This window comes from Thalassospira xianhensis MCCC 1A02616 (assembly GCF_003326475.1).
GTDB lineage: Bacteria > Pseudomonadota > Alphaproteobacteria > Rhodospirillales > Thalassospiraceae > Thalassospira > Thalassospira xianhensis.
Genome location: NZ_JPWA01000008.1, coordinates 114,774 through 157,887, shown reverse-complemented (window position 1 = coordinate 157,887; position 43,114 = coordinate 114,774). Strand labels below are relative to the sequence as shown.

Sequence of the window (43,114 nt, the reverse complement as noted above, 5' to 3'; positions counted from 1 at the left end):
TTGCCGTCTTCAAGGCAAATGATGTAATCGTCGCCAATCGACTTCTTAATCGAAACGGCGGGTTTCAGTGGCTCTTCCGCGGGGTCTTGATCTGCGGTGTGCAAGTCAGACAGAGAACTGAAGGTTGCCTGAATGAGTTCGTTGATCTGAGTAGGGGCGATTGCATTGTTGCTCACATAAGCTGTGACAATATCAACTGTCATCTGAAGCAACTCTTCTCTTTCCACCTTGCCGACTTCTTCTGCACTCATCAATCGGTTTCCTTTTGGTATATTCCGGTTTGAAACCTAGTGCATCATTATACAGTACAAGTCAAATAAAAATCGTATTAGATTCAGTCGGCTACTTAACTAACAACGACATTACTGCTCTAGATATTTCGATATCGGCTATTGTGGTTCTCATTGAAGTGCAAAGGCTCAACCTTTTCAGAGGTGAATTTTCTCTGCATGTTTCTCTGCACGGGAAACCTACCACTGAACATATCGTTATGGAGAGACGCATGGGTCTGAAGTCAGTTCAACTCAGCGAGTTTCGCCTTAAATCCTGCTCCATGCCCAGTGATTACCAGTCTTTCACTGAAAAAGCGGAACCAACTTTCACAACGCTACCAAACTCCGGGTCGATGCGAAGCGCCATCCAATCGTGAATTTTGCAGATGGTTAGAGGACGAGATTCTCGGATTTCTTCGGCCGACTGTGACAGATTAAAGTAAACAGTGGGCTCGACTAATGAGAACCAATTTTCCTTGTTGCTATGGTATTTTCCTTATATTTCCGGTGTGATGGCGATCTTGTAAAGGAAAATGGCAACAGTTTTCTTGATTGGGCGCTATTTATACCTTAAGGTCACCTGACGTTTCTCATGAGGTATATCGTGTCTTTTCTCTTTTCGGACGTCCGCGTGGTCGGAACCATATGTGAATTCAAGTCTTCAGGAAGCGATGCTTCACTGTGTGTGGTGTCGGTTTTAAGCCGGAGAGGACAGAGTGTTGCTGTCAACGTGCGGCTGTCTGGGTCTTTGGCAAAGCGTGTCAGCTCCTTTCCGGTCAAGTCAGAAGTAATGGTCCTGGGAGAATTGAGCAAAGATGGGATTGTTGAGGTTAGTGACGATTTTGGCGAATTTCGTGTCTCGGGAGTAGCGCTTTCGAAAACCGAAACTTCTCCTGCTGTAGCTGATCGGCCCGCGGCCCCTGCGGGGTTCGCCACATCTCAGAAACCGGTGGCAACCACTACTGCGGTGCACGGCAAACCTATCGGGCAGACCGTAGGCACGAAGCCAAGTGTTCCCACGAAGTCCAACAATATCGGGCCTCGACCGGGAGGCTTGTTTGGCAGGAGTCCTTTTGGGTTGCCCGGCGCTGGAGCCGCGAAACCTTCAACCCCGGAGACTACACCTGCAACCGTGGAGGCAAAGAACAGTACCGGTGGTGGTATGTTTGCAACAAGCCATGCAACATCCTCATCTATGTTGACCCAACCTCAGGACCCCAATCCGCAAGATGATGGAGACGCGGGCGATGGTTCCAGCAGCGTCAGTCAAGCATCGTCAGTTAAACTGCCCACCACAAAGCCCTCAAGTCATGCTCAGAGCGGCAAACAGCTCCCGGACAAGGACGAAATTGATGACGAAATCCCATGGTAGGCTCGCAGGAACGCTAATGTTCTCCTGGGATTTCTTTCTTGCATGACAAAAGTGGACAATAGGGCAAATCAATAAGCGAGAAGCCCAATGCATAATGCGAACTCCTTTGGAAAAGTCCCCGGTTCATCCAGCAAAAAGCCCGTAAAGGTCGCTAACATTGTCATGCCTGCAAGGCAGGTCAGTTTGAATGGGATCGGGTTCTTAACCCTCGTGTTTCTGTGCACGACAGCCAGTTTGATTATTGGTGTTCAGCTTCAGTCGTTGGCCAAAAACATGTTTGGTGAGGACAGAGTACGGAGGCAAAGCGTTCAGATAGCGGCACCTCCGCCGTTAACGAAGAACTGGGACTTTAATAGTTAGCCGCACTCGGTCCCATTGACGGGTTTTGTCTATTTTCCTTGTTATATTTCCTTTGCCAGGCGAGCCTTTAAAGGAAATGTGTCTTATTTCAGGAAAACTCGACCGTGTCGTCTATGAATGCATATTCGGAATTCTTCCTTCATCGGGCGGCTGCCAGGTATACCTCGGCCGAAGCCGCAAAAGCGCTGGGGGTCACAGTCACAACATTGCGAAGCTGGGAAAATGGGCGTAAAGAGCCGCCCATTGGGGCGCTTTGTGCGATGAAATCCGTCGCAATGTCACGCGGTGTCTTTCGGCCTGCCAATGACAATCCGGAATTTACGTTCGTGGACCTGTTTGCCGGAATAGGAGGTCTTCGTCAGGCGTTTCAGGAGGCAGGGGGTGAATGTGTCTTCACATCTGAATGGAACCGCTTTTCGGTCGAGACTTACGTTTCAAACTTTGGCTTTGGACACCCGATAAAGGGTGACATTACCATCGTCGATGAAAATGAAATCCCGGAACACGACATATTGGTCGCCGGTTTCCCATGCCAGCCGTTTTCGCTTGCCGGTGTCTCGAAGAAGAACTCGCTGGGAAGGCCCCACGGTTTTGCAGACGAAACTCAAGGTACGTTGTTCTTCGACGTTGCGCGCATTATCAACGCAAAGCAGCCGAAAGCTTTCGTTCTGGAGAACGTGCGTGACCTGAAGCACCACGACCGAGGCCGTACCATGGCTATTATTCTGAGAACTCTTCGTGCTGCGGGCTATAAGAACACCCGATACCAAGTTATGAATGGAGCGTCGTGGGTTCCTCAGAACAGGGAGCGACTGGTGATTGTCGGCACCCGTGATGGTGAGGGCTTCGACTTCAACCGTGTGTGCATTCCAGAAAAAGGCCCAGTCCTTCGCACGATACTTCACACACCGGAAGTACCCCAGTCATGGGATAGCGTTTATGCGCCCGGCGGAGACGTCAGCAAGTTCACACTTTCAGACAAACTGTGGGAGTTTCATCGACGGCACGCTGCCAAGCACAAGGCTAGTGGTAATTCGTTTGGCTATGGCCTTGTCACGGGCAACTGTGTGGCTACAAGAACCCTATCAGCCAGATACTACAAGGACGGCTCAGAAATTCTCGTGTCTCAAAGCGGTAAGAATCCACGGCGCCTCACACCACGAGAATGCGCGAGATTGATGGGGTTTGACAGAGACGGTATCGCGCCATTTCACATCCCCGTCAGCAACTCGCAAGCCTGGCGTCAGTTCGGCAACTCGGTTGTCGTGCCAATGTTTGCCGCAGTGGCAAAATCTCTGGTGGATCATCTTCGTGGACAGCAAGTGGCCGCAATTGCGGCTTAACCTGCACCTCTCCCGAAGAATGGCATCTGCGCCTCGGCAGACCTCAGCAGGCTTTCTGCGGTGGCGGGGCTGTGCAGAACTCCGTCTTCCGTTCTGAAGGAAATACCTGCTATCTGATCCGGTCCAATGCCTGCTTTATTGTCTGAGGAGAGGGTTATCGTTCGGTCGGCCATGTAGTCCTGGTTGGCGAGATGAGAAAGGTCAATGACCCACTCTTCAACCTGCTTGTTTTGTGTCCAGGCTTCATTGGCGTCTGCAAGCTGACTTTCGAGTGTCGCGCTGTTGCACCGGTTGACCAGCATTCTGAGATTCTTGATATAGGTTGCTGCCTTCGACCGGTCGACACCGGCTTCCGTAGCTTTCCATAGCGCGAACCCCTCATGAAACATCATGTGGCAGTCCTTGCAGACGACCAGCAACCTCTTCAGTCGCTGAACTCCCTTACGAGCATCATCAGCACTCGGCTCCCACTCCCAAACTTCATGGCAGTCGACCACGCCGCCTCTTTTGAGCTCCTCGGCTGTCGAGATTCTGGAGTATAGACTTCCTCCCTGCTTTCCGCAGATTTGGCACCGATGTCCCGCCCGATCGTACGCTGTCGTCCTGATATGGTTCCAAGTGTCTTTGTCAAAAACAGACCAAAGATTCTGGCCTACAGCATTGTGTCTGATTGGGGGAAACTCAAACTGTGTTGCTTCTCGCCTGAATGCCAGGGGGAGCAGATGCTCTACCTTGTGACGCTGTGACACAGGCACCCAAAGCTGACTTCCACGCCGGGGTGCGCTTGCATCCAGATTTGCTCCGAGTTGCCGAACTTCATGTGTCCTGCTTACAGAGACAGGGAGCCAGATACGCTCTTCCTCTTCAACCTGACCAGTCCCGTCAAAGTCCAAAGCCAGTTGTGCCGATTTGCTCTTCGACTTTACGACAGGCCTATTGAACCTAACAGGTTCGGCATTGTCCACATGTGTGTAGTCAATATTCAATGGCTCAGCCTCGGAAGTCGACTGACTGATTTGAATGGCAATCTGGGACAGACCGAGTAGCTTTGCAATCAGGGCTTCCGGGCTTTGCATCTCCTTTCCGAGAGTATCCTGAAGGAACTGAGCACGCTTATCGAGTTCGGCAACCTCTTTGGCCGCAGTAAGGCCAAATGGTTTTCCTCTGCTAGACTGGTAGGCTTTCAGCAGGTTCTTTCTGATTGTGCGCGACTGCTCGATTGTGAACTGCTCATTCTGCGCTCGCAGAGCCAGCAGTTTCAACTCCGCCTGGAGTTCCTGATATCGCCGCACCTTGGTCGCATAGTCACGCTTAAGTCGGGCACCATAGAATGGCACCATACGATATCTTTTGACCTTGATACTGGCCGCCACACATACAGCCTTCGCCTCTTTCATTCGAGACTGGATGGACTTGGCTTTCCGAATGAGCGACGACAGCTCAAGCCGTCCTGGCTTTGCAGCCTGATCGGCAAGCATACCGAGGCTCTTTAACGTTCCAGAGATGAACGCTGTAGATGTGCTGTTATTGACCATCAGTGCACCTGACCAAAGTCCAATTGTGAGCTATCCCGACCAAAAAGCGGCTGAACTAAAAGTGTTTATGTAGTGTGGCATCCCGAAAGCGTATGATATTCCCCGTCGCCTCGAGCCTTTTACGTTGCCTTATTTCTTCCGCATCGAGGAGATGGGCCGCTGCCTGAATCATAGCATGGCAATTATCAATTGCTTCCAGTGGATCTGCATCCGTTGACGTGAGTTCTTCAGATCTGTGCGAGACCAATGTTTCAAGGCTACCCAATGCGTAATTTCTCTCCGACTTAAATGTCAATTGGGCTGCTCTGAAGATGAAATCTTCAAGGATGAGGTCGGCCTCAAACATTTTGTTGATGGACGTGACCACCTGGCGAGATTTTTCAAGGCAACCTCGCTCGCGTGCCTTAAGCGACAGAAGTCTTTCACGGAGAGATGGCAGCGATTTTGCAACATTCTTAAAAATGAAGTTCAACGTATGAGGGCCACGCTCCTCAAGAACACTGATGTTTTCCTTAAGGGTCTCAATATCTTTTCGAGTTCTGGTCAAGGTCGCTAGATTCTGTTGATCCAAGGAGTGCAGTTGCTGTCTGGCAAGCTGCAAATAGCTTAACAGCAGCAAGCCGAGCTTATGATGGAAGTTTTGTGAAGGCATCTGGCCTTTGTCCTGAAGCAATTAGGTTTGTTTGTCTCAGGAATTGTCACGGATAACTATGCAAGAACAAAAAGGGCAGCTGCTTGAGCAAAGCAGCTGCCTCAATATGGCGGAACCGGCCGCAAAAGAAGTCAAGCATTCTTCTCACGTTCACGAGCAAGCGCCGGGATGTCACTGCGGGACAAGCCGATATCCTGCAATTGACGGTCTGACAACCGCATCAGTGCCCGCTCTGTGGAGCGCACCCGAAAGTTCGAAGCAAAAGTCGACGTTTTGATAAAAGTTCCGAAGCGATTCAGAAGCCCGGTCGCAATTTTCCGGGTTCTGGTACGCGGCTTTTCAATAACCATACCAGTCATAATAGCCCCCTTGAAATCCATAGATGCAAGTTTTCCTTGCAAGACTATGGTAACTTCGGCTTTTGCTTGTCAGGGGTGCTGGTTTTGCAATGTTGCTATGCACAAAAACAGGTGAACTCACATGATGTAAGTTCACCTCTATACGTTCCTTTTTGGCACGAAAGAAAAGATCGCATCACTCTCTAGCTTGCGACTTGTTGAAATCGCTTTGATGCAAACTCAACTACATTCTCAAAAGTTTCAACATTAAACGCCCTGTTTGCTTCTTTTTCGATGCTGTAGTCAAAAAGTGCCAAGAAAGAGTCAGCGAATGTGTTTGGGTCAACCTTTACATCGTCCGAACTGCGTGCCAGATAATAGGCGATGTTAAAAACGATCTTCCGAGTTGTCTCGTCAGCTACTTTCGACACTTCGCCAGATCCGGTGAGCAACCACTGCACCGAAACGCCGGTCGCCGCGGCAATTTGCACACAAGCCGACGCCTTCGGATCATTTCGACCATGACTATAATTTTCAAGCGTCCTGGCAGAAATTCCAGTTTTGGCAGCTAAAGCCAATCTGGAACCGGCAATTCTCTCGCAAAGATTGATGCGCCTGCCGATGCCTCCCACTTCTTCTGAACTCAAGCCCCACCTTCCTATACTAACCAACTGTCCACATTTGCCACAAAGTAGCTCATTTTGAACGAGTGTGTGAACAGGAATCTTTCACAATTGAACGAAGGGAAAGTTTAGACGGAGCTTTTGGGTTCACCTAAACGAAATCTTTGCCGGGCATTAATCGAAACGCACCTTGTATTTCAAACTGATAGACGGAGATAGCGGGTTCTCACCATACTCTGAAATAAATTTCCGAAGTTCATCGGTCAGTGCAAAAGCTCTTGTTTGTCCCGTTGGTGCAAATGTGTTCTTTCCAGATTTCATGTAGAAGGAGTTTCCGCCGGAGGCCAACAGACCTGTCTTGTCGACGCCAAAGCGACCATTCTTGGTATTGACCCACTCAACGTTTGCGAGAGTGTATCCAAGCATGCCGCCCTGTGTTGTTCTGATGACAACCTGGTCTCCCGGCAAGAGAGCACGGAGATGTTCTTCTCGGTACGCAGGGGTTTGTAAACTACAGGGAGCTGGTGTCTGTTCCAGTTGGGGCGGATTTGCACGTTTGCCGCCACCGGGCAATGGGGGTAGCTTGAATTTAGGCACTTCGTAACCTCCAGAATATATACAGGCAGTTGCTCGGTGATATTTAGTCCGTCCTAGTGGTGGTTTGCAAGAAAATATAGGCCCCCGATCACTTGCGCACTTTAAGGATAATAATGTGTTGACAAAGGAAAATTGATAAAGCAAATTGGCTAAAACCTAACGTCAAGTTATCTTCACTATGCAAGTGAGCTGGGCCATCTTATGACCATTCCTCCTATCGACATGTTAGCAACCTTCTCAGCACATGCGCGCAATGCCATCGCTGAGGTTCTCACGACCATGGGCAAGGTCGGTCCGTGTGAAGAGAACGGAATTGAGCTGAGATTTGTCACCGACTATCCAGGGGTTGTCATCCCTCCCCGTCTGAAAGCTCTCTACCCGAATGCGATGGTCATTATCATTCAGCACTTGTTCAGCGGAATGGAAGTCCGCGACAATGATTTTGACGTGTACCTTCAGTTTGACGGTGTTCAAACGATGATTACCATTCCATTTGGCGCCATTTTCGAATTGCGGGATGTCAATTCGAAATTCCAGATGCATCTGCCAGTAGTGAGTATTGCGGAGGCGGACAAGCCTGAGGTGGCAGCGCAGGAGGATGCGAGCGGAAATGTTGTGCCGTTGCCACGAAAGGGAAGACCGCTCGGTGATAATGTGGTAGAGATTCCATTCGGAAAAAAATAATCTCCGGTTAATGACCGGTTTGATGTAGTGACGCCTCACAACGTCATTCAATTCCTTATTCAGACGCCCTTCACATGATGGGCGTCTGTTTTGTTTTGCGAGCGGTCAAGTTTTGCTTGTAAGTTCTCCTTTCAGGCAATAGAAATAAAGGATAATTTTGCTTTCAAGGCCGGGTAGTGGACGACATGAACAAGGCACAGAAAATCACGGACTTGCTCCTTTCGGATCAAATGGATGAGCAGGTTGTACGCGAGCAGATTATGCAGATGCTCAAAGACAAAGACATTACTGCCATGAATGAAGTGGTGTCGGTCTCAGAGGGAGCCTGCAATGAAAGCGGGAAATCGGTACTTGATATGATTGAGGGGCTCTCACAAAGGGTTGAGCTGGCAGATGGGAGGGAGGCCTTACTGTTCGTTTTACCGGTGATGTTAAACTTGCTCGAAGCGACGGACCTCCCAGTGCCGGAAGTTCGAGACTTGATTCAAAGATATGCCTCTGAGGATGAACAGGTCTATGTCGCGAATGGTTGGGTTCATCCAAAAGATGTCAGGAACATGGACCCCATCACGTGTTCTGTCCTGGCGCTCAGCTTGGCTATGTCCACCACGAGTGGCGGCGAAAATCTGACCTTGCCCTCGGAAACCTTTCCGAGTTTTGGGCAGTCTCTCAGCGAGGCAGACGACCAGCTTGGAGTGTTTTTGCGTCCGCGGGATATTGGTCGTAACTTCACACCGGTGTGCTTCCGTCATGTAATGGGGCTTGTTGTCCGCTCAGGGGGTGGCGCAGCTCAGAATCACCACTTAATCGCCAACATGTCAGATACGTTTGTTTCTGACCACATGGGAAGCTTCTGCGACGACCTGCGGTCGGTGATTAAAGGTTCTGAAGCCTTCTATAATCCTGGTAATCCGTGGGGATGCGGAATCTTCGTAATGCAGAAGTTGTCGTCCCTTGAGTTAGAGACGCGATTGCAGACTGTTGGGGAAACTAGCGGATATCAGCCGGTCGGTCATTTCAGTGTGGACAGTGAATACCGGCTGCAAATTGTTATTACCGCAGGCATCAATGGGGTTCTGGACGCTGTTACCCTCGAGGCGGGTGAGTATGATGTCGACGAAGTATCGCGCATCTTAAGGGAAAACTGTAGGGCCGTTTGCGAACACGAATGTCCTGACACCCTGCCCCGACATCTGGCGACAACGATGCACTAAGAAAAGTGCCCCTCCGGCCTGACCAGAGGGGCACTTTCTTGTTTGGCACAACCGGTATCACTTCGTGTAGTAATCGCTTTCCAGATAAGATCCATAGGCGGATTTCAATAGCACCCGAAGGATTGCTGCGGTGGGGACAGCAAGCAGCACGCCTGTAAAACCGAGAACGGCTCCCCCCGCCATTAATGCAAACATGACCCACACTTCATGGAGGCCAACGCTTTGCCCAATCAAGCGGGGCGTTAAGACATAGCTTTCAAGCATCTGGCCGATGGCAAAGATGAAGCCAACGCAAGCCCAACCGGTCCATGTGTCAAAGCTGAAGGCCGCCGCAACCAAGGCCGCCGTTAGGCCAATCGCAAACCCGACAAAAGGAATGAACGCGCAAAGGCCGGTAAGCAGCCCGATTAAAAGGCTGAACTTTAGCCCTGAAAGGGTTAAGGCGACCATATAGAAGCAGGCAAGCACCAGGCACAGAACCATTTGACCACGAAGCCAGGCGGCCAATGTTTGGTCAATTGCGCGCGCAAGGGCCAGGATTTTCTTTTCGTATGCGCGCGGCAAGGAATCGGTGATGAAAGAGGATAGCTCGGGCCAATCCTTTAACAGGTAGAAGCCAACAATCGGTGAGAGAACGAAAATCACCGAAACATCCATGACAGCCAATCCACCGGTAACGGCTCCTTTAACAATCTTGTTCGCTCCGGAGACGATGGTTCCGGTTGAAATGTTTGCGATTTCCTGCACTCGTTCAATGACCATCGGGCTGATGTGCGGCTTCCCGGCGTCCAAAGCAGGCTGGAGGTAGGACATTAGCGCTGTTCGGATTTCTGGCAGGTGTTTTACAAGATCCACAAGCTGACCCCAAACAAATGGGATTAGGAAATATGACACTGCGGTTAGTGTACTGAAGAAGCCAAATAGGACCGCACCGGCAGCAGCCCAGCGCGGAACACCTATTCTATCAAGTCGTTCACACAGAGGGTCCAGCATGTATGCTATGGCCACCCCGATAAGAAACGGTGCCAGCACCGACGATGTCACATAGAGTGTTACGCCAAATGCCACGGCAAGCGACACCCAAAAGGTCCGCGATGAAATACTGTTCATGATTTTTCCTACTTAATTCTCCATTGGATACTAAGCTGGCGTAGAAAAAATTCAAGGAATAAGCGAAATCAATAAAGAAAAACCCCGAGCTATCCTTGCTGGCGCTCGGGGCATTCAGGCTTGGGAATCCGATGTCGCTGAAAAAGTTACTCGGTGGCTCCAACCATGTTCCACCATTCATCTTCGGACAGGATTTTCACGCCGAGTGATGTTGCTTTGGCAAGCTTTGAACCTGCCCCAGGACCGGCAACAAGAATGTCAGTCGCCTTTGATACGCTGCCAGATGTTTTTGCGCCCCGATCCCGAGCGTCTGCTTCAGCATCCGGGCGCTTCATCTTTGTCATGGTCCCGGTGAAGACGATCGTTTTACCAATGATCGGTGAGTTTTCTGCCTTTGCACTGGTTGCGACCTCCGCAGGAGAAACTTCCTGACACAGCGCATCAAGCATCTCCAGCTTCGAAGAGTCGGCGAAGAAAGCAGCGACTTCGCGGCAGATAATGGGGCCAACAGTGTCGATGCTCAGAAGCTCCTGGGTTGCGGCTTCATCTCCGGCAGCAACCTTTTCCATGTTGCTTCGCCAGTTCGCGAGAGTCTTATAATGATTGGCGAACAAGCGCCCCATTGTCCGGCCGACCTCACGAATTCCAAGGCTTGTGATAAACCGGCTGAGTTCCACGTTGCGGCGCTGGTCGATATTGACCATCAGCGTAGCCACCGACTTCTTACCCCATCCGTTGAACGTTTCCAGTTGGCCTGCAAAGGTGTGGAGCTTAAAGATGTCTGCGGGGTGTGAAAGCATCCCGGCACCGACCAATTCTTCAATTCGGCTACCCCCCATCCCCTCAATATCGAAAACATCACGGCTCACAAAATGCTTCAGCCGTTCAGTGAGCTGACTGGAACAAAGGATTCCGCCAGAGCAAATCGCCGCTGCGGCGTCGTCTCGTACAACTAAGCTGGCGCATACAGGACAGTTGTGAGGCAGTACATAGGCCTCAGACACTTCAGGACGGTGTTGGAGATGCACCTCAGTAATTTGCGGCACAACGTCGCCTGCCCTCTGAATGGTAACGGTGTCACCGATGCGAATATCAAGCTTTTTGATATGGTCGATATTGTGCAAGGTAGCGCGGGAAACGACGACACCGCCAACGGTAACGGGCTGAAGTTCAGCTACGGGAGTGAGGACACCGGTACGCCCAACCTGCACAACGATATCTCTAACGACGGTTTGGCGCTGCTCGGCAGGAAACTTGAAGGCTGTTGCCCAACGCGGGGCGCGACTGACAAATCCAAGTTCTTCCTGATAGGGGAAGCGGTTAACCTTGACCACAAGACCGTCAATGTCGAATGGGAGGCTTTCCCTGTGCTCAAGAATGAACTCAGTTTGTTTGATGATTTCATTGACAGTCCGGCAAACGGCTGTCCCTGGAGTGGTTTTGAATCCCCATGCGGCAAAACGGTCGAGCAGAGCTTTCTGACTTTCTGCAATGGGCTCAGAGGTCTCACCGAGAGCATAGGCAAAGAATCCAAGTGAGCGGGAGGCTGTGACCGATGGGTCCAACTGCCTCAAGCTTCCGGCGGCCGCATTGCGCGGATTGGCAAAGAGCTTCTCCCCTTCGATCTCACGGGCCTGATTGAGGGCAAGGAAAGACGCCTTGCTCATATAGACCTCACCCCGGATCTCCAGTACGTCCGGGAATGGAGCCGAGAGCACCTGCGGGATGTCATTAATGGTAGCGACATTCGCTGTGACGTCCTCACCGATAGTGCCATCACCTCGCGTACCAGCGCGAACCAGCCGCCCTTGTTCGTAACGCAGAGAGTTCGACAGGCCGTCGACTTTGGTTTCGGTGATGAACTCGAGCACCTCTCCTTCTGGTAGCCCAAGTTCCTTTTTTGCCCGGGATACGAAATCAGAAAGGTCTTCTCCTGAGAAGGCATTATCAAGCGAAAGCATCGGTACGGAATGCTTGACCTGCTGGAAAGCCGCCGAAGGGGTTGTGCCAACTTCATCTTTCCAGTCCGTCGTCCCAACAAGGTGCGGATGGTTTCTCTCCATCTGGAGAACCTCCCGTCTCATGGCATCATAGGCTTCGTCAGTCATGATGAACCCGGACGGGTTTGCTTCCGGCGCATGGTAGATACCAGATGCCGAAATAAGCTTCGCGGTTAATTCTGCGTAACGAGCCGAAAGGTCGGAATGTGCCATGAGAGCCTCTTTGCCAAATTGTCTTTGTCAACATTATACAGGTTGGCCTGAACTGGCAATAGGGTAATTTGGAAAACTGGCCATCAGGAAGGACGCACAAGCGGCCAGGAATAAAAGTTCCCCTATCCCTCGCAAAGGGCAGAAATTCCGCACTTTTCTGGGGGATAGGGGAACAATGTTAACCAACCTGCCAAGCTGAAGGAAGCTTATTCGCATGGGACTACAAGCGAGTTGTGAGGCTCATTCTCGACAATCCATGAAGGAACTTCGTCAATGGCGTGTGCTTCTTTTTCCCTATTTTCCATTAGCAGTCAAGGAAAAGATCAAAAGTTAATAAATTTTTCTTTCAAAATGTTGATTTTATCTAGGAAAACCGCACCCTTGAAGCTGGCTCCTCTAGATTACCTGCTTGGCTTCGACCTTGGCCTACTACCAAGTCAAAGGCCAAGAACCGCACGGGCATGTTTACGCGGCATAACTGAGCAACCGGTCAGGATTCTCGGCGATTTCTTTCGTGGAGAACCAGATTTTCAAGTAGAATTTTTACGAGGCCGATATTCATCAAATGATGTTCGGGCATCTGCTAATGAACATATGAAATGCTCAATGGGTGAGTCGCCTTGGGATGCCTCACAGATATCGATCGCGAATTTAGCCGATTGCTAGCAGCAAGTCCTCTTCCCCACCCAAAACTCAAAAGACTCGTTACCGAACACAGATAAGCAAAAAAGAGGATGCCGCGACAAAAGTACAAACCTAGCCCATATGTAGGACTTTAATCCTAAAATTCCGTATCGTGGAGCATAACCGCACGTTTTGTCGGGGTTTTATGAACTTACAGCGGGTGCAGGAAGACGATATAATGAAGGCAGCCTACGTGAATTTTGCCGTTTTGGGGAGAAAGTAAGCAAAGTTTCTGGGGCATGCTGGCTCTTGACCTCAAAGATAGGCTTTCCCTTCGCTCCGGCCAAAGATTTTGCATCAAAGTAATCCTTACGGCGACGGATTATCAACCATAGGGGTGGAGCAGGTGTGCTGCCGTTTCGTCCGAAATTTGGCCTACCCTTACGAGTGGGAGGGGCTATTTCCACGATGAGAGAACCAGAAAAAACAGAAAGCCTTAAGATGGTATATCGGTCCCTCAACCGCTCGAATTAAGGGAAAATACCACGTCTAGGTTGCAGATTCACCAGAACTAAAAGGATAACGGGCAGGATAGTTAACCTATCTTTTTTAGTGAATGTAAAGCTGAGTGCTTTAGTTAAAAATGTTAACTGTGGTCTTGGTACTCCAGAGATTAACTAAAGGTTAATGTAAGCAAAGTAGACATCACTTCTTTCTTTCTTAGGTATTAGTGTGCTTTACATTGCCCTTCCAAAATTCCGCTTGAAATAGTCTATGGTGAGCAGAAATCTGTTTGTTATCCTTTCTTACCTTTATGTACGCGGCATGTAATTACAAATGTTCTCGTTATGTTCTCCTTTCTCAAACAAGAAAAGCGATGGCCGCTCTCTATATAGTGAAGCAAAATAGAAGGATCGGCTGGTTCGTTTTCCCTAGTTTTCCGCCAAAAATGAGGGCTGTTGTTAAATTTTTTGCTTTTTTTGGCATCCTTTGCTTGCAAACTATCTTTTAGTCTAGTAAACAGCTTCTTGTGAGGCGTCATTTACCGTAATTCATCGGAGATAAGACATGAGCGAAATAACAACTCCTGATACAACAACCATTGTTGCTGGTATCGTGAACAACCTGATCGAGCACGGCGCAGTGAAAGATGCGAGCACTCTGCCGGACCTGATTACGCAGATCAGTGCTTCTCTTGCAAATGCCCAGGCTGCTTCTGTAAAAGTAGGGCCTGCTACGCCAACGACACCGACTTCTTCCCCCGCCGCTCCAGCAGCGTCTGCGCCAGCGGCACAGGCAACTGTCGATGCAATCGCGGAGAACAAGCGCCCAGTAAGCGAGACTGGACAGCAGCCAGCCGTTCCGATCCGTGAGTCGCTTACCGACGACTGGATCATTTGCCTGGAAGACGGCAAAAAGCTGAAGATGCTTAAACGTCACCTGAATGGTGCATTCGGACTTACCCCGGAAGAGTATCGCGCGAAGTGGGGCCTCCCGGCGGATTACCCGATGGTTGCCCCGAACTATGCCAAACAGAAAAGCAACTACGCAATTCAAGTTGGCCTTGGACGTGGCAATAGCAAAAAATCCCGCGCGAAAAAGGCGGAAGCAGCTAACTAAAATACGAGCAAACTTGCTGCGAAGATCCTCACAGGGGAGAGCATTGCTCTCCCCTTTTTTCTTTGGAAAATGGTCGGTTCCGACAGGGAAAAATGCCAAGAATGAGAGTGTCTGGTATAGTGACTCTAAGGTGTAGTTAGCTTCCGAATTGACATGCTGAATCGCTGTATTTGGCGATTTAGATGCCACGCCAAAGTCGTGGACGAACATCGAGAAAACAAGTATGTTGACGAACATGTTAGGAGGTGGGCATGTTCGGGTTCCAAGGGCTGACAGAGACCGCAGAGATATCTCTGGGCGTCGTTAAACGACTGAACGATGCCACACAAGCAATTACCAAGTTGAACGAAAGTCTGCGTCTGGCTCCTGAACGGGTGCGTGAAGGATGGATTGAACGAGCTGTACTGGCCGAAGCTGTGTCGTCAGCGCGCCTTAGTGGTGATTATGTCATCCCGGAAGACTTGCGTTTGGTGGCCTTTGACGCCTACGACGGCCCAATCTCGAACGAAATGAGCAGAACGGCAGATCTATTGCCTTTTCTGCGTGTCGCAAGTCGACGCAGTCCGAGGCAGATGTTCACCCCTCTTCGACTGGTCGCAATGACCCGACTGCGCTTGAAAGCAAAATCCGGGACGGGGTTCCAAACAAGTTGGATTTCTGCCGGTCAAAGAGAGCAGCGTGATTTTGATGATATCCGATATGGACTGGAAGAGGTCTTTTCCGCTGAGAATGTCTCTCGATGGAAAGGCATCCCTCCCCTGATGGCTGCGGCCGAGATTTTGTATCTTTGGAACACATCAGGCTGTGACGAGATGATTAGCCCCGAGGCTGGTCGTGTATTGGCATCCGCCTGGCTTGCGCGGTCCGGACTGACCGAAAAAGCATGGGTGATGATTTCTACCGGGTTTCATGAGGATGTCTTTTCGTTCAGTCCGGGGCCGGACTCACGCTGGCATCGAAAATTTGCCCGTGGAGTGGAGTTGGGGTGTCTCGGCACCTACGGCCTATTAAATCGCTTAGAGGCCGCTCACAGGGCATTTGAGGAGGTCGATTTTTCGATGAGATCGTCGTCAAATTTGCCAAGAGTGGTCGATTTGCTATTTAAGAGAATTGCCGTGACCACCACCACAGCATCAACTGAGCTCGGCATATCATCCCGCGCCTGTGCAAATATCCTTGAACGCCTGCTTCATGATGGTCCGAAAATTAAAGAGCGACCGGTAGTGCAAGAACTGACCGGTCGCTCTTCGTTTCGTGTGTACGGTATCGTGTAGGTTACGAGACTGACTTTAAGCCGAGTTTGCGATCTATGCTCTCCAGCTCTTTTTCAAGTTTGGCAATCTGGCTAACAATGGTGGCTCGGCGGCCCAACAGCTCAGTCCGCACTTTAGTTTGTTCCACATCGTTGCCATTGTCATCGACTTCCACGGCATCGATGACGCGGAGTTTCCTCTTGAAAGACTTCACCTCAGCCATCGTGACTTCGGGGTGGATGACCCCCTCTTGCCGAGCTTGCTGGATTTCTTTGGATGCAAGTGTCGACAGATGATAGACGGTTGAATAGTTTGGCGGAATTTCGGATTCAATAAGTAGGCCATTCTCAATGGCCTCAGCTGCCCTGCGTAGCTGATAGGCGACACCTTTGCCGAAGGGAAGGTCATTGAGTATCATGGCTTCGAATTCGCCGTGAGGAAGGCGCTCTTTCGCTGCCATAAGATACTTGCCAACAAGGATGAAGCGAGCCTGAGCCTCTCGCCAGAGGACCTTAATCTCAGCAACAAATTCGCTTTTGTTATTGAGATTGAATGAGACACCTTGCATCTCATGCACGCGTTCATCAGTCGACATCCCTTGTTTTCTCAGGACATTTCTAGAGAACTGTGTAGCCCGTGTTGCCGGTTGAAGCTTTTTACCTGACATCGAAGTGCCCTCCTTAAATTGCCAGTCTGCCGCGAACAAAGTGCCAGATGCCCTCGGCGTCTTCGGCTCCCTTCGCATTTTTAATTTCTGCAATCCCTAACCCGACGTTGGCAGCCTGAGAAATATCTTCATAGTGGGGAAGGTCAATCGGGCACAGCTCCCCTTTCTGAATAAGCTTCCGCTTTGCGTCTTCAAGGGAGATTGTTCGCCGCTTCGTTCCTCCAAGAACAAATGCGGCCGGAATGTCAGTTTGGCGAAGATACTGCATCCATGGGATGACGGAGTCCAGGTCGTCCCCACCCTGGAAAGTCGCCACCAGAACAAGGTCAGACATGTCTATGAGCATGCGCATTGCCTCTGCATGGTCTTCAACGCTTGGAGGGGTGTCGACGAGAATAATGTCGGCATCGTCAATTTCAGCGACGGCAGCGACTTCTTCAAGGTCGGTAAGAGTAACCTCGTAATGAATAATCGGCGCGCATTCAGGGGGACGTTTCCCCCACCACTTGGTCAACGTGCGCTGCCGGTCGAAGTCAACGGTTGCCACAGTGAGGCCTTCCAAGGCTGCAAGGACGGCCAAATTTCTTGTCGCGGTGGTCTTGCCAGACCCGCCCTTCGGGCTGGCAATGGTGACGATTTTCCTCTTGCGGCTGGCAGAAGTTTTTCCCACTTCCGCCTGGGGAATCTCAGGACTTGGAACAACTGCTTTCTGAAGCGCCATTAGGACCTCCTTTATAGGACATAGGTCAAAGTGCGATCAAAGTGGTTATCGAAACGTAAACATTTTTGGTAGCGGGCGCGATTCTGACACATATTCGAGGTTTCACCACGAAAAAAGAGGGCCAGAAAACTTTTCTGGCCCTCTTCGCGCAGTTAAAAGTTTAAATGTTTAAACTTTTGGATTTGTTTTCATCTTGGATTCGTCCGGGATATCCCGCGATGGAAGCACTTGCCTCAAGCACTCCCCGTTTTGGTACCATGCCGAGAACTCAACAGAGTCCAGGGAAGGTATTCTTCGGATGATGGCAGGCAGGGTTGGGTGATGGATCTGGCTATCACGGTTACGATAAACCGTTACCTCCAAATCAAGCGACGATACCACTTCAACGGTCCCTGTACTGCCGTCAGGAAACTGGTAAGGCGTGACAGAGCTGACCTTTGGGGTCGGTGTCAGCCCGCGCACCTTAAGGTCGGGGCGACCTCTCCACATAGCGTGCCCAGGAAGTTCGACCGCTTCAGGAATGTTGTGGCAGGCAAATGCACCGTGAGCTTTGAAGAAGGCGTTGGCGACGATGATTGACCGTTCATCCGGGGCCTCGAGATTGTTATGTGCTACCACCACATGATGGACGGTGCCATCCTCAGCCGTTAGTTGATCGTTCACCAGAACAAATAGCAGATGCAGTCCGTCGCTTGTGAAAACGTGCTCGCCGACGACACAAATCTTGGCAATACCCGCAGTTGGCGTTGGTGAGAGAACATGATTTGAGGACAGCCGCATGTCGCGACCAACGTCAGCAAATGTTGGGCTAAAGCGCGCAATGACACACTGGCGAGCTTCGGTCGGGAGTTCCCAGAATCCAATTTTGGAATGATAGGCGTCTTTGTGGGCTGACCGCAACTTCTGGACATGTCGCATATATAGCGCATCATGAAGCTGCCCTTCTGGCCCCAGCAGTTCGTTGAGGGTGGCAATGGTTTCATCGGCGGACCTGTGACAGATGCCGACACCTCCGGCCGATTGCCACTGCTCGATATTGCGTTCGGAGTCATCGATGAGAATATCCCCGGGAACGACAAACTCATGCTTCTGAGACGCACGTGTGACATAGACCGGGTTTTGACCGAAGGCCTTCCTCACTGAGGCGGTCTTTCCAATTGCTGCAATCGGGATTGGGTCACAGGCACCTGTCAGAAAGATTGGTGACAGCTCTCGGACGTGTAACCACAAATCCCAAGCATCATCAAGGAGAGGCAAGGTTTCCCAAAAGCTCGGATTTGACCGGACTTTCGCCCAAACTGGATCGAGGGATTCCGTATCACAGTTGACACCAAAGTTCTCTTTGACGGTGCGGGCGAAATCGAAGAACACACCATCAAGGTCAAGGTATAGACGTGGAAGGGGAAGGTTGTGGTCCGGTCTCATAAAGGTCACTTTTACATGGGCCAAATGTTTAAATGTTTAAACATTTGTTGTCAGAAATTAGCGCATATTCAACGCTGTTTCGGTTCTAGTCTGGTGTGTAGGCGAAAGCGTTGTGAACGGTTAAGCTATCAAAATCGATTCCGGCTTCAACCATGTGCCTGAAATCTGTTCGCGGCCGAGACTGCACATTCTCAACGGAGCCGACCAACGGTGCCTGGATGTTCCCGGGAAGAGCCGTGACAATTTTCTGGGCCAGTACCTCCCATGGTTCTCGGCCTGACACATCAAGATTGGCGGTTGCATTTTCGCAGGCGTTCTCGATAGCAACAGACAGTTTGGGGTTAATCAGCTCACGAGGGCTCTGGCGCAGCCAGCTTTTCCCTTTTTCGGTGAGCTTGAAGTCTTCATCGACAAGGTCCCGCTTCAGAAAACTCTCAATGTGGTTGGGCCAAGTCGAGGGACGACCAAGTCCCGCCTTCATGACGCTCTCCATCAGAACCGCATCTTGGTTTCTTTTTTCCAGTCTGGATTCCGACCAACTGACTTGACCCGGATATCGCGGACCTTGCTCACGATGCCAATTCAGGCTGGCAATCATTTGCGCCACCTCTGGCGAGAAGCCTTCGGACAGCAAGTGATTGCGGATTTTCGAGCTGTCAGCGGTTTCCTTAACGTGCTTTTGTCCCGTCTTGATAAGGTCTCGCGCAACAAGCCCCCTTACCCCTTCATCCTCGCCAAGTCGCGCCGGATTGTTGGTGACGTCGACATTTCCAATCGGATACGGGGCATCGTGAACATCGTTCTCGGGTTTCCCAGCTACAGACTCTTCATTGAACTTGTAACCCGATTTTTGCAGGATCTTCTTCAGTTTGCGTGCAGCAACCGGGCTCATGCCGCGAGACCCTGACCGCGGGTACGACATCTTCCCGGCTTCATAAGAGCGCTGCAAAGCTCGCGCTGTTTCTGACGGCCTCATGTCAAGCTCTTCAGATGCCCTTACGATAATGTCTCCCATGTGGGCTGGTTGGGAGACGGCCTGGTCTGACGACTTCATGGACAGTGCGGGGAAGGCTGTTTTTTCGAGCTGGCGGGCGTCACTCAAAGACATCGGCGGCTTCACGTCCACATTTGTCAGCCATGGCCTCCCGCCGTCCTTTGCCGGTGCGGACAGGTTCAATCGCCAGACCGTGGGCTTCTCGGTAATCACGACGCCAAGCATTGCGGTGGCTACCCGCCCAACGGTTACTCCCGGTTTGGAGAAGGTCGCGCCGATCATTCGATCAATGATTGCGCGGGTGCGGCCTGGTATGGCATCGGCTTTTAACACTTCGGTGGCTGCACCCAAAGCTTCCTGAATAGACTCATCGTCCATTCCTTTGAGCCGCACGCGGATCGGGTGAGGCTGAATGTCTGCGATTGCTTCGGCAACATCCCACGCAATAACATCACCCTCACTGTCTGCGTCGGTCGCGATGATAACCTTGCTGGCAGACCTTGCCATTGTCCGGATGCGTTTATATAGGTCCAGGTCCTGGGGTGCCCGAGCGTACTCATGGAAATCTTTATCAATTCCCAGTGTTCCAAGAGATTCTGGCATCTGAAGTAAATGCCCTTTGGTCGCCTGTACGGCGGCATCCAAGCCCAATCGGGCGAGGATGCCTTCAAGCGTCCTCGCCTTTCCGGGGGCCTCAATTATCCAAAGTTCGGACAATAGTTGGTCCTTTCAGTTACGCGGCACTGGAACTGCGCGAGAACAGTGACGTGAGGGTCTTGAAGAAACCCTCAATGACCTTGCGAAGGTGGTCGACCATTTTCTTGAGGTCATCCTGTGCCTTCGAAAGTTTACCAGCCTCGCCCGGTTTCGACAGAAGCGGGTCATCGATCTTCATGCCTTCGGCGAGTTTGGTGCCCAGGTCTTCGATTCCGGCAAAGTCGACGCCATTGCGCTTTAGCATCTGAAGATCAGCTGCAAACCGTTTGCCATTCCGGCGCATCTTGTCGGAAATCATATTGATTTCCTGAAGGTCTTTCTGGAATTCGGGCGACTTGCAGAGCTTATCCTGACGATGACGCAGTTTCATCAGGACGGTGTCTTTGGGGTCGTGATTGCTCAGGTCGTTCAGATGTTCCCGGAGAGTCGAAACAGAAATTTTTCGTCTGTCGGCCACATAATCAAGGGCGTCAAGAAACTTTCTGCCGTCGGCCGAAGTCGCAAACTTCTGGTTAAAGTCTTTGACCTTCGAGTCCAGATCGGCAAACGACCGGTACATGCTGTCAGCAGCGTTGGTCATCTGACGGAACTGCTGATTAACTACACGTTCGCCAAAAGCCGACCCCCTGATGGAATCAGCGGTGATTTTCGCATGCTCTTTGCGAAGCTTGCCACTTGGGTCGCTCTGGAACAGACCAGCCAGAGAGCCCAGAACGGAGGGCGGGCCCTGACGCTGCGCGTCCTGCTGGCGCATCGCAGCGTCCGCGTTAATCTGTTCTTCAAGAGCCTTTCGCTGCTCTTCCGTCATTTTAACCTTTGCCCGGTTCTCTCCCAAGGCGGATTGGCGTGCGGCCAGCAACGAGGACATCATATCGGCATGAAGGCCGTCCACGGCTTCATAGGTTGGGAAATCATCGCTCAGTGCGGCTTCCTGCTGGGCTTCGGTTGTTGCACCAGCGTTCAGATGCTCAGCGGCACTCTGTGCTGTTTCACCATCACCCGTCAGTCCCTGAGCGGCTTCCGCCAATGCCGCAGCGGCCTCCCTGGCGTCACGGGCCTTCAGGCTATCTGTTACGATTTTGCCGTTTTCCGTCCACGGGGTCTTACTGATCAGGTTCGGATCGATTTTCGCATTTTTGACGTCAACCGTTGTAAATCCGGGGTCGTCGCTCAGAAGTGCCATGGTCTGTTCGTGAATAGCCGCTTCTTCAAGCGCTTTCTTGTCTTGTTCGATGATATCGGCGTGTTCCCGGGAGTGCTTTGCCTCCAGGTCAACAATACTCGCCTGTTTGACGTTGGCGAAGAGACCGCCAGAAAGTGCCTTTTGGGCTGTTTCACGAGCAGCTTTCATATGCTGCTCGTTCTCTTCCTCACCGGAAAGGATGGCTTGACTGCCTTCAACGGTCTGAAACGCAGGGTCGTCGACTGGTTTATCGCGCTCCTGATCGATCATACTCTTGGATTTTGCAGCACCAAAGAGACCGGTGCGAACTGCCGACGGCTCTTCAACTGCCGCATCCGGCTCCACCGGATCTACCTGCGGCGCATCCGATGACATTTCGAGCATGTTTGTGGATGTTGCCCCAGCAAACAGCCCGGGTCGAACAGCAGGTGCCTCGGTGGCCTGGGTATCAGCAACCGTTTCCGAGCTTACAGGATCTTCCGAAGGCGAACCTTCATCCTGAGCGGACGCAAGAACGGCATCTGTGTCATTCTGAGAAACTTCTTCTGCTTTTGCCGCAGCATCTTCGTTTTGGTCGGACATCCTAATACCTCTTTCCAAAGAACTCCTTGCACCAAAGACTACAGGTTGTTGTCCTGGCGATACCCTGCTTCCAGAATGGATGCGATCGTTGCAAGAGACAGAGAAGTTTCTCGCAGTGTCTTGGAGATGTCGTAGTTCTGATAAATCTGGAAGGCCTGCATCATCGCCATGTCTTTGAGAACCTGCGTCGGTTCTGTTGCTGCATCATTGGCGATTGCCCAGGTTGGGTTCATAAACCAGGACTTTGACTGAAGCTCCATCCTGGCTTCGTAGGATACGCCGTCTGGAAAGTTTTCGACGTCGGGATCGGGGTCATACCCCAGAACCAGCTTGGAAGTGGCTTCTGCCCAGTCCTTGAGAACCTGTGCGGAAACTTTACCGCTTTCTGTACCGACAACTTCGATGTCCATGGGGACATATCTGGAAGCCAGCGTGGTGCCCACGTTGTTGATGATGGACTGCCGCTTGATGCTGTCTTCACGTTTTGCAGCGATAGCTCTGCCGTTTTCCGACTGCATCATGCCGGAAGACACCGCGCCAAGCGGGGAGGGGTTCAAAGCACCGTTGAGGAACACTACAGCAGCATCCTGCTCCTTTGGAGACAGAACGCTGTTCTTGGCGTCCAACAATGTGCGGACATTTCGGTCCTTGCCTGCCATTCCGTCTTCTTCGGAGGCGACAGTTTTACAAATGCCACGGTCGACGTCTTCCTGAGTAGCGTAGAGGCGGCAGTGCATTTCAAGACGGGCCTCGATAGCCGGTCCCTTGCCTGCCGTAGCTGCACCAGCCTCACCGGCGTCGTATGCAACCTGAAGGTCAGATACAGAACCGGCCCATTCCTTCGACGCTGCCTCCAAATCCTGAGAGCCCACGGTGCCGGTCACAACGTTACAGGTTGATGCCCCAGAGATAGATGCTGACGTCGCATCCAGGCGTTCTTTTTCCAGGGCGCGCTGAACGTCACGTTTGTCGGCAAGATCGGCAATCTGGGCATTCCCGGCGAGACCTTCCTTCATGTTTCCGGAGAGCTGACCGGTGGCCTGACGCAGAGCTTCCACGATAGATGATTCCATCATGGCAATTTCAGCGTTGATGGATTTTTCAGCCTTATCGACAGTCGCCTCGACGTGCCAACTTTCGTATGCAACGCAGCACGCGGCATCCGCGGTACGCAGTGGTGCTGCCGAAAATACGGTGGACATGGCGACCAAAGCGAAGAGGGACAGTATCCCGCTAAATAGATAATTTCGAACTGACATGATTAAGTCCTCCGCGATGTCCGCTTACTGCGCATTCGGGTTAAATTCATAACGCGGGATGTCGTCGTAAATCCCGTTGCCGACCTCAGCAGCATCAAAGATCACGTCGCGCTTGCTTTTGGAGCCGCCGCTTAGCACGCTGCCAATGTTCGTTTTGACCTGATTGTCGCCATTTCCCTTGAAACGGGTTTTCAGACCACCATTGACGCTACCAAGATTGATGCCGGGGGCAATTTCCCCAACGTTCAATGATGCGTTTGCTGCCCGGTTAAGCGGTGCTACAGCTTCGTTGAGCATCGACTTGGCCTTGCGGCACACGGCATTCTTCAGCTTGTTGAGAAGGCTGCCAAGAGACGGCGGAGAGAAGAAGATGTCCATACCTCCATCGAGAAGGTTTTCCAGGCAGGACATATCCGAGAAGGTTTCGGTCATCTCCGAAAAGGCACCTTCGGCAAGGAGCAGGTGACGGTTGATTGCTTCTTCGCGCGCGTCATCTGTCGCCATGGCAACATCTGTAAGGCAGCCTGCCTCCATCTCCGTCGAAGTCAGCGCATGAGCATCGAAGGAGGTGAGACCTACAGCTGCAATCATCAGCGACCCGATGGACGCGTTGAAAAGCGCTTTCTTTGTCATTGTCATGGTTACATTCCTCCTTGCGAGAACGTGATCTCGTTTTCGAGTGTTTTGGCCGTCTCAACAACGGCATCAAGCCGGTTCTCGGAAGCCATGCGTTGAATCTGCCGTTTGGAGATGACTTCCGCGAAAATCTTGATATCTTCGAGAAACAGCTCACCGGTCTCGCTATTGGACCCGGACCCGTCTTCTTCCTCGCCGGTCAGCTTGCGAAAGACGGCATGAGAGTCTGGATAGGTTTTCTTGGCCATCCAGGCCATCAGTCGGATACGCCGCGCCCGCCCGAACGCCCGAACATCCTGCGGATATTCTCGAACCAGTTCGGGAATCTGGGATGGGGCGACATCATCGCGCAGAACAGACACCAGAATTCCGTCCCCTTCGGACGAGGTGCCGCCGTCAGACAAGACGGCTTCACGGATATCTTCCGGAAGCTTTTGCAGCCAAAGAGAAAAAGTATGCTCTGTCATGTCTAGCATTTTGCTTTAGATCCGACTTTTTACTGCCATTTGGTAAGGATTTCTTATAGCATATTCCGAGAACAAGAAATTCACCAAGAAGGATTTAAGGAAAATGAGAGTTGAGATGCAAAGTCTCTTTGGAGCAACCTGTCTAGATGAAGCAGCTCCGCCCGCAACAGATTTGGAGCGCATCGCGATGCTGACTGCATGTGATGTGTTGTCACTAAGCTTTCAAGTGGCTCCAGCGCTGGAAGAAAAGGTTGGGCGAGACCTTGATAACGCTCCAAACAATGAACCGGCACCCGAGTTGGCTAACGCCCATACGCCGCGACCGACAATGCGGATGTAGCTGACTGCTTACGAGTGCAGGCCAAAGAAAAAGTCAAAGGATAATTGAAAGTTTTCCTTTGACTTTGCTTTTTGAGGATTGCATATTCACGCCTGCAACCTGTCAACAAACTATTTAAAGGATACCTGCATGACCGAAGTTGGTGGAATTGCTGCCGATCAGCTCGTGAGTTATATCGAACGCATCGAACGCCTTGAAGAAGAAAAAGCCAACCTTATGGGTGATATCAAGGAAGTTTACGGCGAAGCCAAGGCGCTTGGTTACGACGTGAAAATCCTTCGCCAGATTGTCCGACTGCGCAAAATGGAAGACCATGAGCGTACGGAACAGGAAGAAATCCTCGAAGTCTACAAACGTGCCTTGGGCATGTCCTGACCGTTCGACGTTTCAGCTCGCAAAAAAGGCACCTCTCGCTGTAGATGTGCCTTTTTTGTATGGGGGATGGCCTTGTAGGGGAATTATCTAAGAGTGTGCCGGACGGTGAACTCGGCGGCAGGGAGCTTTTCGATACAGGTTAGCCCATGCTTTCTCACCAGGTGAACGAACCCCTTGTTTATCAATCCCTCTAGGGCCAGGACCGCATCCCTGCGCGGCAAATCCTGGAAAGCAGCGGCCAAATCTTTAAGCGTCATTCCATTATGCAGATAATGCCCCAGCATTCTTTCCTGTAATGGTGTCAATTCTTCCTTGGTCAACCGAGGAAGAAGTGGGGAGGGGAGAGAAGCGAGAGACCCAGGTTTCACTTTTTAACCTCGGCGGGGACTTCCGCAGCCTTTTCCCAGTTGCCCTTGAATGCCAGCGGGAGAACTGTCAGAAACTCGGAGCTCGCAATCGGCTTTCCCTTGTAAATGGTCGTCTCTTTAAAACGGATTGTCTCGATTTCGGTAAACCCAACCCACCCGTCAAGCAATCCAATGCTGGTCGGGAGCCACATGCGCAGTGCAATGGGATCGTCGGCGCGAGGCTCGTTGACACGCGCATCTTTGCAAGCCAGGACGACCCAGTCCTTTCGCTGGACACCGCGCACAAAGGCGACACTGCTCCATTTAACCGACAGCACGGCTTCCACGTCGTCGTTGGCAATGCCAAAAACAGGCACGTTGTCATCATCAAGGCCAATCGAAAAGCGACGGGCGGCCCGCTCGCCCATGAACACATTGCCTTGGTCTGTCCTCAGAGCCCCGCCCTTATAGTACGACGCGGCCCATCCGATGAAAGGATGGTACAGATCGAAGTTATTGCTCTTTAGAATAGGAAGGAGCTCGTTTCTTTTCCTTGAGGAATGCATCCGGGTGTGACCTTATTTAAAGAATAACCAAGAAGGCTTGCGCGAATAATCCTTCTGGATAAAACTGTAACTTGTCGCGTTTTCCTTTAAAAGGGGTTTTTGTTAATGTCACGCCTTGTACCCGCGTTGCCTACTCAGGATAATTCGTCTGACGAATTCGTTATCCGAGTGCTTGAAAGCACATTGGATGACACGCACGTCGTATTCCAGAAAGGTGGCGAGCTGCCGGGCTATCTTGTTGCGCACCCGACCAAACGTCCGTGCTGCGTCATCGTCGTCGAAGAAATGCAGGAATATGACTTTGATAGCGAGACATTCGGCGACCTGTACCTGCCGGACATAGCTGATGGCCTGGCGCTTTCTTTCGCTGGACGGCCGAACGCGATCCTGTTTTTGAAAGATACGCCTCGGCCAGATTTTCCGACAGACCCAAACATTTTGTTTCAGGGTGAGTTGGATGGCGTTGGGGACGCGGTGTCCTCCAATGAAGGGCAGGCGCTCGGTGAGGAGGGTATGGCAGCCCTGTTCCGCCGATTAGCGCCCCGAGCGACGCCATACAAGCCCGGCGAGGTTACAGGCAAACAATTGAAGTGGCGATCTGCCTTTGACAAGGGGACTGTGAACCTATCAAAGGACGCCGTGCCAACAGAGCATGTCGATGAACATGGCCCCAAAGAGGCTGTTCAGGCTGACGTGAAGGCTTCCAAGGAAGGTGCTGTGCAAACGGCTCCTGTTGCTACTCTGGTCGGCTCCCAGGCGATTAAGGAGCCGGTGCCGGACATCAAGGAAGACGACCCTCTGATTCTGCTCATTCGAAATGCGGTGGAAAACAGGTGTCAGTTTGATCCCATCTATGTCGCCGGTGTCCAGCTCTCCCATGTTGATGTTGCTGCCCCGGACTTCTTGCTGCCAGCCCTGCTGATATCTGCGGCTGAAGATTGGGCGCCGGTTGTGGCATCCAATGAAGGTAAAGGCGGGTTCTATGTGCGTCTCAGGACAGACCCCAACGCGCTCATGGGTTATAAAGTGGTCAGCATATCTCCAGCCACCAAATTCCTGTTGATGATGCCGATCATCGACAAACTTTCTTCAGCCCAAAAGGATAGGACCAATGAGGAGGGCGTCGAGTATCTGCTCGATGATATGGTCCTTCAGTTCACGCGGTGGTTGGCCAAACATCACTTCGACACAGAATTCGCCGTCGATATCGACGTTCGCGTAGCTTTTAGCGTGTAACCGCTCTGAGAAAACACCATTCAGTAAGGAAACAGGAATGTCTGAAGACACCGTAAAATCGAAGCAGGGTTTGTTTGCAAACGCAGCCGCTTCAAGAACAACCATGCTCTCGTCATCTCTGCCGGTGGAGCCACCGGTCCCAATGAAAGGGGGAGACGGAACCGTACTTGATCCATTCAAATTCCGTGTTGCCGCCCAGCAATTTGCCAATGAAAATGGCCCTCTTTTTTCAGCCTTTGCAAAAGTCTCTGATTCTCCGGAGCCGTTGATTAACGGTGCAGACCTTGCGACCGCGATTGCGACTTCAACGAAACTCGCAGGCGCAATTGCTGCGCAGTTTACCAAAAAAGAAAAGCCTTCGAACAACGAAATTCGGCCATTTCGGCACGCTGCCGCCGAAATTGTGGCCAATTGCATTCGTGAAGGAGGCCTTGCTTCGGTCGATATCGACGGTATCGCCAAAAGCCATGCCGCAGCATTCCATCTTGTCGACGAGGGACTGGACAGAAGCATTTTTGCGGACCAGAACATCTCGGATGTAGCCTCGTTAGAGATGACAGCGGCGACCGTAACGCTGAACATGATGAAAGCGGTTATGGTCTATGATTTCCGCCATGACAGGAGCACACTTATCGCTGCCATGTCAGATGCCGTTTTGAAAGCGTCCCTCGAGGCGGCCCAACATGTCTGCAATGACGAAACCAGACCGTCAGACCGACGTTCTGTCGTCCAAACCTACAGTAACCGGCTGAGTGAAGTCATGACGTCCGTTTACGAACGTAAAGCACGCCAGGTTGTTTCCCACCTTGCGAATGCAACACCGGCCAAAAAAGAAGACTTTGCCCGAAAGTTCGACCCTCTGCCGGAAATCCTGCGTGTTTTCAAGGAATGGAACCTGCTCTTTATGGGCACATCCGTTGCCTATGCACGTTCGGCCGCAAACAGTGTTGGCATCCAGTCTTCCCGAGAAACCGCCCCAAGCAAAAATTAGTTTACATGGCATAAGTCAATAAGTTGACAAGGATATCTATTCTTTGACTTTGCTTTGATATCGCGTGACCATAAAGGAAAGAAGGGCCTTATCCGTCTAATTTCCTTTATGAGTCGAGCATGGCTGTAAAACCAATTTTCAATGGCGCGACGGACGAACAAATACGTTCGCCCAATCTGGATGTTCGAGACGTTCGTCCTGTGCCGACAAAGGTAGTCGATTGGCTGCGAAAACCACAGAACATGGTGGTTACACTCTTCGGGATGGCCGGGGCCTCAGTGCTTTACGGCATGCTATCGGACTGGCTGCTAATTGTCGCGGTGCTGTTGTTCAGTTGGGCGCTCTCCGTCACAGAAAAGACCCCCATCAAGATTCCAATGCAGGAGAAGATGCCCGACCCCAATGAAGCGCACCCAAAGACTGGCAAGCCCACAATTGGCAAAGGGATTTTCTTCATTGGCAATGACCAGGTTTCCGGCAAGGAGATTTGGCTGACCAACGACGACTGTCGACAGCATTTTCTCATTTTGGGAACGACCGGTGCGGGTAAAACCGAGGCACTTCTCAGCTTTGCAGCAAATGCGCTCAGTTGGGGTTCTGGACTTCTGTTCTGTGACGGTAAAGGCGACGTCTCGCTGTTTGCCAAAGTCTACGTCATGGCCCGCCGGTTTGGCCGCGAAGACGACCTTCTTGTTCTGAACTTTATGAACGGCAACCGCCAGAATATTGGCAGCAGTGTTCGTTCCAACACCATGAACCCGGTGGCAACCGGCTCGGCAGACGGCATCACTCAGATGATTGTCAGCTTGATGGATGATGTCGGCGGCGATGGTGCGATGTGGAAGGGCCGTGCAACTGCAATGTTGACCGGTGTCATTCGCGCTCTTTGCTGGTTGCGTGATGATGGTTTGCTCGACCTTAACGTCGGCGCCATTCGCTCACACATGAGCCTTCGGGCAATCGTCGAACTGGGTAATGAAGAATGTTACCCAGATATGCCAGCACCTATCCGCGTCAGCATTCAGTCCTACCTGTCCTCCCTGCCAGGCTATAACGCTGAGAAGAAAGAGAACCAGGCACAGACAACGCTTGACCAGCATGGTTACCTGGAAATGCAGTTTACCAAGATTCTTGGTAACCTTGCCGACGTTTACGGCCATATCTTCGCGACCCCATTTGGCGAAGTCGACATGTACGATGTGGTTCTGAACCGCCGTATTCTTGTCATCATGCTTCCGGCGCTCGAAGTCTCGGGTGACGAGATCGCAAACCTCGGAAAAATCGTGGTTGCGACCCTGAAAGGCATGATGGGTGCCACCCTCGGATCTAAGCTTGATGGCTCTTGGGCAGACGTCGTTCTGAACCGTCAGACAAACAGCCCATCGCCATTTATGGTCATCCTGGATGAGGTCGGCTACTACACCGTTGAGGGTATGGCTCTAATGGCCGCCCAGGCACGTTCGCTGGGGTTCTCGATGGTCTATGCTTCTCAGGACATTCCAGCCATGAAGCGCTTGAATGAAAAGGAAGCTGCTTCAATCATCGCGAACACGAACACCAAAATCTTCATGCGTACCGAGGAAGTGAACGAAACCGGTCGTCTGGCAGTCGAAACCGGGGATAAAGTGACGCGTGTTCGAACCAGTGGTTTCGAAAGAGCAGATGATGGCCGGTCGCTTAACTATGCATCGGCATCTGGCGCTCAGTTTGAAGAGGTGAACAGGGTCAACTTCACGGACTTGAAAAAGCAGGGGCCAGGCCTCATGCACGTCATGTTCCAGGAAAAAGTTGTCCGTGCACGCGGCTTCTATGCCAATCCTGAGAGTGCGCTGGAACTCGACAAGGTCCAGTTGCGAGCAAACCACTTTATCCGGGTGACCAAGCCCACCTTCGCTGACATGGAGAGCGCGCGCAGGGTACCAGAAGTTCTCAACAGGTTCCTCAATGAGCCGGATTTCATCCAGCTTCTGATAGACAAAGAAACAGAGGCCCTGAACTCGGTCGTGTCCCGGGCTGAGGAAGGTGATGAAATCGCACTGATTGCCCGGAACTTTGAAGTAGTCCTGGACGGCAAAAGGAAGCCGATTGAAGCTGCCTGTGCTGCCGTGTCGGATATCTGGAGAAAGATTAGCGGGGCAACCTCGGCATTCGCTGAGCGCGTCCACACGAGCATGACGATGCCTGCAAGCGGTGGCTTCGCTGAGCCACGCAACATTATGCCTGGCGGCATGCCTGACGACCTTGGCATTCCGTTTGGTGACGCTGAGCCTCCGATTGCTCCGCCACGCCGCGAATTCTCTGGGCCGTCTCGCGATAAGCGCATTGATGCCAGAGTGAAACATGGCGCGTCGGTCGACGATGGAAGCATCATCGATATGACCAAGCAAATTCAGACGAACGATCCAATCATGCGCTCACTCGCCGCAATCGACTTCGATGAAGAGGGGGCTGACCCAATTGATGTTGATGAGGCAATTGAAGAAGCACTCGGCAGCGATAGCTTCATGGAACCCAAGGGCAAGCCGATGGAACATGGACGCATTGAAAGGGCTGTTGATGATTTTGACCGGTCATCTTCGACTATCAGTAACCTTTCTGACGATGATGACGACGATGACGGAGAAGATGACGGAGATGTAGAAGACATCTTGGTTACGGCATTTCTTGAGCAACTCCAAAAAGGTGACGATGACTAACCTGTAAACAGTCTTGCAATGATGGCGAAAACGGGTGCGGTCTATTGACACATCCGTTTTTGATTGTCTGAACCGAAAATGTCTATAAGGGATGCTGTAGCATCCCTTAATAGGGGATAAAGTATGCTGTGGCATCCCTTAAAGGTATTTCGAATTGCATGGGGACTAATATTTCTGTATAAGCAGTTCACATGATCTAAGGGATGTTACGGCATCCCGTACACAGGTTTAAGGATGCTATAGTAGCCCTTAACCTGGAAATAGGACGTAAAATGGCAAGCAATATTCAACATCTGCTGTCGGCACCTCTAAAGCGTTCTTTCCGCAAGATGGGGGCAAACATCTCGCTCGCTCGCAAGCGACGCAAGTTTACCATTGCAATGATGGTCGACCGCACCGGCATGGCAAAACAGACTTATCAGAAGATTGAGAAAGGTGATCCGACAGTAGCGATTGCCTACTATGCCCTCGTGTTCTCGGTGCTTGGAGAAAAAGACCCGTTCGGAAATATACTCGCGCCAGAAACTGACGAAGTTGGCTTGATGCTTGATGTCGAAAAAGCCCCTAAGCGCGTGCGACTTCCACAGAAAAAAGGGCAGGTATTTTGAGTACTATCAGTCGTGAAATTGATGTCTTTCTTGGCGAAGGTGCAAACCCGATTGGCATTCTCAGGTTTGCCACAAACGGACGCCGGGAGCATTCAAGTTTCGTCTATTCAGATTTTTGGCTTGAACATAAGGCATCTTTTGCCATCGATCCGGCTTTACAACTGGTTCAAGGGCCACAGTTTCACACCGGTGGCAAAGGTGAATGGTCGTCGGTATTTCACGGCGTGATATCCGATACGGAACCCGACGGTTGGGGGAAACGCGTGATGATGAGACGACATGCGCGCCAGCAGCGTGTTCAAACCAATGCTAACGCAGAGCCGCTGAACACACTCGACTTCTTGCTGGGTGTGGACGACGCAGCCCGAATGGGGGCACTGCGCTTTCGGGATGAAAATGGAAATTTCTGTTCTACCCGGGCCGAAGAAGCTGGAACTGCTCCGCCACGCGTACATCTCGACCAACTCATACACTCGTCGCAAGCTATCGAGCGAGATGAAGAAACAGAACGAGATATCCAATATCTGGAAGGGAACGGCACCACTCTCGGAGGGATGCGTCCCAAGTCCTCCATACAGGACGATGAGTGGGGGCTGTGCATTGGGAAGTTCCCAAGTGCAGGGGATACAAAGCCTGTCACCAAGGCCGAAATTCTGGCCTTAAAGCTGGCAGCAATGGCAGGCATGGATGTCGCAGAAGGAAAAGTCGTTCGTACCGAAGCAGGGAACGATGTCGCAGTCATTCGGCGGTTTGACCGCGATGATGCCGGACGGAGAAAATTATACGCGTCGGCCAAGACAATGCTGCAAGTCGAGGATGATGATGAACACACTTACACGGAGTTGGCAGATGTTATTAAACAATACTCCCCGAGAGCGTCTGAAGACCTCAGTGAAATGTGGAAACGCATGGTATTCAACATCCTCATCAACAATGTCGATGACCATTTGCGGAACCATGCCTTTCTCTATGACGGCCAGCGCAAATGGATTTTATCACCCGGTTTCGACATAAATCCTTTCCCGGACAAGGCGAGAGAACTCAAACTGTGGGTGTCCGAAGACCACGGGCCGGAAGCATTGGTTCAAAGTGCTATGGATATCGCACCTTTGTTTGGCTTGAGAAACAGAGATGCGGCTACGGCCGCCTTAGCACCCATCGTTAAAAGCCTCCAGAAATGGAGAGAAGTCGGTCGTTCTCAAGACGTTGGCATGACAAACGCCGAACTTGGCCAGTACGAGAATGCTTTTGAACATGCGGAGTTGGAATTTGCTGCCGGACTTGTTTGAGCGGCCGGAAGTTAAATGGACTTTTCCTTGGCTTCGACCCGCCCAGCCGCGTCACAAGTAGGAAGTATCTCGCTCGCGATCTCTTTGGCCTTCAGGCCTTCTCCGGCCAATAGCAGATCGCGTATTTCTGGCAGGCGTGAATAGCATCCTTTGTATTCCGGCAAGAAGACAAGACCATCGCACCAGGATACCGCGCTATCGATCTGGTCGGCCGTAAACGTGGATACAACATCGGAAGTTTCGTACAGAACGAGCATTTTTAAGGCAATGACTGTTTTAGCCTTACAGGTCTCACTCTCATCGGCCAACGCCCAGCCCGGGAAGACAGATGCAGAAAGTAACCACGTGAAAAGCAGAGCGGGAAGAGACTTCATTCGCGAGTTTTCCTTTGGTCGTCGAACAGCAGGCCCCCCTCGGCCTGCGGCAAAAACACTATAGAGACGCCTTTTAGAGCACTCAAGATTTCATCTTGAAGTCCGATATCTGCATCGAGATTTTTTAGGCATTGGAGAAAGTATCGACTGTCATCAAGCATCTGTACTGCGCGCTCAAAAGACTTTGCGACATTCGCCCCATATGCAGTGTGAGCCTTCTCCCAGGCCATTGTGGGCACATCACCAATCCTTGAAACCATCATCCCCAAATCAATAATGTCTCGGCTGTTTACGCCCTTATCCAGCCACCTATCTGCATTGGCGAGAAGCTTCTCAGCAAACAAGTCCTCTATCGACAACATAGGAACCGCAAAGGGGCTGGCAGGATGCCCCATCAAAGGAATCCGTTCCTCGCGAACAATTTCAAAACGGATATTCGTGTCGTTGATGGACAGGTCCACACGGATGCTATAGGCATCCACGCGAAGATTGCTGGCGGTCAGGGTTTGTTTGCCAAGCAAAACTTCTGGTGTTTCAAGAACCAAACGCCGGATGTCGCGATAGGAGGATGCTGAAGCGCAAAGGAAATCGATGTCACTGGAAATGCGATATCCATCGAGCATTAAGCTGATGGCAGTTCCGCCACCGAAAAAGCAGCGGTGGTCTTTGAGGAAGCCATGGTTCAAGGCATCAAGGGCGACTAAAATGTCATTATGCACAGTTCGCATTCGCGCGATTTCCCTATAGGCGTATTCATAGAAAAGGCTTCGACCGCAGCTAAGTAGCGCCATCCCGTTTGCCGGTCAATGCAAGAGGTTCTCCCGTCTTGCGTCATTCTACCACAGTTGAATCAGCAGGGCCTGGATTTTGCTTTTAGGCTGCCTTAAGTCGTTGTCTTCTCAAATGATTGGCGATACCGTTCGACATCGCAAAGATGCACGGAGCTGATATGAGACAACTTCAGAGGGTTTTGGGGTTTCAGTGGCGGCATGAACTCGTTCCAGATTTTGAAGGAACAGACTCACCAGAGTATGTTCTCTCAAAAATGGGCAAGAAGAGTGCCCATTTCCTGCGCGACCACATGGCTATATCAGGATATACCATAAGCCTTTCAGTCTGCCGGGACATTGTTGATAGCAAGATACATGCTCGTATGGCGGCAGACGGTGCAGATACGCCCGTTAAAGAGCGCCTGAATACAGTGATGGTTACTGAGGCACAAAACGCCGCTCGAACGTATCAGTGGTTAAGGTCGATGGTGCAAAATGGCCAGTTCTCGACCCTCCGGGCAGTCTGCATAGATCTCCACGGAATTCTCGCAGCTCATATACCGTCAGTAGCTGGATGCTTTCGTGGGGAAGATGAAGAAATAGAAGCCCTCACAGGCCTCCCCAATAGCGAATACTGCGCGCTTATTCCGGATGAAATCGGTGCGCCACGCCTGAATAGAGTCTACGTCGACGGCATGAGGGCGCTTCAGGAGTCTGTTTCTGATCCATTTGAGTTGGCCGTTGCATACTTTCTGTTCATTCAGCGCCAGCAATTTTTCAGAATTCTCAATGTCGAAATCGGACTGGTCATGTTGAATGGCATATTGCTTAATGCAGGGTTCCCAGCGCTGCGAGTGCCCGCGTCTCTGCAAGACAAGTTCGACAAAAAGTTACATGGTTTCCACATGTCACAGCAGGGAGACGAAATGTTTAACTTGCTTGCGGAATGCTACCAGGAAGAAGCCTATAACGGCATCCCGGATGCTAAGTTGAGCGGCCACCAGCTACAGTGAGGTCTTTATCCCACTAAGAGCGGGTTTCCAGCGTTACCAAAGACTAAGGTAAACGTCCTGCTTAAGGCTGGTACGCATCTCCTCATAAGCGAACCACCTTCCGTCATGAGGCATGCTAATTCTCCGCAGTGGCTCTGCTTCGATAAAAATCAAGCGACGTTTAAAAGCAGATGGACTCTCAACAAGCAACCGCGGTTTTTCTGTTTCCACTCCAGGAGGGAACCATGGCTTTTTTAGAAAGCGCCGAGGATCGTTGGTCCATTCTGGTGGAGTGCCGATACCCCACCGATAGCAAAGATATTCAGCAACACCGCCGATGTAAGAATCTTTAACATCGTCTTCAAGAAAATCTGGGCACTCGGTCAACATTGCGTACTTGAGAGTCTTATCCTCTTCAACGTAGAAGGTGTCTAGGAATTCGTGAAAAACTACGTGAAAGTCTTGGTCATGTTCTTTCACGCGACGCGGAACTTCCGCTAACGACTTGGGACTGCACATTAAATTATCTGCCATCTACACTACCTGAAGTGGGTAAACAATCACTCTAATGACGCGCACCTTTGTAACAAAGATTTGGGGGCATAGCTACTATTGGCTGCATCTCTACGCGAATAGAACACTTTAATTTCAGCTAGACGAAGGTACTCATGCGTTTCTTCAGCGCCTGGAAGTCTCCCCATCTCTAGTAGATCCATAACCTCGACATCTGGTCGTGTACGCATTTCAAGATCGAATGATCCCTTGGTTCTTCGTCCGACACCTCCGTACAATTCTCGCTCCGCATATGCCCTTTCAAAAGGCAGGTAAGTTTTTTGTTGTTGGTATTCCCGCGAGTCCTGTGCGGTTTCCGGTATTTTCATCTCAGGTGGATGGGGCATACTCGGTCCTTCATATATTACAGATGCAAGTGACAGAAGTGAATCATTTTCCTTGCGGTGTCAATAAATTTGCTATTAATTTTCTCAATTATGCGAGACTTGCCTTAAATTTCCTTTGTCTCTAGCATAATCGAGAACAATAATCCTTTTGCGGTGCCATTTTCTTTAAGAAACAGGTAGCGCCGAAGGATTTGTTGATGTCATCATTATAGCATAAATCCTTTGAACCGATGCGACGGCCGACATCAAGATACTGATGGCCTCAAGCAGTGAGGAAGCTATAGATGAGCGAAATAGAGAAAAAGAACGGATCCAATGGGAGATCCCACGCGTTTCGGGATGAGCTCGTCAGCATTGCAAAAGACGATGTCGTTGGCGTAGGCGAGTTCAAGCAGTCAAAGCTGATGTATTTGACGGGCTTGTCGGCATTCAAGTCCACCCTACAAGGTGTCAAAAAGCTTGGGAAAGCCGGATATGACGGCATCAAGCTGACAGCAAAGTTTGTCTTTCATCGAACCACTGTTGAGGAAAGCGAACGGTTGCCTTCGGATGTGACGGATGAAGCTGAACGCTTCAAGCTTGCTCAACACCAATATGGCAAGTCTGACAAAGACGTCCACAATTCGCAGGACATGACTCACCGCGGCTTTATGCTCTATTTCATGCTGCTCGGTATTTCCCTGGCGGTGGGCATTCTGACGTTCAGGTTCTACCCGCTGAGCTTCTCCGCTTTCGGCAGTGTCGGTATGTTCCTCGATGTCTTGAGCCGATTTATGCTGACACCCGTTCTCTTCGCTCTCACGTGCAGGCAGGCGTTCTATAACTGGCAGTTCCGCACCATGCGGCTTGGTAGCTTTGGCCAGTGGGTCAAGACGCCGTCTGCATGGTGGACAGAGCCTTACACGCGAGCCGGAGGGGGAGGAAGCGGGAGCGGGGTCGTCGCTGCATTCTTGCTGATTGTTACGACGGCAGCGTTGGCGTCTTTCCCGGCCGGGACTGCAATGGCCGACGATGCGTCTACGTCGGATATCATTCAGAAAGCTTTCTCAAATCCGGAAACAACGGACTTGTGGTGGAAGCTTTTGGAGCTGGTCTTCCCAGGAGTGCCTCCTTTCTCTGGCTCGCTCTCTGCGGCATCAGTCACCCCGATTTCAAATGGCATTGCGGGCGGCTTTGCGGCGCTGCTGACCGTCTTGATGTCCGTTGCCTCGGTGGCCATGACATATCAGTTGTTCGTTGGTATGATTTCGACGGCGCACGAAGGTAAGGTTCTTGGAGAGCGGTGGCACCAGATTTGGGCTCCAGTCCGTGTTGTCGCAGGTGTCGGCATGCTTGCCCCGGTGATTAAAGGCTACTGCGCTGCTCAGCTCATTGTCCTTCAGGTTGCTGTTTGGGGTGGCAATATCGGGAACATGGTTTGGGCGGGTGTTGTTGATAACCTATCAGTTGCTCAGGTTCAGAACCAGAACCTTCGTGAGACCATGCCCTTTGTGGTTAATCTTGCGAAGGCAGAAGTCTGCTACGCGGCCCTTGAGGTTTTCCAGGGAACATCGGATGCCGTCACTGGAGCGTCAGTTCCGACCTCCTCATATCGCTATGTCGACCCTTACAATGCTTCACCGGGATACAAAATCAATCGCGACCTGATGTCGTATTTGAATACCGGCTGGGAAATCACGAAAGACTTCCTCGAAGTTGGTAACGTGCTCTCGAACAATGAGCGTCAGGCAAAAGACGCTTCGCTGTACGGAGGAGTAGTCCAAGAACTGAAATGGGATTACGGCGTCTGTGGTTCCATGACCGGTTCATTTGCTATGGGCGAAACCAGTGGCGCAGACGCTCAGCTTGCTTTTGACACAGCGCGCCTGGCTGCAATCACCTCCCTGCGAGCCGAGCTCAGAAAGTTAGCTATTCAGTTTGCCAAGAACATGACGGCCGGTCAGGAGGCTGTTTCGGTTGATTCGTTGGTTGCAACCACTAACGCAGCCTTCGATGCGAAGACCGTATTCGATAATGCTCTCCTGACCGCAGCCGAAGCATATTTAGCTAAAGTCAACAGCGTAACCATGTCGGAGTTCCAGACGGCGGCGAAATCGGCTGGCTGGATTTCTGCTGGGCCTTACTACGTCGCTCTGTCTCGTATCAACAGCCAGGTTTTCGAAGTTCTCGGTGACATGCCAGAGTTCGAAGAAGGCAATACGGTTAAGATTGACAACACGGATGCGGCAAAACTGCTGTTTGACGAAACCACCGGTGTTATGCCGAAGTTCCGGGCCGTTTGGGATAAAGAGGTCAGTTCTACGCTGGCTCTTGATCAGCAGGCTGCGCGAGCAGGGCAGGTGGAGCCAGATGTCGTCTCGTTCTACACTGTTCTCGGAAAGCCCGGTCAGTATCTAATGATGGCACTTGTCAGCTTGGCAGAGATTGAGCCTGGGAATGGCTCTGCCATGCAGCAGATGGTCGGATTTGGGCACTTAATCCTGAACTTGTTCTACATGGTCATAGCCGTTTGGTTTGCAGCCAAGCTATTCCCCGCAGGGAAACTTGCAGGAGCTGCGGCAACGGTCGGTTCCAAAATTGCTGGCGCACTGGGCGGCCAAATGCCTGCATCGCTCATGATGTTCTTGATGATGTTCTGCGTGGGGCTATTGGCTGTGGGGGTTATCCACGCATTCGTCCTGCCAATGATACCGTTCATCCAGTTCTTCTTCTTTGTGACGGGTATGCTCATTCTCGTTGTTGAAGGCGTCATTGCTGCACCGCTTTGGGCATTCTTCCACATCCGTATGGATGGTCAAGACTATGTCGACCAAGTTCAGCGTCCAGGTTACATGATTCTGTTCAACCTGTTCCTACGCATTCCCCTGGCGGTCCTTGGTCTTCTATTCTCGATCTTGGTTTTCGAGGCGCTTATCTGGCTCATATACGTGACCTTCTATCCGGCTGTTTTGGCAGCAACCAGTGCCAACGTCAGCGGCTTAGTTGGCGGTTTCGTAATGGCGGTGATTCTGACTTACATGCACTATCAGATTGCGATGCGCTCTTTCCAGCTGATTAACCAGGTTCCTGACCGTGTATCGCGTTGGTTCGGTCAGAACGGTGAGAACCTTGGCGAAGACAACGATGCAAAACAATCCACTGCCTTCGTTGTCGGCGAAATCCGCTCGGGTACGAGTTCAATGGCTGGTAAGGGTGGTTTGGCAGCTGGTATCAACCAAGGGCGAGGTAATCGGCAGGGAGATAATGGGAAGCCTCCAGTTGGCTCAGAAGGTGGAGACCCGCCGGAGCCACCAACTACCGGTACTAACGGAGGAGAGCCGCCATCTACGGGATCTCTACCAACTGGCATAAAAGGGACCTAAATGCAAAAAAGAGCAGCCAAATCTTGGCTGCTCTTTTTCTTAACCCGGAAGAACTTTGGCTTTAACTAGCTCTGTGGTCTTCCGGGTTTGTTATGCCAAGTTCTTTTGCCTTCGCATCGAATGCCGCCTCAAATTTCTTATCAGCTATGCTTTTGGCAGAACCATCTTTAAAGGAGGCACCACTTCCAGAAAACAATGGTGAGTTTGCATGCATACTTTTAGCGGCTTCAATTATCGCCTTCAGGCCTGCAACATAAGCCTGCTGTATCGCCAGTTCAACCTGAACAGTTTCAGCATACTTCTTCCACTTATCTCGGTTTTCCTCAACCTTCTGCGCATGCGTCTTCCATGCGTCCCGAGCATCGGCAACTTCCTGTATCTCTTTGGCCAGCATTGACCCAACAATCATTGCATCTGACATTTATGCCTCCTCGGGCTCGTGGCCCATCAAAATTCAATCCTTACAAGCAAAATAGTTTACAAAACTGTTCTTGTCAACATTTAATGCTTGAAAAGTTTTACTGCTTATGTTTTGCCTGCGTGCCCAGTTTTTCCAGCACTTGGTTATATGCTTTTAAATACAAAAGGTCGGCTACGGCAAAATGCTTTCCCTCATTACTTATCTCGTCACTTGCACTGAAAACAACGGAATCGGGATGTATCTTTTGCAGAGATTTCACCACATGTTTGAGCCCCGCAACGTGAGCTTGAAGTTGGGCAATATTGGCGAGCAGGTTGTTCCCAAAATCGACAAGCCCATCACGCTCTTGCTCTAGCTGTTGAGCATATGCCTTCCATTCATCCCGGCTAAGCTCTACGCTTTTAGCGTGCTCTTTCCATGAGTCCCGGTTCTTGGCTATTCGCGATGAGTGGGCTGCCCACTCATCGCGATCGTTTGCAATATCTCGTATTTGCTTGGACAAGACCGCCCCGACAATCCATGCATCATCTAACATCCATACCTCCCAGGGGCGACTATCAAGCTGTTACCTAACGGGAAAATAGTATCCCGACGAGTTTTTGTCAGCAGTTAAAGATTAGCGAAGCTTTTTCCCGTCAAAAAGAATACCTCGCTTGATGATTGGATGGCCCATGGCCCCAGCAACAATGCGAGCGGCTTCCTCACCGACTACTTTTTGCCCGTTGACTTCAATGATACGAAATACCATTGCTTTTTGCCCTTTAAGCATCCGTAAGGCACCGCGTGCGGCCGCAGCATACGCAAAGGCTTCTTCTGGTGTCCTGGCTTTAATGGTTAAGTCCTGCCGGGGACCATTACTCTCGCGAACAACCAGCTTCCAATCTGTCCCTTGTCCCTCGGTCCATCCGCTGTCCAGAAATTCTCGACGCAAGGCAACCTGCAATGCGATGGCTTTGCTGGCGCTGCCTTCGTTCGCCGCAGAGTATCGGAAATTCCACAAGTCAAAGACGATACGGAGAACCGGTTCTGGTGATAAAGCGGTATAGAACGGCGCCACCTTCCCATTATTGACTATGCTGCGCCACATCGTGATCCGCATGTTAGCGAGCCGCAAAAGAACTGGCGCAGACCCAAATTCCTTCAATTTCTGACAAACATTCCAGTAGGCGGTGGCTAGATGTTCGCAAGCTTCCTCAATTGCAAAATCGTCGGCTTCAGGAAGGTTGTCCCAGTTTTTGAGCTGGTTCAGAATATGCATCCATTGGTCATTTTTGATGAACTCGATCTCCTCTTCACGGGTGACCGATGGCACCGGAATATCTGGCGCGGCGAAATTACCATCCAACTCTATGCGAACAAGACTGGATTGAGGGTCAACGCCATTAGGAGGAGTGGGAAAATAGGAAAAGATGGTCCTAGCGGCTTGTTCAAACATGCGGAAGGATTCGAGGAAAGCTTCCAGTTCTTTGAGGTCTTCGTCGGTTAAACGCAGGCCCAAACGCCCAACAAAATCCGGCAACATATAGTTGGGCATACCCGTGGCTCTCAACGACCACAGTAACGGAACCTCTTCACCTGCGAGTTCACTACCCAGAACTGATGAGAGCACTCTCTTTTGATGTTTGGTCCGCTTCCTGGCTGTCGCATCGTCAAGCATCTCATCAGCGGGGCCTTCGTGATCCTCTGAGGCAACAGACTGGATGAGCTCTTGCCAATCGTCATAACCCATCAGCTTTGCAGCCGTTTCCTGTGCATACGAAAGGCGCAACTCCATACCCAATGGAGCGAGTAACGCTTTAAGCTTTTTGGCGGTCTTTTTGGCAGGGGTAGTCGAACGCAGTCGATAGACGATATCGTCTTTCATGGCTTCCTCCATATATGAACAAAAGGCCTACCAATTCGGAAGTAGGTCAGACCTTGGTACTCTCGGAGACAGCCGTAAGCTTTCGTCACTATTGACTGGATTTCACCAAACCCGTGTCAGCAAACATACATGGGGCAGGAAACAAATCAAGAGGCATTGAACTGTTAATTGCCACCGCTCAGGATTTCAGATGTTTCCCGTTGATGTCACAAAAGCACCATCCGGGGAGCAATGAGCCATCATCTTTAGAGATCTGGTATTCTTCCCCAGTCAATGTGATGATTGTCGTTCTTCGATCAGGATGCTCGGTCGCGGCATAGACGGTGAAGTTATTTATGCCCAATCTGTGATTGACCTTCGAGCCATACCATAGCATAGCGTATGCCTTGCAATGGGAGGATTCCTCAGGTTGGGCGCGCGCCTCAAGCATTGACAGCAAATCAACCAGATTCTCTTTGGTCAGAACGTTGGCGATACCGTGGCTTGGCATGTCAGGAGAAGCAAAATCCCGGGAAAAGCCGCCAGGGAGAACGAGATAACCATCATGCGTTTCGTTAATAAAGGCACGCAAAGCGGCGACAGGGTCTGTATGTATCATAGAGCAGTTCCTTCTGTGCAGAGCTCCGTGGAAGTTCCCGTCATGCGATGCAAGTGGACCGTTGGTATCGAACCATGATACCAACGGCTGCGCGCGGGCGAGGGGTGGGTGCAAGTACTTGTTGCCAAGAAGCTTAAGAAGCGAAACTTAAGTACCGAACTTTTCCTTGTCAACAAATAAGAGCAATCTCCTGTTGGGTGCCCGGTGAACATCCGTCCCTGAAATGCCGCTTCTCTGTCGCTAGAATCGTTCAGCGCATAAAAATCACTTTGCGTCCAATATGGCACTCAAATCACTGTCTGAGATGTGGACGGTACTTAGGTCCTGCTCGTCCAGCACTTCTGCATTTAGACCAGCGTTGATGTCCCGCAGGGAAGCGAAGAACCGAGCTTTACGCATTTTGGAGTACTCGACATCAACCTTTAGGACTTTGAATGTGATGCTATTGAAATCCTCAGCCCCTTTGCGAATGTAAACGCGCTCGACGCGCAGCACGGTTTCCGCAGGTATCGTTACACTAAGACGGCCGCGGGCACGATAACCTTCTCTCCAGGCAGTGAATGGTCCGGTCGGAAAGGCGCATTTAGCTTCAGCCTTCTTGAACTTTTCCACTTGAGAGTCATAGCTGGCTTCCTTCCACTTCTTAGGGTCCAGATGGTCCTCTGCGCTATATTCCGCTTCCGGGTCAACCTGCATGCATCCAATTATGCCCAATGATTTCAGAAACGCTTGATTTCGGGTTTCAAAGAGAATTGATGCTGTCCAATCCTGGGTTACGCGCAAATGAGTTCCAACTTCCGGAACAAATATCTTCATGAATTCTCTCCTTGGAAAAGTGAAAGATGCATTTGAAGAACGATGAAATCATCCCCTTATTGAGTTTTCCTTGGATCGCAAGAATATCAAACGAAAATATTGAAATTTT

General features: G+C 51.1%; 38 protein-coding genes. 13 read left to right on the top strand and 25 right to left on the bottom strand.

From position 1 onward, the window contains the following. Positions 1-251, bottom strand: a 251-nt coding sequence (locus tag TH5_RS09140; protein WP_167443508.1) for a MucR family transcriptional regulator, incomplete at its 3' end; no start/stop codon positions are given. A gap of 1,866 nt (positions 252-2,117) precedes the next feature. On the opposite strand from TH5_RS09140, the gene dcm reads away from it, so the two are divergent. Further along, positions 2,118-3,347 (top strand): DNA (cytosine-5-)-methyltransferase, encoded by a 1,230-nt coding sequence (dcm, locus tag TH5_RS09125; protein ID WP_114121602.1) that lies wholly within the window; start codon positions 2,118-2,120, stop codon positions 3,345-3,347. Here the strand turns inward: dcm and TH5_RS09120 are convergent. From TH5_RS09120 to TH5_RS25305, 5 genes are all read right to left on the bottom strand, one after another. Beyond that, positions 3,344-4,882 carry a hypothetical protein gene (locus TH5_RS09120; RefSeq protein ID WP_114121601.1) on the bottom strand — a complete coding sequence of 513 codons (1,539 nt, stop codon included), beginning with the start codon at positions 4,880-4,882 and terminating at the stop codon, positions 3,344-3,346. The genes dcm and TH5_RS09120 overlap by 4 nt on opposite strands. 55 nt (positions 4,883-4,937) lie before the next feature. Beyond that, positions 4,938-5,534, bottom strand: a complete 597-nt coding sequence (locus TH5_RS09115; RefSeq protein ID WP_147250088.1) for a hypothetical protein — start codon at positions 5,532-5,534, stop codon at positions 4,938-4,940. A gap of 131 nt (positions 5,535-5,665) precedes the next feature. Continuing rightward, complete coding sequence (locus TH5_RS09110) at positions 5,666-5,914, bottom strand: DUF1127 domain-containing protein (RefSeq protein WP_097053617.1); 249 nt, start codon at positions 5,912-5,914, stop codon at positions 5,666-5,668. Between the two features lie 161 nt (positions 5,915-6,075). After that, the gene (locus TH5_RS09105) at positions 6,076-6,519 is read right to left on the bottom strand and encodes a helix-turn-helix domain-containing protein (protein ID WP_167443507.1); all 444 of its coding nucleotides are present in this window, start codon (positions 6,517-6,519) and stop codon (positions 6,076-6,078) included. 150 nt (positions 6,520-6,669) lie between these two features. Continuing rightward, complete coding sequence (locus TH5_RS25305) at positions 6,670-7,092, bottom strand: hypothetical protein (RefSeq protein ID WP_147250087.1); 423 nt, start codon at positions 7,090-7,092, stop codon at positions 6,670-6,672. Between the two features lie 201 nt (positions 7,093-7,293). Between TH5_RS25305 and TH5_RS09095 the strand changes: the two genes are divergently transcribed. Together TH5_RS09095 and TH5_RS09090 are read left to right on the top strand one after the other, a co-directional pair. Next, positions 7,294-7,776, top strand: a complete 483-nt coding sequence (locus tag TH5_RS09095) for a ClpXP protease specificity-enhancing factor SspB (protein ID WP_114121597.1) — start codon at positions 7,294-7,296, stop codon at positions 7,774-7,776. A 185-nt stretch (positions 7,777-7,961) separates the two neighbouring features. Next, positions 7,962-8,990 carry a hypothetical protein gene (locus TH5_RS09090; RefSeq protein WP_114121596.1) on the top strand — a complete coding sequence of 343 codons (1,029 nt, stop codon included), beginning with the start codon at positions 7,962-7,964 and terminating at the stop codon, positions 8,988-8,990. Between the two features lie 57 nt (positions 8,991-9,047). Here the strand turns inward: TH5_RS09090 and TH5_RS09085 are convergent, their stop codons facing one another. Then, positions 9,048-10,100, bottom strand: a complete 1,053-nt coding sequence (locus TH5_RS09085; RefSeq protein ID WP_114121595.1) for an AI-2E family transporter — start codon at positions 10,098-10,100, stop codon at positions 9,048-9,050. Positions 10,101-10,246: 146 nt separating this feature from the next. Then, positions 10,247-12,313: an NAD-dependent DNA ligase LigA gene (ligA, locus tag TH5_RS09080; RefSeq protein ID WP_114121594.1), complete on the bottom strand. Its 2,067-nt coding sequence runs from the start codon at positions 12,311-12,313 to the stop codon at positions 10,247-10,249. Positions 12,314-14,005: 1,692 nt separating this feature from the next. Between ligA and TH5_RS09075 the strand changes: the two genes are divergently transcribed. Together TH5_RS09075 and TH5_RS09070 are read left to right on the top strand one after the other, a co-directional pair. Further along, complete coding sequence (locus TH5_RS09075) at positions 14,006-14,557, top strand: Ros/MucR family transcriptional regulator (RefSeq protein ID WP_114121593.1); 552 nt, start codon at positions 14,006-14,008, stop codon at positions 14,555-14,557. Positions 14,558-14,808: 251 nt separating this feature from the next. Beyond that, the gene (locus tag TH5_RS09070) at positions 14,809-15,831 is read left to right on the top strand and encodes a DUF1403 family protein (RefSeq protein WP_114121592.1); all 1,023 of its coding nucleotides are present in this window, start codon (positions 14,809-14,811) and stop codon (positions 15,829-15,831) included. 1 nt (position 15,832) lies between these two features. On the opposite strand, the gene TH5_RS09065 is transcribed toward TH5_RS09070, so the two are convergent. From TH5_RS09065 to TH5_RS09030, 8 genes are all read right to left on the bottom strand, one after another. Continuing rightward, a complete protein-coding gene (locus tag TH5_RS09065) occupies positions 15,833-16,477 on the bottom strand; it encodes a hypothetical protein (protein ID WP_097053608.1) in 645 nt (214 codons plus the stop codon). Between the two features lie 13 nt (positions 16,478-16,490). Next, on the bottom strand, positions 16,491-17,198 hold the full coding sequence (locus TH5_RS09060; protein ID WP_114121591.1) for a ParA family protein: 708 nt from the start codon (positions 17,196-17,198) through the stop codon (positions 16,491-16,493). Between the two features lie 168 nt (positions 17,199-17,366). Next, positions 17,367-18,623, bottom strand: a complete 1,257-nt coding sequence (locus tag TH5_RS09055; RefSeq protein ID WP_114121590.1) for a hypothetical protein — start codon at positions 18,621-18,623, stop codon at positions 17,367-17,369. 85 nt (positions 18,624-18,708) lie between these two features. Then, entirely contained in the window at positions 18,709-20,334 is a 1,626-nt protein-coding gene (locus TH5_RS09050) for a DNA topoisomerase (RefSeq protein WP_114121589.1), read from the bottom strand. A gap of 16 nt (positions 20,335-20,350) precedes the next feature. Then, complete coding sequence (locus tag TH5_RS09045; protein ID WP_114121588.1) at positions 20,351-22,099, bottom strand: hypothetical protein; 1,749 nt, start codon at positions 22,097-22,099, stop codon at positions 20,351-20,353. Positions 22,100-22,137: 38 nt separating this feature from the next. Then, positions 22,138-23,358 carry a hypothetical protein gene (locus TH5_RS09040; protein ID WP_142994614.1) on the bottom strand — a complete coding sequence of 407 codons (1,221 nt, stop codon included), beginning with the start codon at positions 23,356-23,358 and terminating at the stop codon, positions 22,138-22,140. Positions 23,359-23,382: 24 nt separating this feature from the next. Continuing rightward, positions 23,383-23,997: a hypothetical protein gene (locus TH5_RS09035; protein WP_114121587.1), complete on the bottom strand. Its 615-nt coding sequence runs from the start codon at positions 23,995-23,997 to the stop codon at positions 23,383-23,385. A 2-nt stretch (positions 23,998-23,999) separates the two neighbouring features. After that, the gene (locus tag TH5_RS09030; protein WP_097053601.1) at positions 24,000-24,461 is read right to left on the bottom strand and encodes a hypothetical protein; all 462 of its coding nucleotides are present in this window, start codon (positions 24,459-24,461) and stop codon (positions 24,000-24,002) included. A 469-nt stretch (positions 24,462-24,930) separates the two neighbouring features. Here TH5_RS09030 and TH5_RS09020 point away from each other — a divergent pair, with 469 nt between their 5' ends. Continuing rightward, on the top strand, positions 24,931-25,176 hold the full coding sequence (locus TH5_RS09020) for a DUF2312 domain-containing protein (RefSeq protein ID WP_114121586.1): 246 nt from the start codon (positions 24,931-24,933) through the stop codon (positions 25,174-25,176). Positions 25,177-25,540: 364 nt separating this feature from the next. Here TH5_RS09020 and TH5_RS09010 read toward each other — a convergent pair whose 3' ends face one another. Next, the gene (locus TH5_RS09010) at positions 25,541-25,951 is read right to left on the bottom strand and encodes a hypothetical protein (RefSeq protein ID WP_114121584.1); all 411 of its coding nucleotides are present in this window, start codon (positions 25,949-25,951) and stop codon (positions 25,541-25,543) included. Between the two features lie 243 nt (positions 25,952-26,194). Between TH5_RS09010 and TH5_RS09005 the strand changes: the two genes are divergently transcribed. From TH5_RS09005 to TH5_RS08985, 5 genes are all read left to right on the top strand, one after another. After that, positions 26,195-27,325 (top strand): hypothetical protein, encoded by a 1,131-nt coding sequence (locus tag TH5_RS09005; protein WP_114121583.1) that lies wholly within the window; start codon positions 26,195-26,197, stop codon positions 27,323-27,325. 37 nt (positions 27,326-27,362) lie between these two features. Further along, positions 27,363-28,316, top strand: coding sequence for a hypothetical protein (locus tag TH5_RS09000; RefSeq protein ID WP_147250086.1), 954 nt, complete (start codon positions 27,363-27,365; stop codon positions 28,314-28,316). A 119-nt stretch (positions 28,317-28,435) separates the two neighbouring features. Continuing rightward, entirely contained in the window at positions 28,436-31,012 is a 2,577-nt protein-coding gene (locus tag TH5_RS08995) for a TraM recognition domain-containing protein (protein WP_114121581.1), read from the top strand. A 272-nt stretch (positions 31,013-31,284) separates the two neighbouring features. After that, the gene (locus TH5_RS08990) at positions 31,285-31,620 is read left to right on the top strand and encodes a helix-turn-helix domain-containing protein (RefSeq protein ID WP_114121607.1); all 336 of its coding nucleotides are present in this window, start codon (positions 31,285-31,287) and stop codon (positions 31,618-31,620) included. Beyond that, positions 31,617-32,909 carry a type II toxin-antitoxin system HipA family toxin gene (locus TH5_RS08985; RefSeq protein WP_114121580.1) on the top strand — a complete coding sequence of 431 codons (1,293 nt, stop codon included), beginning with the start codon at positions 31,617-31,619 and terminating at the stop codon, positions 32,907-32,909. Before TH5_RS08990 ends, TH5_RS08985 begins: the two co-directional genes overlap by 4 nt. A gap of 11 nt (positions 32,910-32,920) precedes the next feature. Here the strand turns inward: TH5_RS08985 and TH5_RS08980 are convergent, their stop codons facing one another. Both TH5_RS08980 and TH5_RS08975 read right to left on the bottom strand, forming a co-directional pair. Then, positions 32,921-33,283, bottom strand: coding sequence for a hypothetical protein (locus tag TH5_RS08980; RefSeq protein WP_114121579.1), 363 nt, complete (start codon positions 33,281-33,283; stop codon positions 32,921-32,923). Next, on the bottom strand, positions 33,280-34,011 hold the full coding sequence (locus TH5_RS08975) for a nucleotidyl transferase AbiEii/AbiGii toxin family protein (RefSeq protein ID WP_167443506.1): 732 nt from the start codon (positions 34,009-34,011) through the stop codon (positions 33,280-33,282). Before TH5_RS08975 ends, TH5_RS08980 begins: the two co-directional genes overlap by 4 nt. A 221-nt stretch (positions 34,012-34,232) precedes the next feature. On the opposite strand from TH5_RS08975, the gene TH5_RS08970 reads away from it, so the two are divergent. Beyond that, complete coding sequence (locus tag TH5_RS08970; protein ID WP_147250085.1) at positions 34,233-35,066, top strand: hypothetical protein; 834 nt, start codon at positions 34,233-34,235, stop codon at positions 35,064-35,066. A gap of 33 nt (positions 35,067-35,099) precedes the next feature. Here TH5_RS08970 and TH5_RS08965 read toward each other — a convergent pair whose 3' ends face one another. Then, positions 35,100-35,579, bottom strand: a complete 480-nt coding sequence (locus tag TH5_RS08965; RefSeq protein WP_114121576.1) for a hypothetical protein — start codon at positions 35,577-35,579, stop codon at positions 35,100-35,102. Positions 35,580-36,228: 649 nt separating this feature from the next. Between TH5_RS08965 and TH5_RS08960 the strand changes: the two genes are divergently transcribed. Continuing rightward, positions 36,229-39,306: a DotA/TraY family protein gene (locus tag TH5_RS08960; RefSeq protein WP_114121575.1), complete on the top strand. Its 3,078-nt coding sequence runs from the start codon at positions 36,229-36,231 to the stop codon at positions 39,304-39,306. 61 nt (positions 39,307-39,367) lie between these two features. Here TH5_RS08960 and TH5_RS08955 read toward each other — a convergent pair whose 3' ends face one another. From TH5_RS08955 to TH5_RS08935, 5 genes are all read right to left on the bottom strand, one after another. Next, complete coding sequence (locus TH5_RS08955; RefSeq protein ID WP_114121574.1) at positions 39,368-39,727, bottom strand: hypothetical protein; 360 nt, start codon at positions 39,725-39,727, stop codon at positions 39,368-39,370. Between the two features lie 97 nt (positions 39,728-39,824). Next, complete coding sequence (locus TH5_RS08950) at positions 39,825-40,262, bottom strand: hypothetical protein (protein ID WP_114121573.1); 438 nt, start codon at positions 40,260-40,262, stop codon at positions 39,825-39,827. 81 nt (positions 40,263-40,343) lie between these two features. Next, entirely contained in the window at positions 40,344-41,591 is a 1,248-nt protein-coding gene (locus TH5_RS08945) for a hypothetical protein (protein WP_147250084.1), read from the bottom strand. A gap of 178 nt (positions 41,592-41,769) precedes the next feature. Further along, on the bottom strand, positions 41,770-42,189 hold the full coding sequence (locus tag TH5_RS08940; protein ID WP_114121571.1) for a hypothetical protein: 420 nt from the start codon (positions 42,187-42,189) through the stop codon (positions 41,770-41,772). Positions 42,190-42,453: 264 nt separating this feature from the next. Continuing rightward, positions 42,454-43,005, bottom strand: a complete 552-nt coding sequence (locus TH5_RS08935) for a hypothetical protein (protein WP_114121570.1) — start codon at positions 43,003-43,005, stop codon at positions 42,454-42,456. Positions 43,006-43,114: the final 109 nt, after the last annotated feature.

What these genes read in the sequence shown, in the direction of transcription:
- TH5_RS09030 (WP_097053601.1), bottom strand. Translation starts at nt 24,461, where the DNA reads ATGACAGAGCATACTTTTTCTCTTTGGCTGCAAAAGCTTCCGGAAGAT.
- TH5_RS08950 (WP_114121573.1), bottom strand. Translation starts at nt 40,262, where the DNA reads ATGTTAGATGATGCATGGATTGTCGGGGCGGTCTTGTCCAAGCAAATA.
- TH5_RS08960 (WP_114121575.1), top strand. Translation starts at nt 36,229, where the DNA reads ATGAGCGAAATAGAGAAAAAGAACGGATCCAATGGGAGATCCCACGCG.
- TH5_RS09090 (WP_114121596.1), top strand. Translation starts at nt 7,962, where the DNA reads ATGAACAAGGCACAGAAAATCACGGACTTGCTCCTTTCGGATCAAATG.
- TH5_RS09095 (WP_114121597.1), top strand. Translation starts at nt 7,294, where the DNA reads ATGACCATTCCTCCTATCGACATGTTAGCAACCTTCTCAGCACATGCG.
- ligA (WP_114121594.1), bottom strand. Translation starts at nt 12,313, where the DNA reads ATGGCACATTCCGACCTTTCGGCTCGTTACGCAGAATTAACCGCGAAG.
- dcm (WP_114121602.1), top strand. Translation starts at nt 2,118, where the DNA reads ATGAATGCATATTCGGAATTCTTCCTTCATCGGGCGGCTGCCAGGTAT.
- TH5_RS09040 (WP_142994614.1), bottom strand. Translation starts at nt 23,358, where the DNA reads ATGTCAGTTCGAAATTATCTATTTAGCGGGATACTGTCCCTCTTCGCT.
- TH5_RS08980 (WP_114121579.1), bottom strand. Translation starts at nt 33,283, where the DNA reads ATGAAGTCTCTTCCCGCTCTGCTTTTCACGTGGTTACTTTCTGCATCT.
- TH5_RS09065 (WP_097053608.1), bottom strand. Translation starts at nt 16,477, where the DNA reads ATGTCAGGTAAAAAGCTTCAACCGGCAACACGGGCTACACAGTTCTCT.
- TH5_RS09115 (WP_147250088.1), bottom strand. Translation starts at nt 5,534, where the DNA reads ATGCCTTCACAAAACTTCCATCATAAGCTCGGCTTGCTGCTGTTAAGC.
- TH5_RS09070 (WP_114121592.1), top strand. Translation starts at nt 14,809, where the DNA reads ATGTTCGGGTTCCAAGGGCTGACAGAGACCGCAGAGATATCTCTGGGC.
- TH5_RS08965 (WP_114121576.1), bottom strand. Translation starts at nt 35,579, where the DNA reads ATGGCAGATAATTTAATGTGCAGTCCCAAGTCGTTAGCGGAAGTTCCG.
- TH5_RS08990 (WP_114121607.1), top strand. Translation starts at nt 31,285, where the DNA reads ATGGCAAGCAATATTCAACATCTGCTGTCGGCACCTCTAAAGCGTTCT.
- TH5_RS09020 (WP_114121586.1), top strand. Translation starts at nt 24,931, where the DNA reads ATGACCGAAGTTGGTGGAATTGCTGCCGATCAGCTCGTGAGTTATATC.
- TH5_RS08995 (WP_114121581.1), top strand. Translation starts at nt 28,436, where the DNA reads ATGGCTGTAAAACCAATTTTCAATGGCGCGACGGACGAACAAATACGT.
- TH5_RS08955 (WP_114121574.1), bottom strand. Translation starts at nt 39,727, where the DNA reads ATGTCAGATGCAATGATTGTTGGGTCAATGCTGGCCAAAGAGATACAG.
- TH5_RS09120 (WP_114121601.1), bottom strand. Translation starts at nt 4,882, where the DNA reads ATGGTCAATAACAGCACATCTACAGCGTTCATCTCTGGAACGTTAAAG.
- TH5_RS09075 (WP_114121593.1), top strand. Translation starts at nt 14,006, where the DNA reads ATGAGCGAAATAACAACTCCTGATACAACAACCATTGTTGCTGGTATC.
- TH5_RS09110 (WP_097053617.1), bottom strand. Translation starts at nt 5,914, where the DNA reads ATGGATTTCAAGGGGGCTATTATGACTGGTATGGTTATTGAAAAGCCG.
- TH5_RS09045 (WP_114121588.1), bottom strand. Translation starts at nt 22,099, where the DNA reads ATGTCCGACCAAAACGAAGATGCTGCGGCAAAAGCAGAAGAAGTTTCT.
- TH5_RS09060 (WP_114121591.1), bottom strand. Translation starts at nt 17,198, where the DNA reads ATGGCGCTTCAGAAAGCAGTTGTTCCAAGTCCTGAGATTCCCCAGGCG.
- TH5_RS09035 (WP_114121587.1), bottom strand. Translation starts at nt 23,997, where the DNA reads ATGACAATGACAAAGAAAGCGCTTTTCAACGCGTCCATCGGGTCGCTG.
- TH5_RS09005 (WP_114121583.1), top strand. Translation starts at nt 26,195, where the DNA reads ATGTCACGCCTTGTACCCGCGTTGCCTACTCAGGATAATTCGTCTGAC.
- TH5_RS08975 (WP_167443506.1), bottom strand. Translation starts at nt 34,011, where the DNA reads ATGCGAACTGTGCATAATGACATTTTAGTCGCCCTTGATGCCTTGAAC.
- TH5_RS08970 (WP_147250085.1), top strand. Translation starts at nt 34,233, where the DNA reads ATGAGACAACTTCAGAGGGTTTTGGGGTTTCAGTGGCGGCATGAACTC.
- TH5_RS09000 (WP_147250086.1), top strand. Translation starts at nt 27,363, where the DNA reads ATGTCTGAAGACACCGTAAAATCGAAGCAGGGTTTGTTTGCAAACGCA.
- TH5_RS09085 (WP_114121595.1), bottom strand. Translation starts at nt 10,100, where the DNA reads ATGAACAGTATTTCATCGCGGACCTTTTGGGTGTCGCTTGCCGTGGCA.
- TH5_RS08945 (WP_147250084.1), bottom strand. Translation starts at nt 41,591, where the DNA reads ATGAAAGACGATATCGTCTATCGACTGCGTTCGACTACCCCTGCCAAA.
- TH5_RS08940 (WP_114121571.1), bottom strand. Translation starts at nt 42,189, where the DNA reads ATGATACATACAGACCCTGTCGCCGCTTTGCGTGCCTTTATTAACGAA.
- TH5_RS08935 (WP_114121570.1), bottom strand. Translation starts at nt 43,005, where the DNA reads ATGAAGATATTTGTTCCGGAAGTTGGAACTCATTTGCGCGTAACCCAG.
- TH5_RS09010 (WP_114121584.1), bottom strand. Translation starts at nt 25,951, where the DNA reads ATGGGCGAGCGGGCCGCCCGTCGCTTTTCGATTGGCCTTGATGATGAC.
- TH5_RS09055 (WP_114121590.1), bottom strand. Translation starts at nt 18,623, where the DNA reads ATGAGACCGGACCACAACCTTCCCCTTCCACGTCTATACCTTGACCTT.